Raw genomic sequence first — 56507 nt, forward strand, 5'->3', positions numbered from 1 at the left:
TTTTTGGCAAGAACAAAATAGAGTCGCCCGCAAAGAGCGAAACCCCAGCTCCCAGCCCACGCGCCAACGGATCTGCCCCCGCTCTCAACCCCATCGATGAAACCATCAGCTCGCTGAAACCCGGAATCAACCGCGATTGAGCGTACTGCCCAATGCCTGATTGACCGCCAACCACCCATCCACCGCTTCACGACCCGCTTCTGCAAACACCCGTTGCAGCAACTTCACCTGCTCACGGCGTAAAGACTCCTCGAATCTGGCACCTTCCGCCGTCAGCTGCAGCAGGCGTTTGCGCTTGTCGTCATCAGGCGTGACGCTCAGCACCAGTTCCATCTCCACCAATTGGCGCAGCGGCGTGTTCAAGGCCTGCTTGCTCACCCCCAACACGCTCAGCAATTGCTTGACACTCAGCCCCGGGTAGCGAGCGATGAAAAACACGATGCGCTGGTGCACACGGCTCAGGCCGCGCCGGTCGAGCATTTCGTCGGCCTTGGCAGTGAACGCCTGATAGCCGAAGAAGAACGCTTCCATGGCGATCTGTTGAGTCGATGCATTTTTAAGGTCAAGCATATTGACGTATCCGCGTGCGACATCGTAAGTTTGGTCAAGCAGTTTGACTTATTTCCAACGATGTCCGCCAGGGGGAATCTCATGGCTTTTTCCGAACGCGTAACCCGTTTGAAGAGTTCTTTGATTCGCGAAATCCTCGCCGCGGCACAGCGGCCCGAGATGATGTCCTTCGCCGGTGGTTTGCCTGCCGAAACCATGTTGCCGCAGAGCGAGTGGGCCCAGATGCCCCGCAGCATCGGCCAGTACGGTATGAGCGAAGGTGAACCGCAGTTGCGCGAGGCGCTTGCCGCTCAGGCGCGTGCCTTGGGTATTGCCTGCGAGGCCAGTCAGGTGATGATTGTCAGCGGCTCGCAACAGACGCTGGACCTTGCCGCCAAGTTGTACATCGACAAAGGCACCGAAATTCTGCTCGAGGCGCCGACGTATCTGGCTGCGCTGCAGATTTTCCAACTGTTCGGCGCCGACTGCCTGACCGTCCCCCTGTGCGCCGATGGCCCCGACCTGGACGTTCTGCGCCAGCGCCTGCAGCGCCATGCGCCGTCGTTCGCTTACCTGATCCCGACGTTCCAGAACCCGTCCGCCGTGCGCTACAGCGAAAATGCACGCGATGCGGTGGCAGCATTGCTGGATGAATTCAACGTGACCCTGATCGAAGACGAGCCCTACCGCGACCTGACATTCGATGGCGGCAGTGCGCGGCCTATCGCGGGGCGGCTGAAGCGGGCGAGCTGGATCTACACCGGGACCGTGTCGAAAACCCTGATGCCGGGTTTGCGCGTAGGCTTCCTGATCGCTTCGCCGGACCTGTTCCCACACTTGCTGAAACTCAAGCAGGCATCGGATCTGCACACCAACCGCGTCGGCCAGTGGCAAGCGTTGCAGTGGATCGGCAGCGAACGTTACGCCCAGCATCTGGACGAACTGCGAACGTTTTACCGCACTCGACGCGATCAGTTCGAAGCGGCACTGCAGCGTCATTTCAGTGACCTGGCGCAGTGGAACAGTCCCCAGGGCGGCCTGTTCTTCTGGTTGAAGCTCAACCAGACGCTCGACACGCGCACCGTGCTCAATGCCGCCTTGGCGCAGAACGTGGCGTTCATGCCCGGCGAGCCGTTCTTTACCGATCCGGATGCCAACCCAGGCTACTTGCGCCTTAACTTCAGCCATATCGACCCGCAGCGGCTCGACGAAGGGCTGAAGCGGCTGGCCGGCGTGATCAAACAGGCGCAAGCGGCCCTGGCGGCCTGATACATTACCCAGACGCACCATCGCAGCATTGAGGGGAGAGCAGCAGATGTACAAGGTTTACGGCGATTACAACTCGGGCAACTGCTACAAGATCAAGTTGATGCTCAACCTGTTGGGCGCAGCCTACGAATGGGTGCCGATCGACATTCTCAAGGGCGAAACCGAAACCGAAGCGTTTCTGGAAAAGAACCCAAACGGCAAAATCCCTGTGCTTGAACTGGAAGATGGCACCTGTCTGTGGGAATCCAACGCGATTCTCAATTTCCTCGCCGAGGGGACGCCGTACCTGCTGACCGAACCGCGCCTGCGCACGCAGATGCTGCAATGGCAGTTTTTCGAGCAGTACAGCCATGAACCGACAATCGCCGTCGCGCGGTTCATCCAGTTCTATCTGGGGCTGCCCGAGGCGCGGCTGGAAGAGTATCGCGTGTTGCAGAAACGCGGCTACAAGGCGCTCAAGGTGATGGAGAAACAGCTCGTGCGCACGCCGTTCCTGGTGGGCGACCAGTTTTCGATCGCCGACATCGCGCTTTTCGCCTATACCCATGTCGCCCATCAGGGCGGTTTCGACCTGAGCCAGTTCCCGGCGATCGAAGCCTGGCTGGAGCGGGTCAAGCAACAACCGGGCTACGTGGGCATGTTGGACTGAGGGCGAACGAACGAAAAACCGGCCAGGGCAACACTGGCCGGTTTTTTTATGTCTGAGGAAGGAGCGCTGGCGCTCAGGTGGTTGCAGTGCATGCAGTGTACCCTTGTGCGGCGGATAAACATTGAAATGGAAAAAGGAGGTTTTCATGCGCCACATCCAGATGGCATTGGCGGTGTTCATGACATGGGGCATCGGCTGCACGGTTCAGGCCGCCGAGTGCGGTGATACTCAGGCGGCGATGAATCAATGCGCGGGCCAGGAATACGCCACGCTCGACGCGGAATTGAACCGCCAGTACAAGACCCAGATGGCGGAACTCAAGAGTCCGGAGAAGAAAAAAGCGTTGCAGGACGCGCAGAAGAAGTGGATCGCCTTTCGCGACGCCGACTGCCAGTATCAGGTCGGCAAGCGGGAGAACTCAGGTTCCATGTGGCCTCTTGCCCAGGCACAGTGCCTGGCCGCACACACGAAAATCCGTGTCGAGCAGCTGAACGCGTATGTGGCCTGTCGGCAGGAAGGCTGCCCGCGGTAAAGCGGGCAACCTGCTGCGCGGTTCAGATCCGGAACTGCCGCAGCAACGCGTTCAGTTGCTCGCTCAGGCCTTTGAGTTGCGCGCTGGCCGCGCTGGACTGTTCCGCGGCGATGGCTGTGCTTTGAGACAACTGCGCCGCTTGGGTCACATTCTGATTGATGTCCTCAACCACATGGGATTGCTGCAGCGTGGCGCTGGCAATCGAAGCGTTGAGGCCGTTGAGGTTGCGCAGCGCCTGACTGATGGACGTCAGGCTCTGGCCCGCGAGGTGAGCCTGCTCGATGGTCAATTGCGATGAGCGGCTGCTGTCGCCGATCACTTTCACCGCAGCGTCGGAGTGAGACTGCAGGCGTTCAATCATCGCCTGGATCTCGGCCGTGGACTTCTGCGTGCGCTGCGCCAGCAAGCGGACCTCGTCGGCTACCACGGCAAAGCCGCGGCCCTGGTCGCCAGCGCGCGCGGCTTCGATGGCGGCGTTCAGGGCCAGCAGGTTGGTCTGCTCGGCGATGGAACTGATGACTTCCAGCACCCCACCGATCTGAGTGCTTTCGCTGGACAGCGTCCGGATCACTTCCACCGCCTGATCGATGGTGCCGGACAGGTGGCCGATCTGCTTGAGGCTGCTGTCGATATTCGCTTGGCCTTGCTGAGCCTGGGACTCGGCGTTACGCATTTCACTGGCGGCGTGCTCGGCGTTTTTCGCCACGTCCTGCACACCGTAGGTCACCTCGTTCACCGCGGTGGCCACCTGTTCCATTTGCAGCGATTGCTGCTGGCTCCGCTGCTGGGCCTGCTCAGCGTTGCTGCCCATTTCACCGGAGGCATTGCCCAGAGCGGTCGCCGACAGCTGTAGATCGTTGATGACCCGGCGCAACTTGGCCGTGAAGGCATTGAAGTGCGTCGCCAGTTGAGTGACTTCGTCCTTGCCCCGAGTTTCCAGGCTGCGGGTCAGATCGCTTTCCCCGCTGGCGATATTGGCCATCGCCTCGACGGTGGCCTTCAGCGGCCCGGCGATGCTGCGGCCGATGAGGGTCAACAGCACCGCCATCAGGAGGATGATGGCGGTACTGATCGACAGCGCCTTGATCACTTGCTGCCTGAACTCGGCCTGCACGTCGTCGACATAGACGCCTGACCCGATGACCCACCCCCAAGGCGTGAACAGCGACACGTAGGAAGTCTTTTGTACCGGATCACTGGCACCCGGTTTCGGCCAGCGGTAATTCACGATGCCTGCGCCCTTGGCCTTGGCGACTGCGACGATTTCATTGAAGACCTGGAAGCCGTCCGGGTCCTTGATGCCGGACAGATCCTGCCCCACCAGTTTAGGGTTGGCGGGGTGCATGATCATGAAAGGGCGCAAGTCGTTGATCCAGAAATAGTCGGTCTGGTTGTAGCGCAGGCCTCGTATGGCGTCCATCGCCTGTTGCTGCGCCTGCTCTCGGCTCAGCGTCCCGGCGCTTTCAAGGCCTTGGTAGTACTCGAGCAAACCACTCGCCGTCTGGACCACATGCATGGTTTTCTGGGACTTGGCCTCGTAAAGATCGTCATGGATCTGCTTGAGCATGGCCACGGCCAGCGTGAACAACATCAACACAGCGACGATGAGGATCAGCCACAGCCGCCGACTGATCGAAAGATTGCGCATATTCATGACCGTCACTCCGTTCATTGTTCTTTTTATGGCGCGGACCGCTGGGGCCATCGGTCTGCCAGCCGCTACTGCCTGGCACACCGATGCCCAAAAGGGTCGCTGTTATAAAGCATCTCGGCATGCCGCAGGCAAACGTGAGGGGGCAGGGCACTCATTGCGATGCGAGTCGTCGTGTAAGGCCGAATCGTCGTATCGATGGTGGGGCGCGTCTAAAAAATGACGTCAGATTTATTACAGGTATGGCAAAAGGCTTACACGAAGTGAAGTCATTGGCTATAGGTTGGATCCCATGTGTGCGATACATTGGATCCATCAACTGCAGCAACGGATGGCTGCAGGATCAGGGACGATCGACCGTTGCCAGGCATTGGCGGCCAACAGGAAGTTGGACGGTGTTGCAAAACCCGCTTCGGCGGGTTTTTTTATTTGCCGCTGCATAGCCAGCCCCCTCAAAACCATCCCCTTTGCAAACAAATCTGTCGAGCGGATGGAATTTCCTGCGCGCGCGCCGCTCACAGTACCGACAACAACCCGAGTCCAGGACAGGGCCGGCCGGGCACGCAATGGGAAGAATTATCGTGGGTGTAGCGCAAATGGCAGCGAACGGGCAGCAAAAGGGACTCATTCTGGTGGTTGAAGATGAGTCGATCATTCGTGATTTCGTCTGTGAGATTCTGGGCGACGAGGGATTTACCACTTACGCGCTGGAAAATGCCGACGATGCCGCGAAATTTCTGGACGACCACGCCGACCGCGTGTCGTTGCTGCTGACCGATATCTTGATGCCTGGCGCCTTGAACGGCGCCGATCTGGCGAACCTTTCAGGCAACAAGTGGCCGCAGATTCCGATCCTGATCATGTCCGGTCATGAAACACCCGAGAGTTCGGGGGTGCAGCACCCCGTGACATTCATCCGCAAACCCTGGAGTTTCGGCCAGTTGCTCGATGGCGTGGACAAGGCCCTTCAAACGGGGAAAGCCTGATCAGCGATCAGGCTCGCAGCCTTTCAGGACCATGCGAATGATGGTCTGGGCGGCGGCTTCGTAGTCGGCGTCATCCAGCTTTGGCTTGCCGGTCACGGTGGAAATCTGCCAGTCGAAGTCCGCGTACGTCTGGGTCGCGGCCCAGATACTGAACATCAGGTGATGCGGGTCCAGTGGCGCAATCAGACCGTCGTCTATCCACGCTTGAATGCACTCGATATTGTGGCGCGCCTGATCGTTGAGCTGCGCCACTTGCCCAGGGGTGAGGTGCGGCGCGCCGTGCATGATTTCACTGGCGAACACCTTGGACGCGAAGGGCAGGTCACGTGAAATCCGGATCTTCGAACGGATGTAGCCACTCAACACCTCGGCGGGAGCCCCCTCACGGTTGAAGGGCGTGGAGGCCTGCATGATCGGTTCGATGATGCTCTCCAGCACCTCGCGATAGAGGTTTTCCTTCGATTTGAAGTAGTAGTAGACGTTGGGCTTGGGGACGCCAGCCTTGGCGGCGATGTCGCTGGTCTTGCTGGCAGCGAAGCCCTTATCGGCAAATTCTTCGCTGGCTGCGCGCAGGATCAATTCTTTGTTGCGCTCGCGGATGCTGCTCATAAAGCGGAAGGTCCTTGCCTGCTCGGCGGTGGCGAATGTTAGCACCGGCCTCGCGACCCGCTCAAGATTGCGGTCCGCCCGCGGCTTTATGTGCACCCTCTGTTTACCGCACCGGCGCCAGTGGTAAGGTTGCGCAAGCGGGGACCATCTGGCGCCTTTTCAAGGCCTGAACGGGTAGTGGGTGACGAGGTGTCGAGCATGAACAGTCCTTTATTTTCCAGTGTGGTCGCCTATGCCCAGCACTGTGAGCGGCAACTGGTGGAAATCCTGCACCGCCGACCGACCCTCGATCGGCAGCAGGTCATGACCTGGGTGGACGAGCAGAGTCATGCGATGAAAGACCGTGATCCCCTGGATCTATTGCGCGCGCTCAATGCCAAGGTGCGAGCGGGCAAGCCGTTGCCGTGGGAGTCGAATTGATTCGCCGGCCTGGCGATCGGCTCTCGCCGTTGAACCGTGCGCTGACACCCGTTCCGTTGGCGGGTGAGCGATTGCTGCAAACCAAGCCTGCGTGTCGACCGCACGTCTTGCCTAGGCACCCGTTGCCGCGTATGCGTCTAGCCTTGAATGACAAGCTAAACACGGACGTCGGCACATGCATCTCCATTCCCATACGCCTTCATTGATCGCTTTCGATGCACGCGCATTGCCGGTGCGTCAGATCGCACTCTTTCGCGCGAACGTGCAGGCGGACATCGAACCGCGAATCACATGCCGACGGTGGGATCAGGCGGGACGGGTGGCCTCGATAACCGACCCTCGACGTGTCGAGTCCCACCCGTCGACCGTTTACAGCCTGACTGGCCTGCGCCTTCTGGTTGAAAGCGCTGACGCGGGTTGGCGGATAGAGCTGCCTGGCGAAGCAGGTCAGGTCCTGGTCGGCTGGGATGAACGCGGCCGCCAGCTTTCGAGCCGCTATGACGAGTCGCTGCGCCCCACTCAGCTCGCTGAGCAACTGCCCGGACAAGCTCAAACAGTGATCGAACGTTGCACCTATGGCGACGCCAGTCAGCAAGCTGCTGATCACAATCAGTGTGGTCGACTGGTGCGACGGGACGACGGCAGTGGGTCGCTGGACATTGCTGACTATGGTGTGTCCGACACGGTGCTGCTTCAGCAGCGGCGTTTCCTGGCGGCGCTCGACATCCCCGATTGGCCTGAAGACGCTGTGCAGCGGGATCGATTGCTCGGAGGCGAGGCGTACCTGACCACGACGGCATTCAATGCGCTGGCGGAGACAATCGGGCAACGAGACGCGCAGGGGAATCGACAGGCGAGGGGGCACACCATCGCTGGTCAAGTCGAGCGGGTGACCCTTCAGTCTGGAGAGCGCAAGCAGGTTCAGACGCTGGTCAGCGATATCCGCTACAACGCATCGGCGGCGGTCGAAAGTGAAACCTGCGGCAACGGCGTTGTCAGCCGGTCTTTCTACGACCCACAAGATGGGCGGCTGACCCGCGTGCTGGCGATGTCGCCTGACGGGCACGGCCTGCAAGATCTGAACTACGCCTACGATCCGGTAGGCAACGTGGTCAGCCTCGAAGACGCGACCCTGCCCGTTTCGTTCTTCCGCAATCAACGGGTCGAGCCAGTCGACCGTTACGTCTACGACAGCCTTTACCAACTGATCGAGGCCACAGGGCGTGAAGTCGCGCCGGCTTCCCATTTGCCCGGAATGCCTGACCTTCACCCCTTGCCGCTCGATCCCGCCAAGCTCAGCCATTACATCCAGCGCTTTGAATATGACGCTGGGGGCAACCTGCTCACTCGGCACCATTCCGGGGCCGAAAGCCGGCGCATGGCGGTGTCGTCGACGAGCAACCGAAGTTTGCCGCAAAGGGCGGATGGCTCGTTGCCCGATGACGATCAGATCGCCGAAGCGTTCGACGGCAACGGCAACCTCAAAGCGCTGCAACCGGGTCAGGCAATGGCATGGGATGCGCGCAACCAGTTGAGCGAAGTCACTTCGGTGAAGCGCGACCAGGAGCCGGATGACTGCGAGCTTTACCGCTATGACGGCGAGGGGCAACGGGTGCGCAAGGTGCGGGTGAATCAGGCGCGCAGTCGCACGCTGACTGCCGAGGTGCGTTACTTGCCGGGGCTGGAAATTCATCGCAACGATGCAACCGGTGAAGTGCGGCATGTGCTTATCGTAGAAGCGGGGCGCAACAGTGTGAGGCTGTTGCATTGGGAATCCGGCAAACCCGACGGTATCGGAAATGATCAGTTGCGCTACAGCCTCACTGATCACTTGGGCTCGAGCTCACTGGAACTTGATCAATACGCACAGTTGATCAGTCACGAAGGTTATTACCCGTTTGGCGGGACGGCTTGGTGGGCGGGGCGAAGTACGGTTGAGGCAACGTACAAGACCGTGCGGTATTCAGGGAAAGCGCGTGACGCGACGGGACTTTATTACTACGGGTTTCGGTATTACGCGCCTTGGATGCAGCGGTGGGTGAATCCGGATCCAGCGGGGGATGTGCAGGGTTTGAATAGGTACGCCTTCGTAGGAAATTCTCCACTGACGAATAAAGAATCGGACGGTCGTGTATATGAAGGTCTGAATGACAAATATGAACAAACAGAGGCTGTTATCGGAAACGTGATCCACTGGAGAGGTTTATCTGAATTTCCTACCACGGTGGATGACAAAGTACGTAATAGCTTCGCTGAGGTAAATCAGATGTTCGTGAATGCCCAGACGATGCTATCGAATCACCCAAGGGAGTCGCAGCCGATCCTTCAAAATTATTTTGGTGCGGAATGGCCGGAAGTGTTTGTAGCAGTCAAACACACATTCGCAGCTATTTCAGATCTTGCACTGAAGTACGCGAGCGATTGGGGCATGGACAAAGCGGTGGGTATCGTACCGAAGAACCCGGATGAAAGTGCGCATGTCTATCAGCGCGATCCACATGGTCGAATATTTATAAATGTTCGTCAGATTCCTCGTTCGGATTTAGCCCTCTTTCTGGGGCATGAGTTGTCGCATCTCATTAAAATCAACCGATACGGTGTGTCAGAGCCGTCGGGAACCCTGGATCATTTTTATCTATGGGAAACGGGTGTGGCGACGATGAAAGACAAACAAGGTAATAGCATAGCCCTGAAACAACAAGGCGTATCAGATCATATCGTGAGCGGCGGGTTAACTATTGGCTATCTCTATCAACACCGAAGCTTTTACGGTCAGTTCTTTAAGCGGGTTGAAGTGCTTAACGGCGGCGCGCCTCTTAGAGGCGTGGGGGGAGCGCTCGAAGCGTTCAACAAGTATCCGATTATCGCCGCCAGGATGGCGGTGGAAAATGCGGACAGCTTGACTTACGCTGCATTAAGCTTGCACCTAGAATACCAGCGTATCCGTCGTAGTAGAGAGACCAGACAGTAGAGAATATCAAAAATTGAGGAGGGATTAATTCCCGTGTCGCATCGGAGCGCTGCAACCTCTTGGTTGCAGCGCCTTTCAGGATTAGAAAAACACCTTCACCAACAAACTCGCCGTGTTCTGATCCGTATCAAAATACCGGGTATCATTAATCCCGTACTTGTTAGTCCAGTAGTCATACTCGATACCGACGTACAGTTGTCTCTCAGGCAGGCTCATCGCTTTGCCCAGGTCGTATTTGATCTGTGGGTTGAAGTGCAGGTTCGAGTGGTAATCGCCTTTGCTGTTGGACTGTTTGTTGTCCACGACCCAGTCCATGAACCCGTCGATCAGAATGTCGGATTTGCCCACCGGGATGGTGTATGACCAGACCGGGGTAATCTGCCAGGCGCCGTAACCGGCACGGTGGCCATCGTTGTAGCGCTTATAAAAGTTCAACTGGAAATAATCGAATCCGGGGATATCGAGATCGAACCCCGGCCCGATTAGCGTCGATTCGACATCGCCCTCGCCGAATTCATAGGTTCCTGCCAGCAGCACGTCCTTGATCGGCCCCAGTTCGAACTTGCGGTCGAAAATCTTACCCATGGACAGGCGAGGAGAAAACTCGCCATAGAGGGTGTTGTTGCCCACGCCCGCATCTTTTTTGCCGTTGTAGAAAATGTTGTCGACGAACAGGAAATTGTCGCCATATTTCCAGCTATCAGCATGTTCGAAGGTGAACGTCTGTTGAATTTCCGGGTTCACGGCGAAGTTCTTGCCGTAGAGATACGTCAAGCTGTTGCTCTGCCATTGCAGCAAGTCGCCGGACATCGCCGGAGTGGCGGCCAGCAGACTGCCTGCGGCCACAAGGCTGGAAAGCGTGCGATTCATGTTGACTCCCTTGGTCAAAGTCGTTGTTTCGATAGAGGGACGCTCTGTTGCGGCGTCTTGTTTCTTGCCGATTTAGTTGTCCATTCGGTCAACTTGTTACGGACAGCAAGACCTGCGCCAAGACCCTGAAAAAAGACGAAAAAGTCTCGCCGGCTGTCATGACGACAGCCGAAACGGGGTTTTTCGAGAGCCTTTTCGAGGATGCGTACGGCGACTGGTTAGTTGTCGGTTCGGTCAGATTATTTTTGTGGAGGGTCAGGCACTGATTTCGAGCGGCGGCGGAGAATACTGGCTCGCGCCATCGCCCTCAAGTGCTCTTTGACGGAGCACGTGAGGCGAAAACAGGGCAAGACGCTTCAATGGGAGGGCGAGGGCCCGGCCATGGCTGCACGTTCTGCGCCGCCCAACACATTGAACAACAGGTTGAGCAGCACGGCGCTGAGGGTGGCCATGGCGATCCCGCTGTGAGTGATGGGGCCCATCCAACCAGGCAACTGGCTGAAAAACTCCGGACGCACCACCGGTATCAGGCCCATGCCGGTGCTGACGGCCACCAGCAATTGGTTGCGTCGGTCAGCGATATCCGCCTCCTGCAGGATCTTGATTCCTGTCGCGGCGACCATGCCAAACATGGCGATCGCGGCGCCGCCGAGCACGGCGGGGGGAATCGAGGCCACCAGGTAGGCGGCTTTCGGCAGAAGACTCAATAGCACCAGAAATCCCCCGGCGACCAGCGTCACCGAGCGACAGCGCACGCCGGTCATCTGCACCAGGCCGATGTTCTGAGCGAAGGAAGAGTGGGTAAACGTATTGAAAAAGCCTGCAACGAACGACGCGGCAGCATCGCACGACAGGCCGCGGCGAAGCATGCCCGGCGTCACCTCGCGGTCGGTGATCTTGCCCAAGGCCAGAAACATGCCCGTGGACTCGACGAAAATGATCACCACCACCAAGCACATCGAAAGGATCGGCGCGAGGCTGAAGGTCGGCAAGCCAAAATGCAGCGGCGTGACCACTTTCACCCATTCGGTCTGCGCCAGGCCGCTCAAGTCCACCATGCCGATCACGCCCGAGAGTACGTAACCCAGGCCCATGCCGATCAGCACCGAGACATTGACCCAGAAGCCCCGCAAAAAGCGGTTGATCAACAGGATCGTCAGCAGCACCAACGCGGCCACCCCCAAGTAAAGCGGGTCGCCGAAGCTTACCGCTTTGCTGCCGCCACCGGCCCAGTTGACCGCGACCGGGAACAGTGAAAGGCCGATTGAGGTGATCACGGTCCCGGTGACCAGGGGCGGAAAGAATCGCACGATTTTCGACATGAACGGCGCGATCAGCATGCCGAAGAAACCGGCGGCGATCGTCGCACCGAAGATGCCCGTCAGACCGACCCCCGGCATGCCAGCCATGGCCACCATGCTGCCAACAGCCGCGAAGCTGGCGCCCATCATGATGGGCATGCGGATGCCCAATGGGCCGATGCCCAGCGACTGCACAATCGTGGCGACGCCCGCGACGAGCAGGTCGGCGTTGATCAGAAAGGCGATTTCCTCACGGGGCAGGCCTGCGGCCTGACCAATGATCAGCGGCACCGCGACGGCGCCGCCGTACATTAACAACACGTGTTGCAGGCCTACCAATATCAGTTGCATCAGCGGCAGGGGCTGTCGTGGCGGCGCGGCCGGGATGCGCGCGTGAGTTGACTCGGACATGCAACACCTCATTGTTCTTGTTTTTGAGTGCGCCCGTTGCGGCTGGGCGGTGGAACGGTACGTCAGATCAATGCGATCTCCGTAGGATCGCGCTTGCCCGCGATTGCGGTGTGTCAGTCACCGCATGGGGTACAGGAACATTGCAATCGCGGGCAAGCGCGCTCCTAGAGGGGCAAAGTGCCGCTTCAGTTCGTCTGTGCTCCCTTGTCGATCCACTTGCCCAACAGCTCACGTTCCTGCTGGGTCATCTGGGTGATGTTGCCCAATGGCATGATCTGCGCTGTGACCGCCTGAGCCTGGATGCGCGGCGCCAGTTGCTGGATCTGTTGCGGGGTGTCGAACATGATGCCCGCCGGGGCGCTGCTGAACAGGGGGCTGGTCGGTTTTGCCGAATGGCAGACCGCGCAACGCTCCTGAATCACGCTGTGGACCTTCTGGAAATCCACCCCGTCAACATCGCTCGTCTGAGCCTGGGGGTTTGCCGCCGCCGCGACAGGCGCCGCAGCCACTTCTGGCTTGGGCTCGTCGGCACGATGGCCGCCCACCGCGGTGGCGGGCAGCGGCTGGTACTGAATTTTCGCGACCTCCGGGCCGCGCGGCATTTGCGCCGGCCCCGTGACGTAGGCGAGGCAGATCATGCCCAACGCGCCAACGGGCAGCGCCCAGGCGAAGCGGTTGCTGTCATGACGGGTGTTGAAGTAATGACGCACCAGCACTGCGACCACGGCGATGCCTGCCAGAATCAGCCAGTTGTAGGCGCTCCCGTAGGTGCTCGGAAAGTGATTGCTGATCATGATGAACAGCACGGGCAGGGTGAAGTAGTTGTTGTGGCGGGAACGCAACAGGCCTTTGGCGGGGAGTGCCGGGTCCGGCGTGCGGTTTTGCTCGATGGCGGCCACGAGCGCACGCTGGGCAGGCATGATGATGCGAAATACGTTACCGACCATGATCGTGCCCATGATCGCGCCGGTGTGCAGATAGGCTCCTCGGCCACTGAACACCTGGGTGAAGCCGTAGCACGCGCCGATGATCAGCACGAAGAGCACCAGACCCAGCAGGCCGGGGCGCTTGCCCAGCGGTGAGTCGCAGAGCAGGTCATAGATGAACCAACTGGCGATCAGGGCGCCCACGCCGATGGCGATGCCTTCGCCCCCACTCAATGAGCTGCCGGGAGCCAAGAGGTAAAGGGTCGGGTTGGAATAGAACACGATGCACAGCAGCACAACCCCCGACATCCAGGTCCAGTAGGCTTCCCATTTGAACCAGTGCAGGTTGTCCGGCATCTTCGGCGGTGCCAGTTTGTATTTCTCCAGGTGGTAGATACCGCCACCGTGAATCGCCCACAGGTCGCCGGACAAGCCGTCACGGGGGTTGGCGCGGTTGAGGTTGTTCTCCAGCCAGACGAAGTAAAAGGACGCCCCGATCCAGGCGATCCCGACAATCATGTGAATCCAGCGCACGCCCAGATTCAGCCATTCCATCAGATGTGCAGCCACAGTCTTTACCGTTTGCCCTTTGCCACCAGGCTCGTCCCAGACGCCTTGCCACTCGGTGATGCGGCGTTGAAAACAGCCTCGGAATGCTCATTTACCACCCGTAAACTTCGCTTCCAAGGCTGTTTTCGCCTTGCCTGACCTTCGCGTCAAAACCTCTGGAGCGAGCCTGACCAGTTTCCAGGCCCTTCTTATTAGTGGGGATCGAGAATCATCTTCTGACTCTCTTCGAAGAAATGCTCATCGCAGTTATGGCCACTGCCACTGCGATCAACCACCAGGAAGTCATCCCGCTTTTCGATCGTCAGCACCGGGTGGTGCCAGACGCCGCGATGGTAATTAACACCCTGCCTGCCATTGGTGATGAAGGCACGGGTCAGCTCTGGTTCAGGTGCATCGCCAAGTGGCGCGACCACGACCAGAAAAGGGTTGCCGAGCAGCGGAATGAACGCCTGGCTGCCCAGCGGATGGCGTTCCAGCATGCTGACGGTCAACGGCATGTCCAGCGCGTCGGCGCGGAAAATGCTGATGATCGCCTTGTCTTCCGGCGTCGCCGTTTCAACTTCGGCCAGCCGATGGAAGCGCATGGTCGAGCCGTTGTTGATCATGAAGTGATCGCTGCCGTCGGTTTCGATGACATCACCGAAAGGCGCGAAGGCTTCTTTGGTCAACGGTTCGATAATCAGTTTGCGCATGCGGGTTCTTCTGTTCTCAAGTTCTAGATAAATACGCGTCTTGCGCAATTCCTGTAGGAGCGCGCTTGCCCGCGACGCGGTGTGTCAGCCACCACAATTGGCACAGGCATAACGCAATCGCGGGCAGGCGCGCTCCTACAAGGTCACGCGTTTACTTCGCCACCTTGCCCAGCACACGCAAGCGGCTTACGCCCCCGTCCGGGAACACGTTCAGGCGGATATGGGTGATCGGGCCCAGCGCCTTGATCTGCTCGACGAACGTGTGTTCTGCGTGCATCTCCAGTTTCTGGCTCGGCAGCAGTTCGCGCCAGAACAGGCTCTGGGTTTCGATCTGGCTGTCAGTGCCGCCTTTGACGAACGCGCCCTGAATCGAGCAACTGTCTGGGTAGTTGCCTTTGAAGTGCAGGGTGTCGACGACAATCTGCTCGACTTCACCGGCGTGGCCCAGGGCGACGATCACCCAGTCGTTACCCGGGGTGCGTCGACGTGCAGTTTCCCAGCCGTCGCCCATGTTCACTCCACGGCCCGGGTTGAGAATGTTGCTCATGCGGCCGAAGTGCTCATCGGAACACGCCAGTGCGCGACCACCGTTCAGGGCAGCCGCCAGGTCCACCTGCTCGTTGTCACCCACCGCCGACCAGTCACGGAATGGCACGCCGTACACGCGCAGACGCGCTACGCCGCCGTCGGGGTAAATGTTGAAACGCAGGTGGCTGTAAGCCTGGGTGTCGCTGATTTCGTGATAGTGGTGGCTGTCGCCTTTCAACTCGACAGCCGGCAGGACTTCGGTCCACACGGTGTTTTCGTCCGGCTCGCCCGAGGCCAGGAAGCAGGCTTCCAGCGAGGCCGACGGCGGGTAGTTACCGGTGAAGTACGAGGTGTCGATGTCCACGCCCTTGATGGAACCGGCTACGCCCAGGCGGATCACGGCGCTGTCATAACCTTCGAAACGCTTGCGGCGCGATTCCCAGCCGTCCATCCACTTGCCGTTGTCGTCGAACACGCCCTCTTTCCACACCGCTGGGGTGGGCTGGAACAGGCGGTTGGCGTCGGCGAACCAATCGTCGGTCACAGACAGGATTTTGGTGCCCAGACGGGCGTCGGCCAGGTTGACGAATTTTTCGAAGGGTACGGCGTAAGCTTTCATTCTTTTTGTCTGCCTTGAGTAATGGGCGTGGGAGAAGGTCGGTCAGAGGGCCTGCAATCGGAACATGGCAATCTTGTTGATCTCGGCCAGGGCGCAGGCGAACTCGGTGTCCACCGAGTTGTGAATGCGCGTCTCGAAGGCCGCGAGGATCTGGTGCCGGTTGCTGCCTTTCACCGCCATGATGAAGGGGAACTTGAACTTGGCCTTGTAGGCGTCGTTCAGCTCGGTGAAGCGTGCAAACTCTTCAGCCGTGCATTGGTGGATACCGGCGCCAGCCTGTTCTTGGGTGCTGGCTTCGGTCAGTTGGCCTTGCACGGCGGCTTTGCCGGCAAGATCCGGGTGAGCGTTGATCAGCGCCAGTTGCATTGCGTGATCAGCGCTCAACAGGATGTCGCTCATACGGGCGTGCAGGACGTCGATGTCATCGATGTCGTCGTCATGGCCCAGGTCATAGGCTTTTTCAGCGACCCAAGGCGAGTGCTCGTAGATGTCGGCGAAGGCTTCGACGAAAGCTTCGCGGCTCAGGGAAGAGGGCGTCAGGGTTTGAAAGCGGCTCACTTGGCGGCTCCCTTCACAGTGGGCTGGAACGGATGCACGTCATGCCAGTGGCGAGCGATCTCGACGCGGCGGGCGAACCACACCTGTTCGTGACCTTTGACGTACTCCAGGAAGCGTTGCAGCGAGGCCAGGCGGGCAGGGCGGCCAATCAGGCGGCAGTGCAGACCGATGGACAGCATCTTCGGCGCCTCGGCACCCTCGGCGTAAAGCACGTCGAACGCGTCTTTGAGGTAGTCGAAGAAGTCGTCGCCCTTGTTGAAGCCTTGCACTTGAGTGAAGCGCATGTCGTTGGTGTCCAGGGTGTACGGGATCACCAGATGGGGTTTGCCGGTTGGGCTGTTCGGCTCCCAGTACGGCAGGTCGTCGTCGTAGGTGTCGCTGTCATAGAGGAAGCCTCCTTCCTCCATCACCAGGCGTCGGGTGTTGGGGCCCGTGCGGCCGGTGTACCAGCCCAGCGGGCGCTCGCCGGTCAGCTCGGTGAGGATGCGGATCGCTTCAAGGATGTGCTCGCGCTCTTGCGCCTCGTCCATGTATTGGTAATCGATCCAGCGATAGCCGTGGCTGCAAATCTCGTGACCGGCCTCAACCATCGCGCGGATCACGTCCGGGTGACGCTGGGCGGCCATGGCCACGGCGAAGATGGTCAGCGGAATATCGAATTGCTTGAACAGCTTGAGGATGCGCCACACGCCCGCACGGCTGCCGTACTCGTACAGCGACTCCATGCTCATGTTGCGTTGGCCTTGCAGCGGTTGCGCCGCGACCATCTCTGACAGGAAGGCTTCAGATTCCTTGTCACCGTGCAGAATGTTGCGCTCGCCGCCTTCTTCGTAGTTGAGTACGAACGACAGCGCGACACGGGCGTTGCCTGGCCAGTGTGGGTGGGGCGGGTTACGGCCGTAACCGATCAGGTCGCGTGGATAGTCGGCGCTCACTGCAATCTTCCTTATCTACGTGTTGTCTGTGGCGGCGGTCGATGGAAAGGGCAGGACCGCCGCGGCGATGGGTAGATTGTATACAACCTTATTCGCAATTTGTAATGCTGTTTTTTCATCTTTTCGACTGCCATGCCCGCTGCAAGAAACTTGCCTGAATGGTCAGGAACTGTCCAAAAACCTCAATACTTTCCGAAACGCCCGAGGGCTCGACGTTTTGCGCGCGCGGTCGATGATTCAGGGGTATGGCTAGCATTTAATTGTGTACAATCTGCGCTTAAAGTGTCTTAATCAACCATCGTCTGCACTGTCGTGTCCCTCAAAAGGCACCGAAACAGTGCGCATTCCACCTGAAATCCAAGTGAGGCCACGACACGCCATGGGAAGACTGACCACACATGTTCTGGATGCCGCGCACGGCTGTCCAGGCAGCGATCTCCACATCGTCCTTTATCGGGTCGAGGGCGAACGTCTGGAAAAACTGACGCAGACGCGTACTAACGGCGATGGTCGTTGCGACGCACCGCTTTTGCAGGGCGACGACTACCGGACAGGGGTCTATCAGCTTCAGTTCAGCGCTGGGGACTATTACCGCGCCAAGGGTGTCACGCTGGGTGTTCAGGCATTCCTCGACGTGGTCGTGCTGCGTTTCGGTATCGACGCCAACCAGGATCACTACCACGTCCCCTTGTTGATTTCGCCCTACAGCTATTCCACCTACCGCGGCAGCTAGCCGCGACGGCTCGAGGTTTACCTGCGCCATCGCTTTGCCCCTGTTCCTCTTGCCCGCCCCACACAGCGGGCTTTTTTTCGCCTTCGCGTGCTGCATCCGGGGGAGGAAGGGGTCGGGGTCATTGGCAGGGGCTCGTGAGGAGCATATCTGACCACGCTGATCGGCGAGGCCCGGGTAGCCAGTTAGTTCGATGCGGGCACACAATGGCGGGTGCCGCGGCTGGCGGACGATTGCTGAAGGGCGCGCCTCTGCGCGCCCGACTAGCCCCCCGCGACCGAGGCATCATCCCGATCAGAGAAACACGAACTTGGCGATGAAAATGGCGCACAGCGCCCACAAGCTGACGGAGATTTCCTTGTGGCGTCCTGTTCCTGCTTTCAGCACGACGTAAGTGATGAAGCCCAACGCGATGCCGTCAGCCACCGAAAATGTCAACGGCATCATGATTGCGGTGACGATGGCCGGGATGGCATCGGTGGCTTCGTCCCACTCGATGTGCGCCATGCCGCCCATCATCAGCATCGCCACGTAGATGAGCGCGCCGGCAGTGGCATAGGCGGGGATCATGCCCGCCAGGGGCGCGAAGAACATGGCCGCGACGAACAGGACGCCAACGGTGACCGCGGTGAGACCGGTGCGCCCCCCCGCGGCGACGCCCGATGCGCTCTCCACATAACTGGTGACCGGCGGAACCCCCACCATCGCCCCGGCGACGCTCGAGGCGCTGTCGGCCTTCAGAGCCCGCGACAGGTTTTCGATGCGGCCGTCGTCGTTCACCAGCCCCGCGCGTTGCGCGACACCCATCAAGGTGCCAGCGGTGTCGAACATGTGCACGAACAAGAAGGCCAACACCACGCTGATCATGCTGACGTTGAACACGCCTGCGATGTCCATGGCCATCCAGGTCGGCGCCAGGCTCGGCGGTGCGGAAAAAATCCCGTTGTAATGCACCAGGCCCAGGCCCCAGCCTGCGAGGGTCACGGTGATGATGCTGATCAGGATTGCACCGAATACCCGGTGGTAGCTGAGCACCGCAATCATCAAAAAGCACACCGCCGCCAAGAGCGGCCCGGGTTCGCGCAGTGAACCCAGTTTGATCAGCGTGGCCGGGCTGTCCACCACGATGCCAGCGGTTTTCAGCCCGATCAGACCGAGGAATAGCCCGACCCCGGCGCCCATGGCGAAACGCAAGCTCACCGGAATGCTGTTGAGCAGCCACTCGCGAATGCGTGAAAGGGTCAGGATCATGAAGATCACGCCCGAGATGAACACTGCGCCCAAGGCTGTTTGCCAGCTGTAGCCCATGGTGCCGACCACGGTGTAGGTGAAGAAAGCGTTCAGACCCATGCCCGGTGCCAGGCCGACCGGCCAGTTCGCGTACAGCCCCATCAGCAGGCAACCCAGTGCCGCGGCGATGCAGGTCGCGACGAACGCCGCCCCGTGATCGATGCCGGCGTCCGCCATGATGTTGGGGTTGACGAAGATGATGTAAGCCATGGTGATGAATGTCGTCAGGCCAGCCAGCAGCTCGGTCCGGACGCTCGTACCATGCAGGCTGAGCTTGAAGAGGCGTTCCAGCAGGCCAATGCGTGGATGGCTGCGTGGGTGTGGGGGAGCATCCAGCGGCGTGGTTTCGGTTTTGCGACTTTCCACAGTGAAATCCTCGGACGTTTTTGTTGTTTTTTTCAGAGCCGGTAACTGCTCTCTCAAGCGGGTCGATCTGGCAGCCGTTTGTTGACTGAAAGGTCAGGAACTTGCACCCGCGGATTATGCGGTTGTATACAAAAAATGCAAATAATGTTTTTAAACCCGTGGCGATGTTTTCCAGGATTGTGTGCATAACGGGTGGTTGCGCGGAAAAGTGTTCAGACGGTGCGCACTGTGTACAATGCGCCATTATCTACACGATGAATTCACGGCGATCCCTGCCAGGCGTAGGCCTCGGGCCGCCGATCATCAGCCGTCACGGCCACGGCCCCGAGCCGGATCCAGATCTCACGAGTGCCCATGAACGATCAGTTGCAACCCCTCAAGAAGCAGCCTCGTGCCGCCAAGGCAGGCCGCAGCGGTACCCAGGACGACATCGTCTACGCCCACATTTTCGAGGCGATCCTCGAGCAACGCCTGGCCCCGGGTACCAAGCTGAGCGAAGAGGCACTGGGCGAGATTTTCGGCGTGAGCCGCACCATCATCCGGCGTGCGCTGTCGCGGCTGGCCCATGAAGGCGTCGTGCTGCTGCGGCCGAACCGGGGTGCGGTGGTCGCCAGCCCCAGCGTCGAAGAGGCGCGGCAGGTGTTTTTCGCCCGTCGGATGGTCGAAAAGGCAATCACCGAACTGGCGGTGGAGCATGCGACAGCCGAGCAGCTCAATGAACTGCGCAAGATGGTCAGCGATGAGCGCGACAGTTTTTCGCGAGGCGACCGGGGCGCCGGGATTCGCTTGTCCGGCGAGTTTCACCTGAAATTGGCAGAGGCGGCGAAGAACGCGCCGTTGATCAGCTTTCAGCGCAGCCTGGTGTCGCAGACCTCGCTGATCATCGCCCAGTACGAGAGCGGCAACCGATCCCACTGTTCCTATGACGAACACACGCAGTTGATCGACGCCATCGAGGCGCGGGACGTGGGGTTGGCGGTCAATCTGATGATGCACCACATGGATCACATCGACAGCAAGCTCAACCTGGACGAGGACAGTGCATCGGACGATCTGCACGCGGTGTTCTCGCACCTGATGCTGCCCCGGAAAAAGCCGGGTCGTAGCACGACGATCTGATCGCCATCGGATCGTCACGTGTCGCTCAGGCAACACACCCTCAACACTTTGCCCGCCTTTGACCCAGCAAAACAGGCCGTTTTCAGGCCTGTTTCCTGCCTTGCATCCTTCGTACCGGAACGGGCCGACCAACGTCCTGTTTGAATCCACAGGCACCCTCTCCATAATCGGGGCGTGCGCGCCGTTGTGGCGAAGAAAAGGCGAACGACAATGACTTCAGAAAACAATCGACCCGACGCCGACGTTCTGATCGTAGGCGGTGGCCTCAGCGGCACGCTGCTGGCGATGCAACTGCTGCGTCTTCCGGGGCAACGGCAGATCGTCATCGTTGAACCGAGGCCGGAGCTCGGGCGAGGCGAGGCGTACAGCGCCACCGAATTGGGGCACACCCTCAACGGCAACGCCGCGCGGATGGCGGTCGAACCGGACGATCCCGATGACCTGACTCGCTGGTTGAGCGATTTCATCGCCCGGGGCGGTTGGCCGGAGTCGGACGAGCAACATGTGCCCGTCGCCGAACTGTTTCCGCCACGGGGCATTTTTGGCGGCTACGTTCAGCAACGTCTGGCCGAAGCCCAGGCCGTGGGCGCGCAATATGGGTCGACGGTCGAGCATGTGCGCGCCGAAGCCACGGACCTGCAGTGCGATGCAGCGGGCGTGCAGGTTTCGCTGGCCGACGGCCGGCTGCTGAACGGGCGGTCTGGGGTGCTGGCGACCGGCATGTTTGCGGCGGCGCGCACACCTCAGCGCGATGGCGGTGCGCTGAACGCGGCGGCCGTCGACCCCTGGGACGTCGTGGCCATGCGAGCGCTCGACCCTCACGCAAGGGTGCTGATCATTGGCTCCGGGCTGACCATGGTCGATGCGGTTGTTTCGCTGGAGACAGCCGGGCATCGAGGCCCCATCGACGTGTTTTCGCGTCATGGTCTGCTGCCCCATGTGCGCCGCCAACCACCAGCCTGGCCGGATTTTCTGGGAGCCGATCACGGCCTGCGCAGCCCTCGGCAACTGGTGCGGGCCCTGCGTCAGCAGTGCGCGCTGGCGATCGCGCAGGGCATCGATTGGCAGGCGCCTCTGGACACGGTTCGGGTGAATATCCCGCGTCTGTGGAGTCAGGCAACGGACCGTCAGCGGCGGCAATTCGTGCGCCATGTCCGGCCCTGGTGGGAAAGCCATCACCATCGCTCGCCACCGCCGAGCGCACAACTGTTGGACCGGCTTCTTCAACAAGGGCGCTTGAACGTTCATGCAGCGTGCTTGCAGCAGGTGCACGACAAGGCAGCGGGTCAGGTGCGGATCAGCGTGCGCTATCGGGGCGACGACCACGCGACTGAAATCAGCGGCGGCGCATTGATCAACTCCAGCGGTATTCAATACGACTGGCGGCGGGTGGACAAACCGCTGCCGGTCAACCTGCTCAGGCGCGGGCTGATCCAGCCGGGGCCGCTGGCGCTGGGCATTGCGGCGGACGCCGGCGGCGCCGTGGTGGATGCGCAAGGGCAGGCGTCCTCGCGCCTGTTCGCCATGGGCCCGCCGTTGCGTGGCCTGTGGTGGGAGAGCACGGCGGTGACGGATGTGGCGTTACAGGCCAAGGCGTTGGCGGCGCGGTTGGTGGCCATCGACGGATGACCGCGGGGGCCGATGCCGCCGCGGCGAGCATGTCGGCCCGCAGGGCTTCAGTCCTGATCCAGCAGGCGCGGGCCGGTGCCGCTTTCGCCGAGGCTGTCACCCGAGTTGCGCAGGGGGCAGGCCTCCATGGACAGGCAGCCGCAACCGATGCAGCCATCGAGTTGGTCGCGCAATGCCGTGAGGCGATTGATGCGCTCGTCCAGGTCGGCTTTCCAGCAGGCCGACAACCTGTTCCAGTCTTCGACTGTCGGCGCTCGGTCCTGAGGCAAGGTATCGAGCGCTGCCTGGATGGTCGCCAGCGGAATGCCCAGGCGCTGAGCCGTCTTGATCAGGGCCACCCGGCGAAGCACATCGCGGGGGTAGCGCCGCTGATTGCCTGCGTTGCGCTGGCTGGCGATCAGGCCTTTGGCTTCATAGAAGCGCAGGGCCGTGATGGCCACGCCGCTGCGGGCAGCCAATTGCCCCACAGTCAATTCCCGGGCCAAGTGCAATGATTCAGGGGTACGCATGGGAGGTCTCGGTTCACTTGATCGATAGGCTAAGGGCTTGACCTCTAGTTAAGTGGAGGTTTTACCCTTGCTCGCCTCGGTCCGCAACAGGCAATGCGGCGCAAGAAACGTAGTGTCGACTAAGCGGGCCGACAGCATGCTGTTCAGCGTTTTCGTCCATCTGTGGAGAGCGTTCATGACGTCACAACACCCCAACTTTCCTTTCAGTCAGTTCGTCGAATTCGTCGTCGATCCGCGCCACCAGGCCAATTTGGTAGTGGCCCTCCAGGAACGCTTCGAAGGGTTCACTCGGACCTATCCGGGTTTCATTCGCGCCAGTGTGCATGTCAGCGAAGATCGTCAGCGCGTGCTCAGCCATGTGCTGTGGCAGTCCAAGGAGGATTGTGAGGCGGCGGTGGCCAATTCGGAGCAGGGTGAGGGGGATGTCTGGGGGCTGATCCGTGCGTACGAGACCAAAGCCATCACCTTCAACGCGTATGAGCAAGTTGGCGAAATCGTCGGGCGGCGTTGAAGCGCGAACGATGCCGGGCCGTGTCGCGCCGCAGACCTTGGCCGATGGCTTGCCGCAAGCCGGGGCACTGGCGTCGGAACTGTTTCGCAGCAATCGTCACGCGTGGGTCTCGCACAGTCGCCGTGGCTGCGAGCGAGGCGAACCGTATCGCGTCAGACCGACACCTGCACCATTCGGTCACCCTGCAATTGCTCGCCGGGGCGCCGCTTGTTCACCGCCAGTTCACCGATCTTGATCAGCCGGGCGCGGATCACATTGCGGCTCAACCCCAGCAGTTGAGCGGTGTGCACCTGGTTGTAGTGACTGAAGCGATAGGCGGCGCGCAGTAGAGCGTCTTCGACTTTCTCGTGCAAGGCTCCGGCCTGCTCCTCGAACAGGTTCTGGAACGCCCGGGCGAGCAGGGCGTCGGTGGAATCGTCCGTCGCAGGCGCCGCGTCGTCCTGACGCTCCAGACGCAGGTTCGACAAGCGCAGGTCGCTGGCCTGGATGACCCCGTTACGGCAAATCAGCAGGGTGTGATGGATGACGTTTTCCAGCTCACGAATGTTGCCCGGCCATCCGTAGGCGCGAAGTTTCGACTCGGCTTCGTGGCTGATCTGAATCGGGCCGCAGCCCAACCGCTGGCTGTAGACGTCAACGAAGTGACGGGTCAAGGGCATGATGTCGCCAGGGCGTTCGCGCAGGGTGCTCAATTCGAGATTGACCACGTTCAGGCGGTAGAAAAGGTCCTCGCGAAAATGCCCGGCGTTGATGGCCCGCTCCAGTTGCACGTTGGTTGCCGCCAGCACCCGAACGTTGATCGGCGTGCTTTTGCGCGAGCCCAGCCGGACCACTTCGCGCTCCTGCAAGACGCGCAACAGCTTGACCTGAATGACCATGGGCAGATCGCCAATTTCATCGAGGAACAGCGTGCCGCCGTTGGCCTCTTCGAACCAGCCTGGCTTGGCGGTCAAGGCACCGGTGAAGGCGCCCTTTTCATGGCCGAACAGTTCGGCCTCCACCAGCGACTCGGAAAAGGCTCCACAGTTGACCGCCACGAACGGCTGGTGGCGGCGAGCGCTGAGGTTGTGAATGTGGCGCGCCACCAACTCTTTCCCGGTGCCGGTTTCGCCAATGATCAAGACACTGGCGTCACTGGGTGCGACCTGTTGCACATGGGCAAGCAAGGCTTGTGACTTGGGGTCCTCGAACACCTGCGCAGTGGCGCGGATCGACGTGGCCAATGCGGGCGAGGGCGGTAGGGTCAATAGCTGCATGGGTATCACTTGTGGTTGAAACGGAACGCTGGCAGTCATCAAGGGGGGCTCCTGGTCGCGGTGGGAGAGACCGGCTCTCCGAACTGGACGCGGTCGCACGGTGTGCGGGGCCCCTGCGGGAGTGAGCAGGCTCACTGCCACAGAGTGTTCATGGCGCGCTATTTTTGCGGCGGCAAATCGTTGGCGATCATTTCGCCGAACGGCCCGGTGAGGTTGGTGATGCCGCGACCGGCCAGGCTGCGGTAGGGCTCAGGCAGCAGAGGGAACACCAGCTCCGCGAAGCGGTAGGCTTCTTCCAGGTGCGGATACCCGGAAAAAATGAAGCTCTCGATGCCCAGGTCGGCGTATTCCTTGATCCGCGCCGCGACCTCTTCAGGGTTGCCGACCAACGCGGTGCCCGCGCCGCCCCGTACCAAGCCTACGCCGGCCCACAGGTTGGGCGCGATTTCCAGATTGTCACGACGGCCATCATGCAGCGCAGCCATCCGGCGCTGGCCTTCGGAGTCGAAGCGAGCGAAAGATTTCTGGGCGGCAGCGATGGTTTCGTCGCTGATGTGCTCGATCAGGGTGTTGGCGGCTTTCCATGCTTCTTCGCTGGTCTGGCGGACGATCACATGCAGACGGATGCCGAATTTCACGGTGCGGCCATTGCGGGCGGCGCGCTCACGAATGTCGGCGAGTTTCTCCGCCACCGCTGCCGGGGGTTCGCCCCATGTCAGGTAAACATCGACCTGCTCGGCCGCCAGTTCGTGAGCCGCCTGCGAAGAGCCGCCGAAATACAGCGGCGGATAGGGCTTCTGAATCGGCGGATACAGCGCCTTGGCATTCTGGACCTTCAGGTGCTTGCCTTCGAAATCCACCGCTTCGCCTTGCAGCACCCGGCGCCAGATTTTCAGAAATTCGTCGGTGACCTCGTAGCGCTCGCTGTGGTCGAGGAAGCTGCCGTCGCCCCGGTTTTCGTCGGGGTCGCCGCCGGTCACGACGTTGATCAGCAGGCGACCACCGGAGAGCCGATCCAGGGTCGCGGCCATGCGTGCGGAGACCGTGGGAGAGATGATGCCGGGACGGATCGCCACCAGATAGCGCAGCCGCTCGGTAAGCGGCACCAGCGCCGAAGCGATGACCCAGGAGTCTTCGCAGGAGCGACCGGTCGGGATCAATACGCCGTGGTACCCCAGATCATCGGCCGCCTGCGCCACTTGCTTCAGATAGTTGAGCGTAACCGGGCGCGCGCCCTGGGTGGTGCCCAGGTAATGGCCATCGCCGTGAGTCGGGAGAAACCAGAAAACATCCATGACAAGTCCTTCGAGCTGAATCAGTGGCTTTTGGAAGAAGTGGACTATTTATAGAGGTTGTGAGTTATTCCGTAAAAGAACTGAATTCCATATTTTTATAGCATTCGGAGATATGCCGGTACGTTTTGAAATGGGTGTCTGGCTCGGAATGGTATTCTCCGTCGCACGCACCCCACCCATGACGCACGTTGAAAGAAGCCGCATGACCTCAAAAAAAGAAGTGGCACCCCTGCCCGAAGACCTGCGGGTATTCCTGACCGTCATCCGCAAAGCCGGCTTTGCAGCGGCGGCCGATGAGCTGGGCTTGTCTCCAGCCTATGTCAGCAAACGTATTCAGATCCTCGAAGCGACCCTGGCGACGCGGTTGTTGCATCGCACCAGCCGCAAGGTGGCACTGACCGAAGATGGCGAAAGGGTTCAGCGTTGGGCGATACGCATCCTCGAGGATTTCCAGCGCCTGCATGACGAACTTTCCGATGCCCATGCCGCTCCCCGTGGTCGGTTGCACTTGTGCACTTCATTTGGTTTCGGCCGTCATCACGTTGCCCCGGCCATTTCGAAACTGGCGCAGGCCTACCCGGAGCTTGAAGTGCGCCTGGACGTGTTCGACCGAGTGGTCAATATCGTCGATGAGGGCTTCGACCTGGAGATCCGCGTCGGCGATGACATTCCCGGCCAACACATCGGCCGCCAGCTGGTGAGCAACCGCCGGGTGCTGTGCGCGGCGCCGGAGTACCTCGCACGGCGCGGCACGCCACAGCGCTTGAGCGACCTGGAGCACCATGACTGCCTGGTGATCAAGGAGCGGGACAATGCTTTCGGCATCTGGCAAGTGGAACGGGAGGGTGTGGCTGAGAGTGTCCGGGTGTGCGGCCCGCTGTCTTCGAACAGTGGCGAGATCGTTCTGCAATGGGCCCTCGATGGGAGAGGGGTGCTGCAACGGTCGCTGTGGGACGTCAAACCGTTTCTGGAGCAAGGCCGGTTGGTGCAGGTGCTGCCCGAGTACACCGAAAGCGCCAATGTCTGGGCCGTCTACCCGACGCGGCTGGCCAGTTCAGGCAAGCTGCGGGCATGCGTTGAGTTTCTCCAGGCCCACTTTCAAGGGTTGTCCTTGTAGCGCGACGCGCAGGCGGCGCAAAAGAAAACGCCCCGTTTCCGGGGCGTCGTGGCCAGTGTCGTGGGCAGGCGATCAGGCTGTCGCCGCGCCCCGCACCTGATTCTGCCCTTTGCGGAACAGCACCAGCGTGGCAATCAGGCCCAACACGGCAGCGCCGCTCAGCCAGATGCCAGGGGCCGCCTTGTTGTTCAGCTCGTGGATCAGGTAGGTGCACGCCGCGGGCGTGAAGCCGCCGAAGGTTGCGGTCGCCAGGCTGTAGGCCAGCGAGAAACCCGTGGTGCGCACTTCCGCTGGCATGATTTCGGTCAGGGACACCACCATGGCACCGTTGTAGGAGCCGTACAGGAAGGACAGCCACAACTCGACCATCAACAGGTTGCCGAAGCTGGGGTTGGCGGTCAGCCAGGACAGGGCCGGGTAGGCGGTGACAATGGCGAGGATGGTGGCAGCGAGCAGCAGCGGCTTGCGGCCGATCTTGTCGGATACGGCGCCCATCACCGGCAGCCAGATGAAGTTGGAAATCCCCACGCAGACGGTCACCAACAGGCTGTCCAGGTCAGACAGGTGCAGTTCGGTCTTGCCGAAGGTCGGGGTATAGGCCGTGATCAGGTAGAAGGACACGGTGGTCATGACCACCAGGGCCATCCCCGCCACGACCAGGCCGAAGTTGGCGCCGATGGATTTCACCACTTCGCTCAAGGTCGGGCGGTGGTGGCGTGCGCGGGCTTCGAACTCAGGCGTTTCTTCCAGCGAGCGACGGATGATGAAGATCGCCGGAACGATCATGCAGCCCACCAGGAAGGGTACACGCCAGCCCCACTGGGTCATGTCTTCGGGGGTGAGCCAGTGGTTCAAGGCAACCCCCAGCAACCCGGCGAACACCACGGCGGCCTGTTGGCTGGCGGACTGCCAGCTAACGAAGAAGCCTTTGCGGCCCGGGGTCGAAATCTCGGCGAGGTACACCGACACACCACCCAGCTCCACGCCGGCGGAAAAACCCTGGAGCAGGCGGCCGATCAGCACCAAGAGCGGCGCCGCCACACCCAATGTGGCGTAGCCCGGCACGAAGGCAATCAACAGGGTGCCCATGGCCATCAATGCCAGGGTGATGATCAGGCCCTTCTTGCGGCCGTGATGGTCGATGTAGGCGCCGAGAAAGATGGCCCCCAGGGGGCGCATCAGGAAGCCTGCGCCGAAGGTCGCCAATGACAGCATCAAGGATGCGAATTCACTGTCGGCTGGGAAAAATGCTTTGGCAATGGCAGTGGCGTAAAAGCCGTAGACCATAAAGTCGAACATTTCAAGGAAGTTGCCGCTGACAACGCGAAATATCGCCTTGCCTTTGCCTGTATTCGAGGCCATTTGAAATTACTCACTTTGCTGTCTAGCTGGGGGGATCCGTTGTATTTATGCGTCCTCTCCTGCGCCGTCCGAGCTTGGCCTCTCACGGCGCAGATTTGTAACGATATGTGTAAAACTGGCGGATGGCAATCAGAAGACATTCGTCATACACCTCGGTTCGCCCCATGCCTTACCGCTGATCGCACTACATAGTTATGTCACACCCAGTGGGCTTATCCCGTTAACTCGCCTGACCTTTAGAGCTGGACGCCCTGTACGTCCAGTGTTCAGTGATTTGCGCGAGACCTTTCACCATGCCAACCCGCCTTGACCTCATCGATACCTTTTCCCGACGCCCTCGATTGTCTTCCGTGGCCACGACCGCGTTAAAAACCGAACTCGACGTCCGCTTCCCCGCATCGCACCTCGACCCTGACAGCACAAGGGTCGTGGGCCCACCTCCGGACACGGGTGAGACGCTGGTTTCAGCCCTCCATTGGCGTTTCGCGACCGGCAAGACGCTACGCTGGCGAAGCGGGGTGCAGACGCTGGTGACAGAGGGTTCTAACAGACGGGCGCCCATCGACAACGTCGATGTCGAGCAACTGGCCGAACTGATCGACAGCGTCGCGCTGGAGCTTCCTCGCACGTTCGCGCAGGCAGTGATCGCCTTTTGGGACCGGGCCGAGCCCGGATCGCAGAGCCCGGCCCTGCAGTTGGCGGAGCGGCTCGAACAGCAGGCCCGTGTCGAAAGCGGCTCGATCGAGGGCGTTCAGGGCATGGATGACCCGCGTCGCGCGTTCAACGTGCTTGACGCCCAAGTGCGGGCCATTCTGCAGGTCTGCGCACAGGGGCTCGCCGATTTCGATGACATCGAGCGCTACCTGGCCAATGTCACTGATATCAGCCCTCTGCTTACCGACTTCCACCGCAAGCGGCTGGCGCCTCATGTTTCGCGTCTGGACCAGCTCCCGACCTGGCTGAGCAGTGCTTCTGCGCGTGACCGGCTGGACTTCAGCGAGCGGCTGACGGCCTTGGCCGTGACCACCGCGCGAGCAGGGGGGCGGTCATGGGATGACGATCTGCCGCCGATTCAGGATTACGCGCGCAAGGCCATGCAGGATGAGCTGAGAAAGGATCATCCCGAAGCCAGCCATCTGACCCTCGATGACGTCACCGTGCACATCGCGAAGGTGGTCGCCGCTGCAGTGCCCTCCGCCGGGCAAATCATTGCGACGGGCAGCATCGAACCGGTACGTATGAGCGTTGCCGCTTTTGCACTCGGCAATTTGGCCAGCTTGCCCCCCGGCACCCTCACCTTGACGCTCGCCGACGGTGGACCGCTGCCCGCATGGCTGACCCCCGATTATCTGAAAGATCTGGTTTCGAGAGTGAACATCGGCGAGGTCTACCCCGCGCGAGTGCGTCACTACCTGATCAGCGACAGGGTGCAGGCCGCTAGGCGAAAGCGACTGTTCGCCGAGCAGCTGAAGGTGCAGTTACCGCTCAAGGCGCTGGAACAGAAACTTCGTCAACAGGGCCAACTCACCGAAAGCGGGTATCGGACGGTCTGTTCGTTGCTGGACGAGGTGCCCAACCGCGATGTGGTCTTACGCCCGCTGGGCTTTCTGAGTACGCCCGATGCCCGCCCTGATGAAGTCTGCAACATGTTCGTCATCGGCTCATCCCGCACCGATACGGGCCCCTTCATTCTTTACCGTCCGTTCGCCCGGTTGCCGCTGTCGGAATACGCGACCTGGACGGCGCTGCGAGACGCCGTCGTTTCGCAGCAGGACCTGCAAGACGAGGTACTGGCGTGGATGACGGAGCACGGGCGCGGACGCTACGCCAATGGCGGCTTCGAGGCACCGCACATCGTCCGCTTCGGCCTGGGATCGGACTTCGCGCCCCTGCAAACGCCTGCGCCGGCGCAGTTGAGCGCCGTGGCAATCACCGGTGACGTGATGCAGGTGTTATTCGACACCAATGCCAACGCCCTGGTGACACTGGCTGACCGGCAATCGGTATCAAACGCGGAAAGTCGCTGGTCGATGATCCAGCGCGGCGGTTGGCTGACGCTGGAGTTGGTCCTGCCGTTTCTCAACGGCGGCGTGGCCATGGCCGTCTGGCTGGTGCAATTGATGAGCGCCGCGGACCGTGTGCTGGCTTTCGATCGTCGCAAGGCCGATTCCGGGCGCATCGACGCCTGGAATGCGCTGTTGCTAACGCTGGCGACGGTGTTGCTGCATGGGCGAGGTCGCCCAAGCGAGATGTCGGCGGTCCAGGCGACCGAATCGGTGGGTGAGGCCCCGACGGCCGATGCCGTCGGGGCTGAAGCCTTGGGCGCCCAGGAGGCACTGGATTTTTCCTGGTCCGCGCTAGGTCGGCGGCTGACGGCCGATCAGGCTGAGGCGCTGCAGCGTCTGAAGCTTGTGCCGGAGCCGGAACTGGGTCTGCCGTCCACCGAGCCGGGCAGGGAAGGACTGTATCGGCATGGGCAGCAGTGGCAGGTGAAGCTCGACAGCGGCGTATACCGCGTGGCGTTCGTCAACGGTGAAGTCCGAGTGGTCGCGCCTCAGGGTGAAGACTTGACCGGCCCGTTGTTGCGTCGGGATGGTCAGCACTGGGTCATCGATCTCTCCCTGAAGCTGCGCGGGGGAGGGCCCAAGCGTAATGCGCGCCTGATGGCCCAGGAAAATGCCGCCACACTCCGGGACGTCACCGAGCGGGATGCGCTGCTGGTTCAGCGCAAGCTCGCGTTATACGACAAATTCGTCGGTTGGGCCGAAACCTGTCGCCGAACCGATCGGCAACTGCCGCCCGCACTGTATGACCTGATCGAAACCGACCTTAACGCGCTCATCGCCGTCTTCGAAGAGCGTGATCAGTTGCAGCGAACCCTACGTGTTGCCGACCGCCTGGGGGACAAGACCATGGCGGCCGATCTCCAAGGCGTGGTGCGACGCATCGCGTTTCTGGAAAGTGTGTTGGCGCAGAAAACCTCCAAACTGGCGCGCGGCCTGCTGGAGGATTTGCGCGCCGGGTCCGACGGCATGGTCGCCGCGAACAATGTCGATGCCTACCTGAAGCTGTTCGAAGACATGGCCGCGTTGCAAGACCGCGGCGTGCACTGGTCGGAGGTCAGAGACCGTCTTTGGCAGCGGTTGAGGCAAATCCCGAAGGTGGGCGAGGCGTACTGGCGCGATGAAGTGCTGGAGCTGCAGCAGAATGGCTTGATGAGCCCTCTGGAATGGCGGATCGACCGCATGTGGTCGTTGCTGGAGCTGAGCTTTACCCCGGAAGACATTCTGTCCGGTCTAGGCGACCAGAGGCTCAAGGCTCTGCGTACCGACGAAGCCTTGCATGAAGCCGTCAGTTCTCAGGCCGAGCTGGAGAGGCCTAATGACTACACCCCTGCCGCACAGATCGACGTCCTCGAAAGCTCCCTCCGCGAGTACGAGCGTTGCGCGTTGATCATGAACCATGCGAAGGACAACGCGTTCGAGACGCTGGATACGGTGCACTACCAGCGGTTTTTCGACGCGTTCAACGAGGTGGTCGCCCGCGCTGAGCACCGCCTGTCCAGCCTGGTCAGAGACAGTGCGGAGCCGCCGGAAAAGCCCGTCGTGTATGTGCCGGCCATCAAGCAGCCTCGTAAGCGGGTGATCAAGACCCGAGGGCATCGTACGTTGGTGGGTCGGGTGAGAGAAGGCGAGTCGGAGCTGCCCGGTGCAGTGGTGGACATCATCAAGGGCACCGACGAAACGGTCGTCAGCACCTATCACCTGCATGACAACGGGGAGTGGGTCGAAGCACAACAGGCGCAGCCTTCCGATCGCCCGGTAGCAGCAGTGCCCGACGTCGCGCTAAGTGAGCTGCACGACCAGGCCCGCGTGGCCCTCGGGCGAGTCGAGGCGAATATCGCCAGCGCACGGCGTCTGGCAAGACGCCCTTATGAGCCGGCCGACATTCAGGACATGCTCGCCACCCATGCCGACAGCCTGAGCACCTTGGCTGACCGACTCGTGGCGAAGCGGGAGGCAAACACCGCCCACACACCGGCCGATGCCTTTCGACAGACTGTGGAAGCGTTACGTTCGAGTGCCGCGCGGTTACGGGACGAGGGGCGGGCGCTGCGCATCGCCATGATCAAGGCGCAACCGCCGACGGCGGCGCGGTTGAGCTACCTGGCCCACGAAAACGAGATCGATATCGCTCGGTACGACGGACGAAAGAATATGTCGGGCAGCAAGCGCAATGATTTTCTTCAGGAGTACGTGATACGCGACAAGCAGCAACGCGAGTTGTGGTGGGCACACTTTCACTACGCAAGCGAGGATGCCGCTGCCGCTGCGTTCCTGACCGCGCATTTGAAACTGCCGGCGCAGCGTTTCGTCGGGTACAAGGCGCAGGTGAGGGCCGCGAAGACCGACAGCGAGGTGGTGAGCATTTACCGCAGCCGCATAGGCATGGACGTTGCCCAGCGCCTGTTTCTGCCGCTGGCACGATGATGGAAACCCATCAAGACCTCGACCGGACGCCTGCAAACGCACAAAATTGCAGCTTTTATTGGGATTCCGGGTGCCAGGGGCATTATCATCCGCAGCAATCCGGCACCCGACCGGCTATCCGAGCGTCATGGGCCACCGCCTCATTCGTCCGTGACACGACCAAGGGTTAATGTTCGCCGCTGCGCAGGGCGATTAGACTGCGCCGCGAGTTTCGTTCTTCACGCCGTTCGTGGCGGTGTGAGTTAGCCGGAGACGCCAGCGTGGCGTCTCGGCCTGTTCTGAGGAGTACGCATGGCTGTCTACAACTACGACGTAGTGGTGCTGGGTTCCGGTCCGGCGGGAGAAGGCGCGGCGATGAACGCTGCCAAGGCTGGGCGCAAGGTGGCGATGGTCGACAGCCGCCGCCAGGTCGGTGGCAACTGCACCCACTTGGGCACGATTCCGTCCAAGGCGCTGCGTCACTCGGTCAAGCAGATCATCCAGTTCAACACCAACCCGATGTTCCGGGCCATCGGTGAGCCACGCTGGTTTTCCTTTCCCGACGTGCTGAAAAGTGCCGAGAAGGTCATCAACAAACAGGTCGCCTCACGCACCGGGTACTACGCGCGCAATCGCGTCGATGTATTTTTCGGCACCGGCAGCTTCGCCGACGAGCGCACCATCGATGTGGTCTGCAACACCGGCGTGGTGGAAAAGCTGGTGGCCAATCAGATCATCATTGCCACCGGCTCACGCCCCTATCGCCCGGCTGACATCGATTTCAACCATAAGCGTATCTATGACAGCGACACCATCCTCAGTCTCAATCACACGCCACGCAAGCTGATCATCTACGGGGCGGGCGTCATCGGCTGCGAATATGCCTCGATTTTCAGTGGCCTGGGGGTCGATATCGAACTGATCGACAACCGTGACCAGTTGCTGAGCTTCCTGGATGCGGAAATCTCGCAAGGCTTGAGCTATCACTTCAGCAACAACAATGTGATGGTCCGTCACAACGAGGAGTACGAGCGGGTGGAGGGGCTGGACAACGGGGTGATCCTGCACCTCAAATCCGGTAAGAAGGTCAAGGCCGATGCCTTGCTCTGGTGCAACGGTCGGACAGGCAATACCGACAAGCTGGGGCTGGAAAACGTCGGCATCAAGGCCAACGGCCGTGGCCAGATCGAGGTCGACGAGGAATACCGGACCAGCCAGCCGACCATTTACGGCGCAGGCGATGTGATCGGCTGGCCGAGCCTGGCCAGTGCTGCTTACGACCAAGGCCGTTCGGCATCGGGCAAGGCGGTGGACAACGGCACGTGGCGCTTCGTCAACGACGTGCCGACCGGCATCTACACCATCCCGGAGATCAGCTCGATCGGCCAGAACGAACATGACCTGACCCAGGCCAAGATTCCCTACGAGGTAGGCAAGGCATTCTTCAAAAGCATGGCCCGCGCACAGATTTCCAACGAGCCGGTCGGCATGCTGAAGATTCTGTTCCATCGCGAAACCTTGCAGATCCTCGGTGTGCATTGCTTCGGCGACCAGGCTTCGGAGATCGTCCACATCGGGCAGGCGATCATGAACCAGCCGGGCGAGTTGAATACCATCAAGTATTTCGTCAACACCACCTTCAACTACCCGACCATGGCCGAGGCCTATCGGGTGGCGGCATACGATGGCCTCAACCGGCTTTTTTGAGCGGCTCCGGCCGGTGGCCTGAGCCGGCCGGGGTGACCGATTTCAGTAATTCCCGAGGGTGGCGCTGGCCAAACCGGGAAAGTCTGTAATCAGGCTGTCGACGCCGAAGTCGGCGAGCCTGCGCATCAGTGCAGGCTCGTTGACGGTCCAGACCGACACATGCAGCCCCTGATTCTGGGCTTTTTTCAGGCGCTCGGGCGTGCACAGCGTCCAGTTCAACGCCAGGATCTCACAGCCATAGTTCTGCGCGACCTTCAGCGGGTCGAGCCAGGCGTATTCCGCCACCAGGCCCCGGGAAAGGTCCGGCGTCAATTCCAGCGCGGCGCTCAACACTTCCCGCGAGCTGGACGTAATGGTGACCTTGTCCAGCAAGCCGTGGCGCTCGGCCATCTCCCGAATGGCCAACACCGTCGTCGCCGAACGGGTGCGAGACGCGCTTTTCACCTCCAGTTGCCAGTGATCGAAATCGCACTTCTCGAACAACTCTTCCAGGCGCGGGATCGGGCACGGCTGGCCCCAGCCCGGCCCACCCTTGCGCGCGTCGTAGGTCACTAAGTCGGCCGCCGTGTGCTCAACCACTTTGCCACGACGGTCGGTGGTGCGTTTGAGGGTCGGGTCGTGAATGACCATCAACTCGCCGTCGCGAGACAGATGCAGATCCAGTTCACAGCGCTTGACGCCATGTTTGAGGCACTCCTGAAAGCTGGTCAGGGTGTTTTCCGGTGCTTCGCCTTTGGCGCCGCGGTGGCCGTAAATAAGGGTCACATCTTCTCCTTGGTTGAACGTGCGTGAAGCAGTGAGTCAATGAGGGGCAGGATTGCCTTGCTCGCGGGCCTGGCGGCGCTGCGCGGCCTGGCGCTGCAGAATGTGGCGGGCCAGCAACTGGCGCTGCGCTTCGGTGAGGTCGACCCATTCGGTGCCGATTTCGAAATCGCCGATGGTGTGAGACTGACATTGGGTGACCCGGGCGCGCAGCATCATGCCCGATGCCTGGGGCATGAGCACCATTTTCACCGAGAGCAGCGTGCCGGCGGGAAACGGCTGGTGCGACTCGAATTGCAACCCGCCCTCGGACATGATGACTTTCTGCGGGGCGCCCAACTTGCCCAGCACGGTCTGCGCGACCACCTGCCCGAGCAGATCGATGCGTTTGCTCATGGCGCGCAGGAAACTGTTGGTGGTTCGATCACGGTCGTCGAGCTGACGCAGCAGGTGTTGGGATTCGAACTCGGCGACGTGCAGTTCGCTCAGCAGGTCGAAGAGGGTGGAGGTGTCGTCATGAGCGTATTCGTCCCCGGACCCCGGCCCCGGAATCCGTTGAATTTCCAGTGCGACGCTGTCCTCGATACGGTAGTATTCGCGGCGTTCTTCTTCATCTAGTGTCGGCATGGCGAACCCATGGTAGCAGCGGTTGTCAGAGTGTTGCGTTCGATTGCGCCTCAATGAATCGAGTGTAAAGCCGCAGGCCCAGGCCCGCCACAAGGACGTTCCCATTCCTCCGAACAAGCCCTTACATGTTCAGACCTCTTTTTGTATTCATCGGCACGCGCTATACCCGTGCAAAACGCCGTAACCATTTTGTCTCCTTCATTTCCCTGACATCGATGATCGGTCTCGCCCTGGGCGTAGTGGTGATGATAGTCGTGTTATCGGTCATGAATGGCTTCGATCACGAAATGCGCACCCGGGTGCTGGGCATGGTGCCCCACGCGACCATCGAGTCCGGTGAACCCATCACTGACTGGCCTGCTCTTGCTGCGCGCGTCAGCCAGAACCCGCAAGTCGAGGCGGTCGCTCCGTTCACCCAGATGCAAGGGCTGCTCACCTATAACGGGAACGTGCAGAAGGTGTTGCTCAATGCCATCGACCCGGCCCAGGAACGCAAGGTGTCGATCATCGACGACTTCATGAAGCAGGGGCGTCTCGACGACCTGGTCGCCGGCGGTTTCGGCGTGGTCATCGGTGACAAGGCCGCCAACAAGCTGGGCGTGAAGATCGGCGACAAGGTCACCTTCGTTTCCCCCGAGGTCAGCGTCACACCGGCCGGCATGTTTCCGCGCATGAAGCGCTTCACCGTGGTCGGCATCTTCCACGTCGGGGCAGGGGAGCTGGACGGCTACCTGGGGGTGACCAACCTGCAGGACCTGGCGCGTCTGCATCGCTGGAAGCCCGATCAGGTGCAGGGGCTGCGCCTGAAGTTCACCGACCTGTTCAAAGCGCCGCGCACGGCGTACGAAATCGCTCAGACCCTGGGCGAGCACCAGTACTATTCCCGCGATTGGACCCGTACTCACGGCAATCTGTACCAGGCCATCGGCATGGAGAAATCCATCATCGGCCTGCTGCTGTTGCTGATCGTGGCGGTGGCAGCCTTCAACATCATTTCCACGCTGGTGATGGTGGTCAATGACAAGCGCGGCGACATCGCCATCCTGCGCACCCTAGGCGCGACGCCGGGTCAGATCATGCGCATCTTCATGGTCCAGGGCACCGTGATCGGCGTCGTCGGCACGGCGATCGGGGCGGGCATCGGCATGCTCGCCGCGCTCAACGTCAGCGCCGCGATCGCTGGGGTGGAGCGTCTGATCGGCCACAAGTTTCTCAACGCAGATGTCTATTTCATCGACTACCTGCCGTCGCAATTGATGAGTGAAGACGTGCTGCTGGTGTGCGGCGCGGCCCTGGTCCTGAGTTTCCTCGCCACCCTGTATCCTGCCTGGCGTGCCGCGCGCACCCAGCCGGCGGAGGCGCTACGTTATGAGTGAGTCGCGCATGAGTGATAAAGCTGTATTGAGCTGCCGCAATCTGGGCAAATCCTACGAGGAAGGGCCGGAATCGGTGGTGGTGCTGTCGGGCCTGCAGCTGGAACTGCACCCCGGCGAGCGGGTGGCCATCGTCGGCAGTTCGGGGTCGGGGAAAAGCACGTTGCTCAACCTGCTCGGCGGCCTGGACACGCCGACCCAGGGCAGTGTCTGGCTGGCGGGTGAGGAACTCTCGGCACTGAACGAAAAGGCCCGTGGCCTGTTGCGCAATCGTGCCCTGGGGTTCGTCTATCAATTTCACCACCTTCTGCCCGAATTCACGGCGCTGGAGAACGTCTGCATGCCCCTGCTGATCGGCAAGACGCCGATCCCCGAAGCGCGTCAGCGTGCAACGGCACTGCTGGAGCGGGTCGGCCTCAAGCACCGCCTGGCGCACAAACCTGCGGAGCTGTCGGGCGGCGAGCGTCAGCGCGTGGCGATTGCCCGGGCCTTGGTCAATCAGCCGGGCTTGGTCATGCTCGACGAGCCCACCGGTAACCTCGATTCCCACACCGCTCAGGGCATCCAGGATCTTATGCTCGAGCTCAGCACGTCGTCGCGCACCGCGTTTCTGGTGGTGACCCACGACCTGTCGCTGGCCCGCCAGATGGACCGTGTCTGGCGTCTGGAAGAAGGCCGCCTCATCGAGGCGTGATGCATTGAACCCGACGCCGCTTGCTGGCGTCGGGGTGTTCCTATTCAGCTACGGTGCTCCACGAATGTTCAGACCGTTATCCCTCTTCATCGGCACGCGCTACACCCGGGCCAAGCGTCGCAACCACTTCATCTCGTTCATTTCCATGACCTCGATGATCGGCCTGGCGCTGGGTGTCCTGGCGATGATCGTCGTGTTGTCGGTGATGAACGGCTTCCAGAAGGAAATGAGTTCCCGCGTGCTCGGCATGGTGCCCCACGCGGTGATCGACGGCGTCCAGCCGCTCGACGACTGGAAACCCGCTGCTGACGCCGCCTTGAAGAATCCGCAGGTCACGGCAGCGGTGCCGTTCACGCAAATGGACGGCATGCTGTCTTACAAGGGCTCGATGCAGCCGATCGAAATCAACGGCATCGATCCTGCGCTCGAATCCCAGGTGTCCATCGTCACGCAGCATGTGGTGCAAGGCCGGCTGCAGGACCTGAAACCCGGCGAATTCGGGGTGGTCATCGGAGAAATCACCGCGCGCCGGTTTCGCTTGAACGTGGGCGACAAGCTGACCCTGATCGTGCCGGAAATCAGCAACGAACCAGGCGGCATCACGCCCCGACTGCAGCGCCTGACGGTGGTAGGTGTGTTCAAGGTCGGCGCCGAACTGGATGGCTCGATGGCTCTGGTCAACGTGGCGGATGCGGCCGCCATCCAGCGCTGGCAGCCGAATCAGGTGCAGGGCGTGCGCCTGGCCCTGACGGACCTGTATGCCGCCCCGCAAGTGTCGACCGCCATCGCCGCTGGGTTGGGTTCGAATTACAAAGCCGATGACTGGACCCACACCCAGGGCAGCCTGTTCAGCGCCATGAAAATGGAAAAGACGATGATTGGCCTGCTCTTGCTGATGATCGTCGCGGTGGCGGCATTCAACATCATCGCGACGTTGATCATGGTGGTGAACGACAAGGGAGCGGACATTGCGATCCTGCGCACCATCGGCGCCACCCCTCGGCAGATCATGACCATCTTCATGGTCCAGGGCTCGGTGATCGGGGTCATCGGCACCTTCATCGGCGGCGTATTGGGCGTGATCGCCGCAATCAACGTCAGTCAACTGGTCGGCTGGGTCGAGCGGGTGACGGGGCAGCACATCTTCACTTCCGACGTGTATTTCATCAGCAACCTGCCATCGCAACTGGAAGGGAGCGATGTGGTGATGATCTGCGCTGCGGGCCTGATCCTCAGTTTCCTGGCAACGATCTACCCAGCGTACCGCGCCTCGCAGATCGAACCGGCCCAGGCGTTGCGGTATGAGTGATCGGTAGGGTCAGCCTCGTAGGAGCGCGCTTGCCCGCGACAGCGGTGTATCGGTGCCCCGTGTGGTGACTGACCCACCGTCATCGCGGGCAAGCGCGCTCCTACAAGTGTGGGGTTAATTTGGCAGTTCGATCGTGAACCGTGTTACCCCATCCTGCGATTCACAGCGGATGCTCCCGCCATGTGCCTTGATGATCGACTGGGTAATCGCCAACCCCAACCCCACGTGCTCGCTGCCTTCATGACGTGAGGGGTCTGCCCGGTAGAACCGGTCGAACAGCTTCGGCAGCACGTGGGCTGGAATCGTCTGGCCGGTGTTTTCGACTGCTATGAGTACGCTGTGAGCGGTCGTTTCCAGCGCGACAGCCACCCGGCCCTGTGCCGGGGTGAAGCGCAAGGCGTTGTCCAGCAGGTTCGACAGGGCGCGGCGTAGCATGTGCCGGTCGCCCTGAAATACGGCGTGCCCCTGGCGGCTCATCGTCACTTGGGCTTCTTCGGCCAAGGGCAGAAAGAACTCCTGCAAGGCGTTAACCTCTTCCTCGAGGTTCAGGCTTTCCCGGCGAAGTGTCAGCAGTCCCTGTTCGGCTTTTGCCAGGTACAGCATGGCGTTGACCATTTGCGCCATCCCCTGCAATTCCTCCAGGTTGCCCAGCAACGCCTCGCGGTATTCATCCAGGGCGCGAGGGCGGGTGAGGGTGACTTGAGTGTGCGTCAGCAGATTCGATAGTGGAGTGCGCAGTTCATGCGCGATGTCCGCTGAAAAGGCCGACAGCCGCTGAAAGCCTTCGTCGAGCCGCGCCAGCATGGCGTTGAACGCCAACCCCAGCTCCGCCAGCTCGGCAGGCAGCGCGTGAGAGGGCAGGCGGGTTGTCAGCGAGCTGGCCGACACACTGGCCGCGATGTCGGTCATTTCACGCAACGGGCGCAGACCGCGGCGTGCCGCCCAGGCGCCAAGCAATGCGGTGGCCAACGCTGATAAACCCACGGTCAGCCAGATCAGGTGCTGCATGCGCTGCAGAAAATGTTGGTGATGGGTGATGTCCAACAGAAGGGTCAGCCGAGGCGAATCTGCTTGCTCAGGTCGCAGGGCGACGACGTAGGAGCGGTAGGAAATTCCTTTGTCGGTGAGGGTGTGCAAGCCGGTGTGGTTGCTCATCTGTGGCGTCGTGGAGGGAGCGCTGGCGAACCATAGCTCCCCGTCCGGGCCCTGCACCTGCAACGCGAGATCCGGGGAGTGCGCCAGTTCGGCCTGTAACGCCTGCCGATGCTCGCTGAGCTGTTCTGCGCGGGTGACATCCTTCAACGCGTCGCGCAACGCCGGCAGTTTGCTGTCCAGCAGTTGCTGGTCCAGCTCCATGAAATGCGCTTCGCTGGCTCGGTTGAAGAGCACGCCCGCGGTCAGCGAGACCACGGCGGTACAGGCGGCGAACAACAGCGCCAGACGCCTGCTCAGAGAAATCCGTTCGAACATCAAAGGCCCCGTTCTTCGAGGACGTAGCCCATGCCGCGTACGGTATGAATCAGCTTGTTCGGGTAGTCATCGTCGACTTTCAGGCGCAGCCGGCGGATGGCGACTTCGATCACATTGGTGTCGCTGTCGAAATTCATGTCCCACACCTGAGAGGCGATCAGCGATTTGGGCAGCACCTCGCCCTGGCGGCGGAGCATCATTTCCAGCAGCGCGAATTCCTTGGCGGTGAGGTCGATGCGTTGGCCGTTGCGTTCCACGCGCCGCCGCAGCAAATCCAGTCGCAGGTCGGCCAACTGCAGATGCGTTTCCTGACTGGCGTTGCTGCCTCGCCGTAACAGGCTGCGGACCCGGGCGAGAAGCTCGGAAAAGGCAAAAGGCTTGACCAGATAATCGTCCGCGCCCAGCTCCAGGCCGCGCACGCGGTCTTCCACCGCATCTCGAGCGGTCAGAAACAGTACCGGTGTTTCGAGGCCAGCTCGACGCACCGCTTGCAGGATCTCCCAGCCATCGCGGCCGGGCAGCATGACGTCCAGAATCAGCAAGGCATAGTCGCCGGTCAGCGCGAGATGCTGGCCGCAGGTGCCATCAGCGGCCAGTTCGGTATTGAACCCTGCCTCCGTCAGGCCCTGACGCAGGTAGTGGCCGGTTTTCGCTTGATCTTCGACGATCAGTAATTTCATGTGGGCTTCGCAGCTCGTGGGCAGTGGCGCTTTATAGCGCGGACAGGGCGGGCAGGGGTCAAGCTTACAAAGTTGTAATGTTACGGTCAGCTTAATGCCAGTGGGCTAGGCATAATGTGAAGCGATCGATGACTGTTGACGGGAGTAATGCATGTTCGCTCGTTTTTTCGCGGCCTTTGCCTTGTTGAGTGCCAGCCTGACGTCTCAGGCGTCGCCGGGTGAGCCTTTCGATTTTGGCCATCCCGCCAGCGCCGACCAGGCGACGCGCACGATCGAATTGACTTTGGGCGACATGTATTTCGAGCCCAAGTCCTTGACGGTCAAGGCGGGCGAAACCGTGCATTTCGTACTGATCAACAAGGGCCAGTTGCTGCACGAGTTCAATTTGGGCAACGCAGCCATGCACGCGGCCCACCAACAGGAAATGCTGAAAATGGTCGCCAGCGGCATGTTGACCGCCACCGGCATGAAGCACGATATGGCTGGCATGGATCATGGCACCATGAAGCATGATGACCCCAACAGTGTCCTGGTGGAGCCGGGCCAGCGCGCCGAGCTCACTTGGGCGTTCACCAAGGCCACTGATCTGGAATTCGCCTGCAACATCCCGGGGCATTACCAGGCAGGAATGGTGGGCAAGATATCGATGGACGAGTAAACGCTGAAAGTGGGGGACAAAACCTATAAACTTGCGGGTCAGGATTTTCCTCCGTCTTTTATACGTTTTCAGGTCCCGCCATGCATCCCGCAGCCGAACATTCGCCGCTGGGCAAGTCCAGTGAATACATCGCTACCTATACGCCTTCCCTGTTGTTCCCGATTCCCCGCACGGCCAAGTGGGCGGAACTGGGGCTGACCGCCGAAACGCTGCCGTATCAAGGGGTGGACTTCTGGAATTGCTACGAGCTGTCCTGGCTGCTGCCGTCGGGCAAACCGGTGGTCGCGATCGGCGAGTTCAGCATTCCGGCTGACTCGCCGAACATCATCGAGTCCAAATCCTTCAAGCTGTACCTCAACTCGTTGAACCAGACGCCGTTCGCCTCACAGGCCGAGCTGGTTTCGACCTTGGAGAAAGACCTTTCGGCGGCGGCGGGCAAGCCGGTCGGCGTGCGCATTCGTTCGCTCAAGGACATCGAAGCCGAAGGTATCGTCGCGGTCCCGGGCGTCTGTGTCGATGATCTGGACGTAACGATCCATCGTTACGATCACCCGCAGCCGGAACTGCTGCGCTGTGATGAGTCGCGGACAGTGGAAGAGGTGTTGCACAGCCATCTGCTCAAATCCAATTGCCCGGTCACCAGCCAGCCGGACTGGTGCAGCGTCGCGGTGGAGTATCGCGGGGCGGCGCTGGATCATGCGAGCTTCCTCGCCTACATCGTCAGTTTCCGTCAGCATTCAGACTTTCACGAGCAGTGCGTCGAGCGGATCTTCATGGACCTGCAACGCCTGCTGAAACCGGAAAAGTTGACGGTGTATGCGCGCTACGTGCGCCGCGGCGGGCTGGACATCAACCCGTATCGCAGCACGGAACGGCTGACCTTGAAGAATGGACGGCTGGCGCGGCAATGACCGGCTTCCTTTTGCGGGATCCGGGATGACGCCTGCCCGGATGGGGTGATACACACCTTGCGTTCCAAGGCGTTGTATCGCTCCCCGCCAACGCAACGCCTTACGCATCCTGCCTGATTCGCGGCCTTCGTTGAAGGGCAAGCGATGGAACTCAGATCCCGATATTTCCCAACGTCTGCACGATGTTGCGCAGCGTACCGGCAATGGTCGGGTGCTCGACTTCGAACCGCTCGATGGCCAGGTTAACGCCATCGGCCAGGTTGTTGTCCGGGGTTGCGGTTTCGACGGCGATTTCGGCCTGAATCTGTGCCATCAGCTCATGCAGATGCACACGTTCTTCTTCCGTCAGCGGAGGGTTCTGTTCCAGTTGCGCGCGCAGGGTGTCCAGCTGTTCTTGCAGTTCGCGGGCGGGCATAAGGTGCTCCCTATATGAGTAGTCTCAGCATGGACCGCGTACGCGTGGCAAAGGTCCATGGGTCCTAAGACTAATCCACTCCCGGCCACTCTGCATGGCCTTGATCGCTCAAGGCTTTTCGGCTTTCAGGCGACGCAGGGCAATGTCTGCAAGACACGATTCGAGTTCACCCAGGTGATCGATGACCGAATGTGCACCCGCCGCGTACAGTTCAAGGGTGGCCCGACCCCGTAGACGCTCGCGTTGCAAGCTACCGAGCGCCTCCCATTGAGTGGGGGAAAGCCCGCACAGCGGGCCGCAGGACGCCAGGCCGACCGTCCACAAGCCCGCGTTCAGCCCGGCCATCAACAGGCGCGGGTCACCGCTGACCAGCACGCACCCCTCAATCTGGCCCACACCGAGTGTCATCAAGGCTTGCCAGCACGCGTCGGGCGCCGGCCAGTGGTTGCTTGGGCCGAGGGTGGGGCGAATGAGGTGTTCAAGCGGTGCAGCCAATTGCGCGGCAATGTCGGCCGGGTATTCATCGAGCCATGCGCGGGGAATATTCTGCTGTTCGAGCCGTTTCAGCGCGGCAATGGCGCCGGGGGTCGGTGACGCGAATGCGCGGGCGTCCTGAGAAAGGAACGTTTGGCCATCCGCGCTGCGCAACGTGCGGGTCTGGGCGCCGAAGTCGACCAGGCAACCGCTCAGGCCAAAGAGCACGGCGGTAAACGGCGGGGTGGGGACAGCGGCGGCGGCAAGCATGGATTTCCCTCTCAAATGCCCAAGACGCTAAGGGATTTGCGTGACAATGCGATGACGTACAGGTGACAGCGCGGGCCATGTTTAACGATGTATTGAATTCCTTCAGATTTCGGCGACGTAAATCGTTACAGAACGCTTTATACTCTCGCCTTTGGTTTGGGGCGTAGCGCCCGCTTCATCACTTTGACTGGGAGTCCTTGCTATGCCCGTGACCGGTGCTGGCTTTATCAATCGTCTGGCTCGAACGTGTTTCTGGGCTGGGCTGGCCCTGCTGCCTGTGGCGGCTCAGGCCGCTGAGGAAGATCCGTGGGAAGGCGTCAACCGTGCCATCTTCCGTTTCAACGATACCCTGGACACCTATGCGCTCAAACCCATCGCCCAGGGCTATGAGTTCATCACGCCGCAGTTCCTGGAAGACGGCATCCACAACATGTTCAAGAACATCGGGGAAGTCACCAACTTCGCCAACGATGTGCTGCAGGCCAAGCCAGAGGCGGCCGGTGTCGATACCGCGCGCCTGATCATCAACACCACGTTTGGCCTGCTCGGCTTCTTCGACGTCGGGACCAAGATGGGGTTGCAGCGCAACGACGAAGACTTCGGTCAGACCCTCGGCCACTGGGGCGTGGGCAGCGGCCCGTTCGTGATGCTGCCGTTTTTCGGTCCGAGCACGGTGCGCGACGCGTTCGCCAAGTACCCCGACACTTACACCACGCCTTATCGCTACATCGACCACGTGCCGACTCGTAACACGGCGTTTGGCGTGAGCGTCGTCGACACCCGCGCCAGCCTGTTGTCGGCCGAGAAGCTCATCAACGGTGACAAATACATCTTCATTCGCAACGCCTACCTGCAGAACCGCGAGTTCAAGGTCAAGGATGGCAAGGTCGTCGACGACTTCTGACCGGCCCGTTGGAGTTCGGTGAGGCCATAAAAAAGGCGACTTTCGAGTCGCCTTTGTTTTTCCAGATTTTTCCGAAATTGTGACGTAGTTCTACAGCGTCACTACTTCATGGCGAGGATGGTCAGCCCCAGTTTCTGTTCTCCGCCATCGATATCGGCAATCCACACCACCTCGGTGTCGGCTTCCAGACCCTTGAGCGCGGCGTGCTCCGATTCGATTTTCACACTGATCCGGTCGCCGACCGCGAAGCGGCGCGGTGCCTGTATCTGCATGCCGGAGCTGGATAGATCCACGCACACCGCGGGAATGATCTGGCCTGCGTAGATCAGGCTGATGTCCGCGTCGACCCGCATGCGGATGTAATCTCGTTTCTCTGCATAGTCGCGATCAAGCTGGCCCATGGCGCATCCTTCGTTTTTGTCGCTGATTTAGAGGTTCTTATAACTCTCGGTGATTTGTGATGTAAAGACGCCCGTCGAGCGCTGGCGCACGCTTGAAACGCCCCGCGGATGGGAGTACCGTCTGCGCCTTGAAGGGCAGCTCTGTGAAGTGAAGCGTTTGACCAAAAGTCCGCTCCTCCTGACTCAGAGAGGCTAGAAGCGAATCCAGTAGGCGGTCCGATACCCTCCGGCCACTTACGCCAACCTGATCTGGCGCCGTTTGCCCACATGCAAAAAACCAGTGCCACGCTGCTGATTATCGATGACGACGAAGTAGTGCGCGCGAGTCTCGCGGCCTATTTGGAAGACAGTGGGTTCAGCGTCTTGCAAGCCGGTAATGGCCTGCAGGGTCTACAGACCTTCGAGCAAAACAAGCCTGATCTTGTGATCTGCGATTTGCGCATGCCGCAAGTGGGCGGCCTCGAGCTGATCCGTCAGGTCACCAGCCTGTCGCCGGATACGCCGGTGATCGTGGTGTCCGGGGCGGGGGTCATGAGCGACGCGGTCGAAGCGCTGCGCCTGGGGGCGGCCGATTACCTGATCAAACCGCTGGAAGACCTTGCAGTCCTCGAGCACTCGGTCAAGCGGGCCTTGGACCGTGCGCGGTTGCTCGAGGAAAACAGGCTCTATCGTCAGAAGCTCGAAACCGCCAACCGCGAACTCGAGGCCAGCCTGCACCTGTTGCAGGAGGATCAGGATGCGGGTCGCCAAGTGCAGATGAATATGCTGCCGACCAGCCCCTGGGCCATCGATTCGTTTGAGTTCGAGCACGAGATCATCCCGTCGTTGTACCTGTCGGGGGACTTCGTCGATTACTTCCGCGTGGATGAGCACCGGGTGGCCTTCTATCTGGCTGATGTTTCCGGTCATGGCGCGTCGTCGGCCTTCATCACGGTGCTCCTGAAATTCATGACCACCCGATTGTTGTTCGAGTCCAAGCGCGGGGGCTCCTTGCCAGCGTTCAAGCCTTCCGATGTGCTGGGCCATATCAATCGCGGTCTCATCAGTTGCAAGCTGGGCAAGCACGTGACCATGGTCGGTGGGATCATCGATGAACAGACCGGGCAACTGACCTACAGCGTGGGTGGGCATCTGCCGCTGCCAGTCCTGTATACGCCGAGCGAAACCCGTTATCTCGAGGGGCGCGGGCTGCCGGTCGGGTTGTTCAACGAAGCCACGTATTCGGACCATGTGCTGGAGCTGCCAGCATCCTTTAGTCTGACACTGTTATCTGATGGCATTCTGGACCTGTTGCCAGGTGATACACTCAAAGAGAAAGAAGCCAATTTGCCTGAATGGGTGAAGTCGGCGGGCGGCAGCCTGGATGGCCTGCGTCAGAAGTTTGGATTGGCCACACTCGGGGAGATGCCGGATGATATCGCCTTGTTAGTGTTGAGCAGGAACCTTTAATGAGTACCGGTAGAATCCAGTTTGCCGAGCAAGATGGCACCTTCGTCCTCAAATTCGTGGGTGAAGTGCGTCTGACTCTCTGCTCGGCGTTGGATGCGACGATCGAACGGATCTTCACCTCGATGAATTTTTCGACGGTGGTGATCGATCTGACCGAAACGCGCAGCATTGACAGCACGACACTTGGCCTGCTTGCCAAGTTATCCATTCTTTCGCGGCAGAAGGCTGGGCTGTTGCCGACCGTCGTGACCACCCATGAAGACATCACGCGCTTGCTGCAGTCGATGGGCTTCGATCAGGTGTTTAACATCGTTGGCAAGCCCATTCCGCGCCCGGAGGCCCTCAGTGACCTGCCGTCGCAGGACCAGTGCGAAGATGTGGTCAAGGCCAAGGTGCTGGAAGCGCACAAGATCCTGATGGGGCTCAATGACTCCAACCGCGCGGCGTTCCGTGATCTGGTGAATGCGCTCGAGCATCAGTGAGGGTCAGCTGCGCCTTGCAGCACAGTAGGTCGGCACTCGAGAGCGGTGAGACCTGTCGCTAGTTGTTCGTGAAGCGCTGACCGATCCTTCGCGCATGAAAAAGGGTGGCACCCGCGAGGATGCCACCCTTTTTGCGTTGCGCGGGCTTAAGCCTTGGCGCTCAACAATGCTTCCAGTTTCTCCTGGTCACGGGCGAACTGACGAATGCCTTCGGCCAGTTTTTCAGTGGCCATGGCGTCTTCATTGGAAGCCCAGCGGAATTGGCTCTCGGTCAACGTCTGGCGGGGTTCGCCAGCGTTGCCCGGCTTGAGCTTCTGCGCCAGCGTGCCGGTATCTTCCGACAGTTTTTGCAGCAGATCGGGGCTGATGGTCAAGCGATCGCAGCCGGCGAGCTCTTCGATCTGGCTCAGGTTGCGGAAGCTGGCGCCCATGACCACGGTTTTGTAGTCGTTGGCCTTGTAATAGTTGTAGATACGGGTCACGGACTTCACGCCTGGATCCTCAGCGCCCACATAGTCCTTGCCTTCGGCTTTCTTGTACCAATCGTAGATGCGGCCCACGAACGGAGAAATCAGGAAGACGCCGGCATCGGCACAGGCCTGTGCCTGGGCGAAGGAGAAGAGCAGCGTCAGGTTGCACTGGATGCCTTTCTTTTCCAGTTGTTCGGCGGCACGGATGCCTTCCCAGGTGGATGCCAGCTTGATCAGGATGCGATCACGGCCGATGCCGAACTGGTCGTACAGGTCCACCAGGCGCTCGGCGCGTTCGATGCAGGCGTGGGTGTCAAAGGAGATGCGTGCGTCCACTTCGGTGGACACGCGGCCTGGCACCACTTTCAGGATTTCCCGGCCAATGGCAACGGCGAAGCGGTCGCTGGCCAGGGCGATGTCGCCCTTTGCACCACTGAAGGCCTCTTTGAGGCGGTCGGCATTGCTCTCGCTCGAAGCGGCCTTGAGCAACAGGGAAGGGTTGGTCGTCGCGTCGACCGGCTTGAGTTTTTCGATGGCCGCGAAATCACCGGTATCGGCGACCACGGTGGTGAATTGCTTGAGTTGTTCCAGCTTGGAAGTCATGAGCGTGCTCTGTCCTGTGGGTTTGAAGACATTACCCGAGCGCCGTCGGCCACTCAAGGGCGGCGACCGCATCGAATCCACGGACGCTGCCGCGCGCGTTTGCGCAAACAGCGCGTCCGCGAGATGGCAACGCAACCGCGATGCGCTGACTATTCACGGACAGGTTGGACGCGTGACGATCGGTCGCCGATCTAGGACGGACACTCGAACCAGACTGGTTTGAGCCCGTAAGGCAGAGGTCGTTCCCTCTCGGTGATCGATGGGTTTTCGAGCGCTTTCGACAGCGTCCCTCGATGGCATGTTCATGAAGGCACTTTGACGCGTATGCTTGCGTCTTTTGGCTTGTGATGGTCGAGGGTTCAATGGATCAAAGACGCTCAGACCCGCTCGATCGTTCGGGAATAGCCTGTCCTGCATCGGCTGGAGCGTTTCCAGCGGATGCTTCCGAGCGCCTGCAACTGGCATTGGATGCAGGCGCCATTATCGGCACATGGGTCTGGGACATCCCGAACGACCGGGTGACCGCAGACGAACGCTTCGCCCATACCTTCGACATTCCCATGGAGCGGTGCCTGGCAGGCATTCCGATCGCCGAAGCGTTCGCCTCGGTTCATCCGGACGACGTCGATCGTCTGGTCAGAGAGATTGGCCGGGCCACCGCGGTAGGCGGGCCGTTCAGGTGCGAGTATCAGGTGCGCCATGACGACGGTAATTATCGCTGGGTGGAGGCCAACGGCCGGGTGGAGCTCGATGACGAAGGCAGGGCCATTCGTTTTCCTGGCGTGCTGATGAACATCGAGTCGCGCAAGCAGGCTGAGGCGGAGCGGGACAGGGTCTCGGCGCTGTTGAGAACCTTCACTGCGGCAGTCCCGGGGGTGGTGTATGCCAAGGATCTGGAAGGCCGGATGCTGGTGGCCAACGATGGCGCCACGCGGCTGATCGGCAAGGCGCCCGAGTTTTATCTGGGCAAGACCGACCTGGAGTTCCTCGAAGACAAATCCCAGGCGCGCCAGGTGATGGAGACCGATCGCCGCATCATGGCCAGCGCCAAGGCGGAGCAGATCGAAGAACGGGTGGACATGCCGGACGGTTCGGAGGTGACCTGGCTTTCGGCGAAAGCGCCCCTGCTCAATGACGCGGGCGATGTCATCGGCCTGATCGGCTCGTCCATTGACGTCACCGCCCGAAAGACGGCCGAGGCGGCCTTGCGGGAGCTCAATCGCACGCTCGAGGCGCGGATCGCCCAGGCGATCGCGGAACGGGAAGCCGCTGAGGCCGCGTTGCGTCAGGCCCAGAAGATGGAGGCGATCGGCCAACTGACCGGAGGGATCGCCCATGACTTCAACAACCTGTTGGCGGGAATCATCGGCAGCCTGGACCTGATGCAGATGCGACTTGATCAAGGCAGGCTCTGCGATGTAGAGCGGTACATCAATGTAGCGCACGGCGCCGCGCAGAGGGCAGCGGCCCTGACGCATCGATTACTGGCCTTTTCCCGAAGGCAGACGTTGAACCCGGCGCACACCGATGTGCACACCTTGGTCACCGACATGGAAGAGCTGATTCGCCGGACGGTCGGCCCCGCGATCGAACTCAAGGTCGAGCTCGCCGCGAAGCACGCGCTCTGTGTCGTGGATGCTGCGCAAGTCGAGAACTCGCTGCTCAACCTGTGTATCAATGCGCGGGACGCCCTGCAGGGCGCGGGTGTCATATCGATCAAGACGTTCAACCAGACCCTCGAACAGGGAGATGGACTGGACTCAGACCTCAAGCCCGGACAGTTCCTGACGATTTGCATTGCGGACAACGGGGTGGGAATGAACCCCGAAACGCTGTCCCGGGCGGTCGATCCCTTCTTTACCACCAAACCGGTGGGTGCCGGAACCGGCCTGGGCCTATCGATGGTCTACGGCTTCGCTCAGCAATCGGGCGGCCAGCTGAAGATCGAGTCGGAGGAGGGCCGGGGGACGCGCGTCTACCTGCAGTTGCCCTCCGGCGGCGATGGCCTTGAGGCCCCTGTGCATCAGCAGCTTTGTTCGCAAACTCCACCTCTGATGGCAAACGATACGGTGTTGATCGTCGATGACGAGCCGTCGGTTCGCTTGATCGTCGGGGAGGCACTCAGTGCGCTGGGCTACACGGTGATCGAGGCCGTCGACGGTCTTGCAGGGCTGCAACGGCTGCAGTCCGACATGCGCATCGATCTGCTGGTGACCGATATCGGCCTGCCGGGAGGCGTCGACGGTCGACAGTTGGCCAAGGCCGGGCTCGAATGCCGGCCGACCCTGCCTGTGCTGTTCATGACGGGATACGCCGAACCGGATGCGCTGGAAGATTGGCCGCGTACTTCCGCCTGCGTGACGCTGACCAAACCCTTCGCGCTGGACGTGCTGGTGGAGGAGGTGCGTACCCTGCTAGGCCCTCGGAATCCTTGCTGTCCGGAGTGAGTGAAGGGGTGCAGTGAGTGCTCGCCCTGACCACGGGCTGGCTGGACCAGAGGCGGCGGTCCGCCCCTGGTCGCGGGGCATCAGGGAATCAAGCGTCTGCGGCGCAGTTCGTCGAAGACGTTGAAGAACGCCCGGTCGCTCGCTTGAAACGCGGTGAAGCCCATCAGGCGGCTCTTCGACATGTCGGTAACCACTTCGATCGGCCGGCCGAGGTCGGCATCCGTGTGCCACGGCGAAATGAGCCGGTCGATGTCGGCTTCCTCCAGGTCGCTTTCAGCGGCGATCTGACGCCAGAGGGGTGCGTCATCGGCCATCTGCTCTGCCAGGGGTGAGGGGGTTGCGGGATAGTCGGCAGCTTCGAGGCCGAAATATTCGGCAATCTGCCCCCACATCCATTTCCAGCGGAACACATCGCCGTTGGTGATGTTGAACGCCTGGTTGGCCGCCGCCGACGTGGTCGCTGCCCACAACAATTGTTGGGCCAACTGCCTTGCATCGGTCATGTCCGTCAGGCTGTCCCACTGGACGCGCGAGCCCGGGAATACGAAAGGCCGACCTGTGTGCTTGCAGATGCTGGCGTAGACGGCGAGCGTGGTTGCCATGTTCATGGCGTTGCCTACCGCCACGCCGGTGATCGTGTGGGGACGATGCACGCTCCAGGTGAAGCCGTCTTTCTCGGCTGCAGCGAACACTTCGTCTTCCTGGGCGTAGTAGAAATTCTCTACGTCGAGCCGGCCTTGCTCTTCACGGAAAGGCGTCTGAGGCAGGCTGCCTTTGCCATAAGCTTCGAACGGGCCCAGGTAATGCTTGAGTCCGGTGACCAGCGCGACATGCTTGACGCTGCCGCCAGGACGGAGCGCGTCCAATACGTTGCGCACCATGGCGGCATTGACGCGAATGTTCTCGGCTTCCGTGGCCTGGCGCGACCAGGTCGTGAGAAAGACGTGGGTCGGCTTCACGTCTGCCAGCGCCTGGCGCAGGGACTCCGGATCTTGCAGGTCCGCAGCGACCGGAATGATGCCGTCAGCGCGGGCCGGGTGCCGTGACAGGGCCGCTACGCTCCAGCCGTTATCCAGCAGGAGCTGAGTGGTGGCGCTGCCTACGATGCCGCTGGCGCCTACGACTAATGCAGTGTTTGTCATGGGGTTTTCCTTAAGGGTCGGAGGTTTTTGCCTTCATGTGCTCTGGGCAAGTGACCACCCGCTGGCGGATGGATTCCATGCAAGGCTGAAAATCCGGCTCGTTGGTGAATGAAACGAACGGCGCGTTGCCGAACGGCGCCGGTACGATACGGATTCGATGTTCATCGATATAATGGCCGGCGGTTGGACCGGGGAAGTGGCCACTGGCCGACTCGCACGGCGGCTCCAACTACACTGCCGCGAGACGGCAGCTATCGCTGCACCGCCCTGGCCTTGAATCCCTGACCGTTCAAACAGGCACTGCGTGTGCTGCTGGTGGCGCATGGACGGGCGTTGTCGTCCATGGGCGACGAATTGGCGACCGATTAAACGCGTCCCTCATGCAATCGTTTCGCCTTTACTCATTGAAAACCAAGGGTTTATGAATAGATTATTTTCTGTCGCGCCGATGATGGATTGGACTGACCGCCATTGCCGGTTCTTCCTGCGGCTGCTGTCAAAAAATGCGCTGCTGTACACCGAAATGGTCACCACCGGTGCGTTGTTGCACGGCGACAGCCAACGCTTCCTGCGGCATGACTCGACTGAGCATCCGTTGGCCCTGCAACTGGGCGGCAGCCACCCGGCAGACCTGGCCGCCAGCGCCCGCCTGGCTCAGGCGGCGGGGTACGATGAAGTCAACCTGAACGTCGGCTGCCCCAGCGACCGGGTGCAGAACAACATGATCGGGGCGGTGTTGATGGGGCATCCGCAGGTGGTCGCCGACTGCGTCAAGGCCATGCGTGACGCGGTGTCGATCCCAGTGACCGTCAAGCACCGGATCGGGATCAATGGCCGGGACAGCTATGAACAACTGTGCGAATTCGTCGGCACGGTGCGTGAGGCCGGGTGCACCAGTTTCACGGTGCATGCTCGCATTGCCATCCTCGAAGGCTTGTCACCCAAGGAAAACCGTGAGATTCCGCCTTTGCGGTATGAGGTGGCTGCGCAACTCAAGCGTGATTTTCCGGACCTGGAATTCATTCTCAATGGCGGGATCAAGACGCTCGAGCAGTGCCAGGAGCACCTGAAGACCTTCGACGGGGTGATGCTCGGGCGTGAGGCGTACCATAACCCTTACCTGCTGGCGGAAGTGGACCGCTTGCTGTTTGGGGGCACGGAGCCGCCCATTACCCGGGCCGAGGCCCTGGCCAAACTGCGTCCCTACGTCGAGGCGCATCTCCGCGAAGGCGGGTCGATGCACCATATCACCCGTCATGTGCTCGGGCTGGGCACCGGCTTTCCCGGCGCACGCAAGTTTCGTCAGTTGCTGTCGGTGGACATCCACAAGACCCACGACCCACTGGGCCTGCTGGACAAGGCGGGGGAGCTGCTGGAAGGGCGTTGAGCTCACTCGTTACCTCAGCAGCTTGGCTTGCGCCACCGTGACCGGCACACCGATGAGAACGAGGCTTGCGACCGGGTGGACTGTCTGTTCAAATCGGAGGGTTTTTCATCCATTTCGCCGCGTTTTGTCACCTGTTCGTGACATTGGCTTTCTTCACGCTGGCGCTGCGTCTGTAGACAATAACGACAAGATCACAGGAGTCATCGATGCGTCCGATTCGTCTTGGATTGGTGGGGTACGGCAAGATCGCGCAGGATCAACATGTCCCGACGATCCGGGCCAACCCGCAGTTCGACCTGGTGGCCGTGGCCACGATGGGGCGACCCTGTCCCGAGGTGGAAAATTTCGGTTCGCTGACCGAACTGTTGGCCAAGGCGCCGCAGGTGGATGCGATTGCGTTCTGCACCCCGCCGCAAGGCCGCTACGGGCTCGTCGAGCAAGCCGTGCGGGCGGGCAAGCATGTGTTGGTGGAGAAGCCTCCCTGCTCGACATTGGGCGAGGCCTATGCGCTGATCGATGAAGTGGGCCGCGCCGGCGTGACGGGTTTGTTCGCCTGGCACTCGCGCTTTGCGCCGGGAGTGGGCCATGCCAGAGCCTGGCTTGAGGGCCAGCGTTTGCGCCAGGTGGTCGTGCATTGGAAGGAGCAAGTGCGTAAATGGCACCCCGGTCAGTCGTGGATCTGGGAGGCGGGGGGGCTGGGGGTATTCGATCCTGGCATCAATGCCCTGTCCATCGTCACCGACCTGCTGCCGAATCCGTTGTTTGTGTCGTCGGCAAACCTGAAGGTGCCGGGCAATTGCCAATCGCCCATTGCCGCCACGCTGAATCTGCGCGATGGGGAAGGCGTGCAGGTCTTGGCCGAGTTCGATTTCGACCATTCCGACAATGAGCTGTGGCGGATCGAGTTGCACACGGACGCCGGTGTCATGCGCCTGGACAGCGGCGGGGCGGTGGCAACGTTGGACGGTGCGATTCAGACCTTGTCGGAAGAGGGGGAGTACTCAGCGATGTACCGCCATTTTGCGCAACTGATCGCGGCCAAACGCAGCGATCTGGACCTGCAGCCGCTGCGGATCGTCGCAGACAGTTTCTTCGTAGGAAGCCAGGACACCGTGGCGGACTTCCACGAGTGACGCGTGAAAGGCGACGGTCGGCCCGGTAGCGTCACTTCGCGGGTTGACCGTGCGCGGTCAACTGTGTGCAACCCCTGCCAAGGCGATTGAAAAGGACACGATCAGCATTAGCAGGATGGTCATGTTGATGGACATCGGAGAATCCTTGTTCAGTGAGTCGATGACGTGATGATCCCGTGCCTGGCGCACGAAATGAACGGCGCTGCGTAGCATGTTGGATATCGACACAATCGATAGTTTCCCCCTTTGATCTCGAGCAGTGGGCTGTGCTAGCCCCGGATGACGGCCTGTGTTTAGCGCTCGTTCAGCGTTCGCTCGGCTCGGGAAGTCCTGCTAGGGTGGTGCCATCTTCCATCTGGCACCCGCCGTCACCAAGGCCATCCATGTCTCGTCCCCCTATCCGCATCACCGCCGAAGAAACCCTCTCTGACAACTGGTACGTGCTGAAGAAATACAGCTTCGATTTGAAGCGGCGTGACGGCACTTGGCAGCCCCAGACGCGCGAGGTCTACGACCGAGGCAATGGCGCAACCATCCTGCTCTACAACCTGGAGCGCCGTACGGTCGTCCTGACGCGACAGTTCCGCCTCCCCGCCTTCGTCAACGACCATGACGGCTACCTGATCGAAGCGGCCGCCGGGCTATTGGACAACGCCAGCCCCGAAGAGCGCATTCGCCTGGAAGCTGAAGAAGAAACCGGCTACCGGGTCAGGTCGGTGCGCAAGATCTTCGAAGCCTTCATGAGCCCGGGTTCGGTCACCGAGCGAATTCATTTCTTCATCGGTGAGTATCGGCCGGATGATCGGGTCAGCACCGGTGGTGGCCTGGAAGAGGAAGGAGAAGACATCGAAGTGCTGGAGCTGAGCTTCGAACAAGCGCTTGCCATGGTGGAGTCCGGAGAGATCGCCGATGGCAAGACCATCATGTTGTTGCAATATCTGGAACTGCGATTGAAACCCTGACTCACCCTGAAATACTGGCCGCGCTGGATGCAGAAACCTCCGACGCGCCATGCAACTCTGCTCTTACTGCAGTAGGGCAGGTCAGATACTGCAGTAGGGCAGGTCAGATGTGCGACTTGTGTCTCAGGTCGCACCGATCTTCGTCGTGAAGCCATCTGTTTCTGCCAGCGGGAATTGCCCTGCACCTGGCCCTCGTGCAATGGCAACTGGGCGTAGCAGGGCAGGGCAAGCGCCTTCAAATCAGCGGGTTACAGCGCTACTGCCAGCATGTTGCCGCCATACCCCAGCTCGGGGAACGACCACCGACTTATAACGAAAGTTTCGCGTAACGGTAAAATTTCTTACATTGCAATGAGAATCGTTTGCGTTATTCTTCGCGTTCCTTTGTAACCAGGGATGTCGAGCAAGATGGATTTTCAACCTGCAATGAGCCAGTCCACCCGGGTTCGCTCCACGTGCGTTGGCGGGTCTTGTGCGTCCATGGACCCGCGTCTCGATGCCTTGATGGGCACCTACCACACCCATCGAGAAGGGCTGCTGCGTCTGGCGGCGAAATTTCTGGGCTGTCGCGCACGCGCCGAAGACGTGGTGCAGGACGCGTTCGTGAAGATGCTCGAAAGCGATCTCGCCTCCGTCGAACCTGCCCGCTACATGTTTCGGGTGGTGCGCAACCTGTCCATCGACCGCCTGCGCCGTCAGCGCCTCGAGCGCAGCCATGGCGCCGAAACCGAGCTCGACGAGCAGCCTCGGTTCGAGGTCTCCCCGGAGCGCGTCCTCGCGGGGCGTGAATCGGTGACCCAACTGGTGGGCGCGCTCAACGAACTGCCCAAGCGCATGCGCATCGTTTTCAACCTCAGCCAGATCCAGGGCTACACCCAACGCGATGTGGCGAAGGTCATTGGCACTTCCCCCACCATGGTCAACTTTCTGCTGCGCGACACGCTGTCCCATTGCCGTGCGCGGCTGGGCGACATCTAGGTGCGGTTGTACCCCTTTTCGTTTTTCGCTTTCTGCCGGAGTTTTTCATGAAATTAGTTCGTCTGGTCTTCCAGCAATACCGCTGGCCGCTTGCGATGGT

Annotated in this window: 52 protein-coding genes (1 of these 52 running past the window's edge); 27 read left to right on the plus strand and 25 right to left on the minus strand. The window is 60.8% G+C overall.

Going from position 1 to position 56507, the window contains the following annotated elements:
* Positions 1 to 126: 126 nt before the first annotated feature.
* Positions 127 to 570 (minus strand): MarR family transcriptional regulator, encoded by a 444-nt coding sequence (locus DBP26_RS23905; RefSeq protein ID WP_108240044.1) that lies wholly within the window; start codon positions 568 to 570, stop codon positions 127 to 129.
* Between the two features lie 81 nt (positions 571 to 651).
* On the opposite strand from DBP26_RS23905, the gene DBP26_RS23910 reads away from it, so the two are divergent.
* The 3 genes from DBP26_RS23910 (at position 652) to DBP26_RS23920 (ending at position 2999) form a co-directional block, all read left to right on the plus strand.
* On the plus strand, positions 652 to 1818 hold the full coding sequence (locus DBP26_RS23910; RefSeq protein ID WP_108240043.1) for a PLP-dependent aminotransferase family protein: 1167 nt from the start codon (positions 652 to 654) through the stop codon (positions 1816 to 1818).
* A 46-nt stretch (positions 1819 to 1864) separates the two neighbouring features.
* A complete protein-coding gene (locus DBP26_RS23915; RefSeq protein WP_108240042.1) occupies positions 1865 to 2467 on the plus strand; it encodes a glutathione S-transferase family protein in 603 nt (200 codons plus the stop codon).
* Positions 2468 to 2612: 145 nt separating this feature from the next.
* Positions 2613 to 2999 (plus strand): lysozyme inhibitor LprI family protein, encoded by a 387-nt coding sequence (locus DBP26_RS23920; RefSeq protein WP_108240041.1) that lies wholly within the window; start codon positions 2613 to 2615, stop codon positions 2997 to 2999.
* A 22-nt stretch (positions 3000 to 3021) separates the two neighbouring features.
* On the opposite strand, the gene DBP26_RS23925 is transcribed toward DBP26_RS23920, so the two are convergent.
* Positions 3022 to 4653: a methyl-accepting chemotaxis protein gene (locus tag DBP26_RS23925; protein WP_108240040.1), complete on the minus strand. Its 1632-nt coding sequence runs from the start codon at positions 4651 to 4653 to the stop codon at positions 3022 to 3024.
* A gap of 563 nt (positions 4654 to 5216) precedes the next feature.
* Between DBP26_RS23925 and DBP26_RS23930 the strand changes: the two genes are divergently transcribed.
* Positions 5217 to 5636, plus strand: coding sequence for a response regulator (locus DBP26_RS23930; RefSeq protein WP_256602051.1), 420 nt, complete (start codon positions 5217 to 5219; stop codon positions 5634 to 5636).
* Here DBP26_RS23930 and DBP26_RS23935 read toward each other — a convergent pair whose 3' ends face one another.
* On the minus strand, positions 5637 to 6245 hold the full coding sequence (locus tag DBP26_RS23935) for a TetR/AcrR family transcriptional regulator (protein WP_108240038.1): 609 nt from the start codon (positions 6243 to 6245) through the stop codon (positions 5637 to 5639). It abuts the gene before it with no gap.
* A gap of 198 nt (positions 6246 to 6443) precedes the next feature.
* On the opposite strand from DBP26_RS23935, the gene DBP26_RS23940 reads away from it, so the two are divergent.
* Both DBP26_RS23940 and DBP26_RS23945 read left to right on the plus strand, forming a co-directional pair.
* The gene (locus DBP26_RS23940; RefSeq protein WP_108240037.1) at positions 6444 to 6665 is read left to right on the plus strand and encodes a hypothetical protein; all 222 of its coding nucleotides are present in this window, start codon (positions 6444 to 6446) and stop codon (positions 6663 to 6665) included.
* A gap of 175 nt (positions 6666 to 6840) precedes the next feature.
* Entirely contained in the window at positions 6841 to 9636 is a 2796-nt protein-coding gene (locus DBP26_RS23945; RefSeq protein WP_108240036.1) for an RHS repeat-associated core domain-containing protein, read from the plus strand.
* Between the two features lie 81 nt (positions 9637 to 9717).
* Here the strand turns inward: DBP26_RS23945 and DBP26_RS23950 are convergent, their stop codons facing one another.
* The 7 genes from DBP26_RS23950 to puuE all read right to left on the minus strand — a co-directional run bounded on the left by DBP26_RS23950 (position 9718) and on the right by puuE (position 17046).
* A complete protein-coding gene (locus DBP26_RS23950; protein WP_108240035.1) occupies positions 9718 to 10506 on the minus strand; it encodes an outer membrane protein OmpK in 789 nt (262 codons plus the stop codon).
* Between the two features lie 356 nt (positions 10507 to 10862).
* Positions 10863 to 12218, minus strand: coding sequence for a nucleobase:cation symporter-2 family protein (locus DBP26_RS23955; protein WP_108240034.1), 1356 nt, complete (start codon positions 12216 to 12218; stop codon positions 10863 to 10865).
* 185 nt (positions 12219 to 12403) lie between these two features.
* Complete coding sequence (locus DBP26_RS23960) at positions 12404 to 13714, minus strand: urate hydroxylase PuuD (protein ID WP_108240033.1); 1311 nt, start codon at positions 13712 to 13714, stop codon at positions 12404 to 12406.
* A 191-nt stretch (positions 13715 to 13905) separates the two neighbouring features.
* Positions 13906 to 14406, minus strand: a complete 501-nt coding sequence (locus DBP26_RS23965) for an ureidoglycolate lyase (RefSeq protein ID WP_108240032.1) — start codon at positions 14404 to 14406, stop codon at positions 13906 to 13908.
* A 151-nt stretch (positions 14407 to 14557) separates the two neighbouring features.
* A complete protein-coding gene (alc, locus tag DBP26_RS23970) occupies positions 14558 to 15553 on the minus strand; it encodes an allantoicase (protein WP_108240031.1) in 996 nt (331 codons plus the stop codon).
* 42 nt (positions 15554 to 15595) lie between these two features.
* Positions 15596 to 16111, minus strand: a complete 516-nt coding sequence (gene uraD, locus DBP26_RS23975) for a 2-oxo-4-hydroxy-4-carboxy-5-ureidoimidazoline decarboxylase (protein ID WP_108240030.1) — start codon at positions 16109 to 16111, stop codon at positions 15596 to 15598.
* A complete protein-coding gene (gene puuE, locus DBP26_RS23980; protein WP_108240029.1) occupies positions 16108 to 17046 on the minus strand; it encodes an allantoinase PuuE in 939 nt (312 codons plus the stop codon). The genes uraD and puuE overlap by 4 nt, the downstream gene beginning before the upstream one ends.
* 379 nt (positions 17047 to 17425) lie before the next feature.
* On the opposite strand from puuE, the gene uraH reads away from it, so the two are divergent.
* The gene (gene uraH / locus DBP26_RS23985) at positions 17426 to 17779 is read left to right on the plus strand and encodes a hydroxyisourate hydrolase (protein WP_108240028.1); all 354 of its coding nucleotides are present in this window, start codon (positions 17426 to 17428) and stop codon (positions 17777 to 17779) included.
* Between the two features lie 291 nt (positions 17780 to 18070).
* On the opposite strand, the gene DBP26_RS23990 is transcribed toward uraH, so the two are convergent.
* Positions 18071 to 19402, minus strand: a complete 1332-nt coding sequence (locus tag DBP26_RS23990; protein ID WP_108240047.1) for an NCS2 family permease — start codon at positions 19400 to 19402, stop codon at positions 18071 to 18073.
* Between the two features lie 384 nt (positions 19403 to 19786).
* Between DBP26_RS23990 and DBP26_RS23995 the strand changes: the two genes are divergently transcribed.
* Both DBP26_RS23995 and DBP26_RS24000 read left to right on the plus strand, forming a co-directional pair.
* Positions 19787 to 20551 (plus strand): GntR family transcriptional regulator, encoded by a 765-nt coding sequence (locus tag DBP26_RS23995; RefSeq protein ID WP_108240027.1) that lies wholly within the window; start codon positions 19787 to 19789, stop codon positions 20549 to 20551.
* Between the two features lie 210 nt (positions 20552 to 20761).
* Entirely contained in the window at positions 20762 to 22180 is a 1419-nt protein-coding gene (locus DBP26_RS24000) for an FAD/NAD(P)-binding protein (protein ID WP_108240026.1), read from the plus strand.
* Positions 22181 to 22227: 47 nt separating this feature from the next.
* On the opposite strand, the gene soxR is transcribed toward DBP26_RS24000, so the two are convergent.
* Positions 22228 to 22689, minus strand: a complete 462-nt coding sequence (gene soxR, locus DBP26_RS24005; protein ID WP_108240025.1) for a redox-sensitive transcriptional activator SoxR — start codon at positions 22687 to 22689, stop codon at positions 22228 to 22230.
* 175 nt (positions 22690 to 22864) lie between these two features.
* Here soxR and DBP26_RS24010 point away from each other — a divergent pair, with 175 nt between their 5' ends.
* Entirely contained in the window at positions 22865 to 23200 is a 336-nt protein-coding gene (locus DBP26_RS24010) for an antibiotic biosynthesis monooxygenase (RefSeq protein WP_158541447.1), read from the plus strand.
* A 152-nt stretch (positions 23201 to 23352) separates the two neighbouring features.
* Here the strand turns inward: DBP26_RS24010 and DBP26_RS24015 are convergent, their stop codons facing one another.
* Together DBP26_RS24015 and ssuD are read right to left on the minus strand one after the other, a co-directional pair.
* Complete coding sequence (locus DBP26_RS24015; protein ID WP_108240046.1) at positions 23353 to 24456, minus strand: sigma-54 dependent transcriptional regulator; 1104 nt, start codon at positions 24454 to 24456, stop codon at positions 23353 to 23355.
* Between the two features lie 158 nt (positions 24457 to 24614).
* On the minus strand, positions 24615 to 25751 hold the full coding sequence (ssuD, locus tag DBP26_RS24020; protein ID WP_108240023.1) for an FMNH2-dependent alkanesulfonate monooxygenase: 1137 nt from the start codon (positions 25749 to 25751) through the stop codon (positions 24615 to 24617).
* A gap of 202 nt (positions 25752 to 25953) precedes the next feature.
* On the opposite strand from ssuD, the gene DBP26_RS24025 reads away from it, so the two are divergent.
* Positions 25954 to 26868: a LysR substrate-binding domain-containing protein gene (locus DBP26_RS24025; protein ID WP_108240022.1), complete on the plus strand. Its 915-nt coding sequence runs from the start codon at positions 25954 to 25956 to the stop codon at positions 26866 to 26868.
* A 72-nt stretch (positions 26869 to 26940) separates the two neighbouring features.
* Here DBP26_RS24025 and DBP26_RS24030 read toward each other — a convergent pair whose 3' ends face one another.
* Positions 26941 to 28230, minus strand: a complete 1290-nt coding sequence (locus DBP26_RS24030) for an MFS transporter (protein WP_108240021.1) — start codon at positions 28228 to 28230, stop codon at positions 26941 to 26943.
* Positions 28231 to 28523: 293 nt separating this feature from the next.
* Between DBP26_RS24030 and DBP26_RS24035 the strand changes: the two genes are divergently transcribed.
* Together DBP26_RS24035 and sthA are read left to right on the plus strand one after the other, a co-directional pair.
* Positions 28524 to 32720 carry a DUF6543 domain-containing protein gene (locus tag DBP26_RS24035; protein ID WP_146749680.1) on the plus strand — a complete coding sequence of 1399 codons (4197 nt, stop codon included), beginning with the start codon at positions 28524 to 28526 and terminating at the stop codon, positions 32718 to 32720.
* Positions 32721 to 33011: 291 nt separating this feature from the next.
* Positions 33012 to 34406 (plus strand): Si-specific NAD(P)(+) transhydrogenase, encoded by a 1395-nt coding sequence (gene sthA, locus DBP26_RS24040; RefSeq protein WP_108240019.1) that lies wholly within the window; start codon positions 33012 to 33014, stop codon positions 34404 to 34406.
* A 42-nt stretch (positions 34407 to 34448) separates the two neighbouring features.
* Here sthA and DBP26_RS24045 read toward each other — a convergent pair whose 3' ends face one another.
* Together DBP26_RS24045 and DBP26_RS24050 are read right to left on the minus strand one after the other, a co-directional pair.
* The gene (locus DBP26_RS24045; RefSeq protein ID WP_108240018.1) at positions 34449 to 35171 is read right to left on the minus strand and encodes a glycerophosphodiester phosphodiesterase; all 723 of its coding nucleotides are present in this window, start codon (positions 35169 to 35171) and stop codon (positions 34449 to 34451) included.
* Between the two features lie 36 nt (positions 35172 to 35207).
* A complete protein-coding gene (locus tag DBP26_RS24050) occupies positions 35208 to 35795 on the minus strand; it encodes a PilZ domain-containing protein (protein ID WP_108240017.1) in 588 nt (195 codons plus the stop codon).
* A gap of 125 nt (positions 35796 to 35920) precedes the next feature.
* Here DBP26_RS24050 and DBP26_RS24055 point away from each other — a divergent pair, with 125 nt between their 5' ends.
* The 3 genes from DBP26_RS24055 (at position 35921) to DBP26_RS24065 (ending at position 39171) form a co-directional block, all read left to right on the plus strand.
* Positions 35921 to 37171 carry a lipoprotein-releasing ABC transporter permease subunit gene (locus DBP26_RS24055; protein ID WP_108240016.1) on the plus strand — a complete coding sequence of 417 codons (1251 nt, stop codon included), beginning with the start codon at positions 35921 to 35923 and terminating at the stop codon, positions 37169 to 37171.
* 7 nt (positions 37172 to 37178) lie between these two features.
* Entirely contained in the window at positions 37179 to 37862 is a 684-nt protein-coding gene (gene lolD, locus DBP26_RS24060) for a lipoprotein-releasing ABC transporter ATP-binding protein LolD (RefSeq protein WP_177411128.1), read from the plus strand.
* A gap of 64 nt (positions 37863 to 37926) precedes the next feature.
* Entirely contained in the window at positions 37927 to 39171 is a 1245-nt protein-coding gene (locus DBP26_RS24065; protein ID WP_108240014.1) for a lipoprotein-releasing ABC transporter permease subunit, read from the plus strand.
* Between the two features lie 114 nt (positions 39172 to 39285).
* Here DBP26_RS24065 and DBP26_RS24070 read toward each other — a convergent pair whose 3' ends face one another.
* Both DBP26_RS24070 and DBP26_RS24075 read right to left on the minus strand, forming a co-directional pair.
* Positions 39286 to 40641, minus strand: a complete 1356-nt coding sequence (locus DBP26_RS24070) for a heavy metal sensor histidine kinase (protein WP_108240013.1) — start codon at positions 40639 to 40641, stop codon at positions 39286 to 39288.
* Positions 40641 to 41321 (minus strand): heavy metal response regulator transcription factor, encoded by a 681-nt coding sequence (locus tag DBP26_RS24075; protein WP_108240012.1) that lies wholly within the window; start codon positions 41319 to 41321, stop codon positions 40641 to 40643. Before DBP26_RS24075 ends, DBP26_RS24070 begins: the two co-directional genes overlap by 1 nt.
* A 151-nt stretch (positions 41322 to 41472) precedes the next feature.
* On the opposite strand from DBP26_RS24075, the gene DBP26_RS24080 reads away from it, so the two are divergent.
* A complete protein-coding gene (locus DBP26_RS24080) occupies positions 41473 to 41979 on the plus strand; it encodes a cupredoxin family protein (protein ID WP_108240011.1) in 507 nt (168 codons plus the stop codon).
* 80 nt (positions 41980 to 42059) lie between these two features.
* Positions 42060 to 42890 carry an NADPH-dependent 7-cyano-7-deazaguanine reductase QueF gene (queF, locus tag DBP26_RS24085; RefSeq protein WP_108240010.1) on the plus strand — a complete coding sequence of 277 codons (831 nt, stop codon included), beginning with the start codon at positions 42060 to 42062 and terminating at the stop codon, positions 42888 to 42890.
* 151 nt (positions 42891 to 43041) lie between these two features.
* Here queF and DBP26_RS24090 read toward each other — a convergent pair whose 3' ends face one another.
* The gene (locus DBP26_RS24090; RefSeq protein WP_108240009.1) at positions 43042 to 43305 is read right to left on the minus strand and encodes a DUF4404 family protein; all 264 of its coding nucleotides are present in this window, start codon (positions 43303 to 43305) and stop codon (positions 43042 to 43044) included.
* A 108-nt stretch (positions 43306 to 43413) separates the two neighbouring features.
* The gene (locus DBP26_RS24095; protein ID WP_108240008.1) at positions 43414 to 44049 is read right to left on the minus strand and encodes a phosphatase; all 636 of its coding nucleotides are present in this window, start codon (positions 44047 to 44049) and stop codon (positions 43414 to 43416) included.
* Between the two features lie 202 nt (positions 44050 to 44251).
* Here DBP26_RS24095 and DBP26_RS24100 point away from each other — a divergent pair, with 202 nt between their 5' ends.
* Positions 44252 to 44953 carry a VacJ family lipoprotein gene (locus DBP26_RS24100; RefSeq protein ID WP_108240007.1) on the plus strand — a complete coding sequence of 234 codons (702 nt, stop codon included), beginning with the start codon at positions 44252 to 44254 and terminating at the stop codon, positions 44951 to 44953.
* Positions 44954 to 45054: 101 nt separating this feature from the next.
* Here the strand turns inward: DBP26_RS24100 and DBP26_RS24105 are convergent, their stop codons facing one another.
* Positions 45055 to 45354, minus strand: coding sequence for a PilZ domain-containing protein (locus DBP26_RS24105; RefSeq protein ID WP_108240006.1), 300 nt, complete (start codon positions 45352 to 45354; stop codon positions 45055 to 45057).
* Positions 45355 to 45621: 267 nt separating this feature from the next.
* Between DBP26_RS24105 and rssB the strand changes: the two genes are divergently transcribed.
* On the plus strand, positions 45622 to 46803 hold the full coding sequence (gene rssB, locus DBP26_RS24115) for a two-component system response regulator RssB (protein WP_108240005.1): 1182 nt from the start codon (positions 45622 to 45624) through the stop codon (positions 46801 to 46803).
* Positions 46803 to 47285: an anti-sigma factor antagonist RssC gene (gene rssC / locus DBP26_RS24120; RefSeq protein WP_108240004.1), complete on the plus strand. Its 483-nt coding sequence runs from the start codon at positions 46803 to 46805 to the stop codon at positions 47283 to 47285. Before rssB ends, rssC begins: the two co-directional genes overlap by 1 nt.
* Positions 47286 to 47431: 146 nt before the next feature.
* On the opposite strand, the gene tal is transcribed toward rssC, so the two are convergent.
* Complete coding sequence (gene tal / locus DBP26_RS24125) at positions 47432 to 48358, minus strand: transaldolase (protein WP_108240003.1); 927 nt, start codon at positions 48356 to 48358, stop codon at positions 47432 to 47434.
* 362 nt (positions 48359 to 48720) lie between these two features.
* Between tal and DBP26_RS24130 the strand changes: the two genes are divergently transcribed.
* The gene (locus tag DBP26_RS24130) at positions 48721 to 50805 is read left to right on the plus strand and encodes a PAS domain-containing sensor histidine kinase (protein ID WP_108240002.1); all 2085 of its coding nucleotides are present in this window, start codon (positions 48721 to 48723) and stop codon (positions 50803 to 50805) included.
* A gap of 80 nt (positions 50806 to 50885) precedes the next feature.
* Here DBP26_RS24130 and DBP26_RS24135 read toward each other — a convergent pair whose 3' ends face one another.
* Entirely contained in the window at positions 50886 to 51947 is a 1062-nt protein-coding gene (locus tag DBP26_RS24135) for an SDR family oxidoreductase (protein WP_108240001.1), read from the minus strand.
* A 421-nt stretch (positions 51948 to 52368) separates the two neighbouring features.
* Here DBP26_RS24135 and dusA point away from each other — a divergent pair, with 421 nt between their 5' ends.
* Together dusA and DBP26_RS24145 are read left to right on the plus strand one after the other, a co-directional pair.
* Positions 52369 to 53334: a tRNA dihydrouridine(20/20a) synthase DusA gene (dusA, locus tag DBP26_RS24140; protein WP_108240000.1), complete on the plus strand. Its 966-nt coding sequence runs from the start codon at positions 52369 to 52371 to the stop codon at positions 53332 to 53334.
* Between the two features lie 206 nt (positions 53335 to 53540).
* Positions 53541 to 54467 carry a Gfo/Idh/MocA family oxidoreductase gene (locus DBP26_RS24145; RefSeq protein WP_108239999.1) on the plus strand — a complete coding sequence of 309 codons (927 nt, stop codon included), beginning with the start codon at positions 53541 to 53543 and terminating at the stop codon, positions 54465 to 54467.
* A 57-nt stretch (positions 54468 to 54524) separates the two neighbouring features.
* Here DBP26_RS24145 and DBP26_RS27015 read toward each other — a convergent pair whose 3' ends face one another.
* Positions 54525 to 54680 carry a hypothetical protein gene (locus DBP26_RS27015; protein WP_158541446.1) on the minus strand — a complete coding sequence of 52 codons (156 nt, stop codon included), beginning with the start codon at positions 54678 to 54680 and terminating at the stop codon, positions 54525 to 54527.
* A 170-nt stretch (positions 54681 to 54850) separates the two neighbouring features.
* On the opposite strand from DBP26_RS27015, the gene nudK reads away from it, so the two are divergent.
* The 3 genes from nudK to DBP26_RS24160 all read left to right on the plus strand — a co-directional run.
* Positions 54851 to 55429, plus strand: coding sequence for a GDP-mannose pyrophosphatase NudK (gene nudK, locus DBP26_RS24150; protein WP_108239998.1), 579 nt, complete (start codon positions 54851 to 54853; stop codon positions 55427 to 55429).
* 480 nt (positions 55430 to 55909) lie between these two features.
* Positions 55910 to 56407, plus strand: a complete 498-nt coding sequence (locus DBP26_RS24155) for a sigma-70 family RNA polymerase sigma factor (protein ID WP_158541445.1) — start codon at positions 55910 to 55912, stop codon at positions 56405 to 56407.
* A gap of 47 nt (positions 56408 to 56454) precedes the next feature.
* Positions 56455 to 56507, plus strand: partial view of a multidrug ABC transporter permease/ATP-binding protein gene (locus tag DBP26_RS24160; protein ID WP_108239996.1) — the 5' end (the start) only. It continues 1642 nt past the right edge of the window; the window shows 53 of its 1695 coding nt (coding positions 1-53); it begins with the start codon at positions 56455 to 56457; its stop codon lies off the right edge, out of view.

Origin of the sequence: Pseudomonas sp. RIT409 (assembly GCF_003052515.2) — a bacterium.
Classification (GTDB): Bacteria; Pseudomonadota; Gammaproteobacteria; order Pseudomonadales; family Pseudomonadaceae; genus Aquipseudomonas.

Excerpts from the sequence above, each read along its gene's own strand:
- DBP26_RS24100 (WP_108240007.1), top strand. The coding sequence starts at position 44,252 with ATGCCCGTGACCGGTGCTGGCTTTATCAATCGTCTGGCTCGAACGTGT.
- DBP26_RS24065 (WP_108240014.1), top strand. The coding sequence starts at position 37,927 with ATGTTCAGACCGTTATCCCTCTTCATCGGCACGCGCTACACCCGGGCC.
- ssuD (WP_108240023.1), bottom strand. The coding sequence starts at position 25,751 with ATGGATGTTTTCTGGTTTCTCCCGACTCACGGCGATGGCCATTACCTG.
- queF (WP_108240010.1), top strand. The coding sequence starts at position 42,060 with ATGCATCCCGCAGCCGAACATTCGCCGCTGGGCAAGTCCAGTGAATAC.
- DBP26_RS23950 (WP_108240035.1), bottom strand. The coding sequence starts at position 10,506 with ATGAATCGCACGCTTTCCAGCCTTGTGGCCGCAGGCAGTCTGCTGGCC.
- DBP26_RS24015 (WP_108240046.1), bottom strand. The coding sequence starts at position 24,456 with ATGCAGCTATTGACCCTACCGCCCTCGCCCGCATTGGCCACGTCGATC.
- DBP26_RS24135 (WP_108240001.1), bottom strand. The coding sequence starts at position 51,947 with ATGACAAACACTGCATTAGTCGTAGGCGCCAGCGGCATCGTAGGCAGC.
- soxR (WP_108240025.1), bottom strand. The coding sequence starts at position 22,689 with ATGCGTACCCCTGAATCATTGCACTTGGCCCGGGAATTGACTGTGGGG.
- uraH (WP_108240028.1), top strand. The coding sequence starts at position 17,426 with ATGGGAAGACTGACCACACATGTTCTGGATGCCGCGCACGGCTGTCCA.
- DBP26_RS23955 (WP_108240034.1), bottom strand. The coding sequence starts at position 12,218 with ATGTCCGAGTCAACTCACGCGCGCATCCCGGCCGCGCCGCCACGACAG.
- DBP26_RS23910 (WP_108240043.1), top strand. The coding sequence starts at position 652 with ATGGCTTTTTCCGAACGCGTAACCCGTTTGAAGAGTTCTTTGATTCGC.
- DBP26_RS24095 (WP_108240008.1), bottom strand. The coding sequence starts at position 44,049 with ATGCTTGCCGCCGCCGCTGTCCCCACCCCGCCGTTTACCGCCGTGCTC.
- nudK (WP_108239998.1), top strand. The coding sequence starts at position 54,851 with ATGTCTCGTCCCCCTATCCGCATCACCGCCGAAGAAACCCTCTCTGAC.
- DBP26_RS24080 (WP_108240011.1), top strand. The coding sequence starts at position 41,473 with ATGTTCGCTCGTTTTTTCGCGGCCTTTGCCTTGTTGAGTGCCAGCCTG.
- DBP26_RS24155 (WP_158541445.1), top strand. The coding sequence starts at position 55,910 with ATGGACCCGCGTCTCGATGCCTTGATGGGCACCTACCACACCCATCGA.
- alc (WP_108240031.1), bottom strand. The coding sequence starts at position 15,553 with ATGAAAGCTTACGCCGTACCCTTCGAAAAATTCGTCAACCTGGCCGAC.
- DBP26_RS24130 (WP_108240002.1), top strand. The coding sequence starts at position 48,721 with ATGGATCAAAGACGCTCAGACCCGCTCGATCGTTCGGGAATAGCCTGT.
- DBP26_RS23965 (WP_108240032.1), bottom strand. The coding sequence starts at position 14,406 with ATGCGCAAACTGATTATCGAACCGTTGACCAAAGAAGCCTTCGCGCCT.
- DBP26_RS24000 (WP_108240026.1), top strand. The coding sequence starts at position 20,762 with ATGACTTCAGAAAACAATCGACCCGACGCCGACGTTCTGATCGTAGGC.
- dusA (WP_108240000.1), top strand. The coding sequence starts at position 52,369 with ATGAATAGATTATTTTCTGTCGCGCCGATGATGGATTGGACTGACCGC.
- sthA (WP_108240019.1), top strand. The coding sequence starts at position 33,012 with ATGGCTGTCTACAACTACGACGTAGTGGTGCTGGGTTCCGGTCCGGCG.
- DBP26_RS23915 (WP_108240042.1), top strand. The coding sequence starts at position 1,865 with ATGTACAAGGTTTACGGCGATTACAACTCGGGCAACTGCTACAAGATC.
- DBP26_RS23920 (WP_108240041.1), top strand. The coding sequence starts at position 2,613 with ATGCGCCACATCCAGATGGCATTGGCGGTGTTCATGACATGGGGCATC.
- rssC (WP_108240004.1), top strand. The coding sequence starts at position 46,803 with ATGAGTACCGGTAGAATCCAGTTTGCCGAGCAAGATGGCACCTTCGTC.
- DBP26_RS23995 (WP_108240027.1), top strand. The coding sequence starts at position 19,787 with ATGAACGATCAGTTGCAACCCCTCAAGAAGCAGCCTCGTGCCGCCAAG.
- DBP26_RS24055 (WP_108240016.1), top strand. The coding sequence starts at position 35,921 with ATGTTCAGACCTCTTTTTGTATTCATCGGCACGCGCTATACCCGTGCA.
- DBP26_RS24070 (WP_108240013.1), bottom strand. The coding sequence starts at position 40,641 with ATGTTCGAACGGATTTCTCTGAGCAGGCGTCTGGCGCTGTTGTTCGCC.
- tal (WP_108240003.1), bottom strand. The coding sequence starts at position 48,358 with ATGACTTCCAAGCTGGAACAACTCAAGCAATTCACCACCGTGGTCGCC.
- DBP26_RS24035 (WP_146749680.1), top strand. The coding sequence starts at position 28,524 with ATGCCAACCCGCCTTGACCTCATCGATACCTTTTCCCGACGCCCTCGA.
- rssB (WP_108240005.1), top strand. The coding sequence starts at position 45,622 with ATGCAAAAAACCAGTGCCACGCTGCTGATTATCGATGACGACGAAGTA.
- DBP26_RS24050 (WP_108240017.1), bottom strand. The coding sequence starts at position 35,795 with ATGCCGACACTAGATGAAGAAGAACGCCGCGAATACTACCGTATCGAG.
- DBP26_RS24030 (WP_108240021.1), bottom strand. The coding sequence starts at position 28,230 with ATGGCCTCGAATACAGGCAAAGGCAAGGCGATATTTCGCGTTGTCAGC.
- DBP26_RS23925 (WP_108240040.1), bottom strand. The coding sequence starts at position 4,653 with ATGAATATGCGCAATCTTTCGATCAGTCGGCGGCTGTGGCTGATCCTC.
- DBP26_RS24105 (WP_108240006.1), bottom strand. The coding sequence starts at position 45,354 with ATGGGCCAGCTTGATCGCGACTATGCAGAGAAACGAGATTACATCCGC.
- DBP26_RS23905 (WP_108240044.1), bottom strand. The coding sequence starts at position 570 with ATGCTTGACCTTAAAAATGCATCGACTCAACAGATCGCCATGGAAGCG.
- DBP26_RS24010 (WP_158541447.1), top strand. The coding sequence starts at position 22,865 with ATGACGTCACAACACCCCAACTTTCCTTTCAGTCAGTTCGTCGAATTC.
- DBP26_RS23945 (WP_108240036.1), top strand. The coding sequence starts at position 6,841 with ATGCATCTCCATTCCCATACGCCTTCATTGATCGCTTTCGATGCACGC.
- lolD (WP_177411128.1), top strand. The coding sequence starts at position 37,179 with ATGAGTGATAAAGCTGTATTGAGCTGCCGCAATCTGGGCAAATCCTAC.
- DBP26_RS24090 (WP_108240009.1), bottom strand. The coding sequence starts at position 43,305 with ATGCCCGCCCGCGAACTGCAAGAACAGCTGGACACCCTGCGCGCGCAA.
- DBP26_RS27015 (WP_158541446.1), bottom strand. The coding sequence starts at position 54,680 with ATGCTACGCAGCGCCGTTCATTTCGTGCGCCAGGCACGGGATCATCAC.
- DBP26_RS23935 (WP_108240038.1), bottom strand. The coding sequence starts at position 6,245 with ATGAGCAGCATCCGCGAGCGCAACAAAGAATTGATCCTGCGCGCAGCC.
- DBP26_RS23940 (WP_108240037.1), top strand. The coding sequence starts at position 6,444 with ATGAACAGTCCTTTATTTTCCAGTGTGGTCGCCTATGCCCAGCACTGT.
- DBP26_RS24025 (WP_108240022.1), top strand. The coding sequence starts at position 25,954 with ATGACCTCAAAAAAAGAAGTGGCACCCCTGCCCGAAGACCTGCGGGTA.
- DBP26_RS24075 (WP_108240012.1), bottom strand. The coding sequence starts at position 41,321 with ATGAAATTACTGATCGTCGAAGATCAAGCGAAAACCGGCCACTACCTG.
- DBP26_RS24145 (WP_108239999.1), top strand. The coding sequence starts at position 53,541 with ATGCGTCCGATTCGTCTTGGATTGGTGGGGTACGGCAAGATCGCGCAG.
- DBP26_RS23930 (WP_256602051.1), top strand. The coding sequence starts at position 5,217 with ATGGGAAGAATTATCGTGGGTGTAGCGCAAATGGCAGCGAACGGGCAG.